A 57,671-nucleotide genomic window follows, 5' to 3' on the forward strand; every position below is an offset into this window, starting at 1 on the left:
CGCCCGGCCCCCGGCCTCACCGGAAGCCCGGGACCAGGGCGCCGTCGGCTCTCGGGGCGAGAGTGCCCCCGGTCCTCGGGGCCGGTCCGCGCCGGACGCCTGGGACCGGGGCGCGCCTCGCACTTGGGGCGAGGACGCGCCGGACGCCCGGCCCCCGGCCTCACCGGAAGCCCGGGACCAGGGCGCCGTCGGCTCTCGGGGCGAGAGTGCCCCCGGTCCTCGGGGCCGGTCCGCGCCGGATCCTCGGGACGAGGGTGCGGGGAGCACCGGGCGCGAGGGTGGCCAAGGCGGCCAGGGCCGCCGGGATCAGGCGGGCTCGGACCGTTGGGGCCCGGGGGCTCCGGACCCGCGGGACCAAGGGGCTCCGAGCCCTTGGGATCAGGGCTCGCCGGGCCCCTGGGGGCCGAGCCCCTCGGACCCTCGGGACCGGACCTCTGCCGGTCCTCGGGACCGGACCGCGCCGGACCCCCGGGAGCAGGACAGGCCCAGCCCCCGGTACTCCGGCACCTCTGACCCTCGGCAACAGGGCACCTCCGACCCCCGGCACCCCATCACCCCGGACTCCCGGACCCCCGGCACCCCCGCGCCCCAACGCCCCGAGCCGTCCGGTGCCGTGCACCCCGACCCGGCCCGTTCGTCGTACCCGGCCTCCCCTGGCCCGTGGTCCGATGCCTCCGGAGCGACGGACCCGGACCCGGCCGTCAGGCCCGACCGGGCCGGCCCGGTGGAGTGGCCGCTTCCGACGGGGCGGGATCAGGAGGCCGCCGCGTCGCGTGGGGCCTCCTGGTCCTCCGACCGGTCGGAGGACCAGGACGACGGACACGCATCCGACCGGGCGTCCGAACAGAGCCGACCCGCACCCGCCCCGGAGCCCCCGCCTCCGCCCGTGACGCCCCCCGCTCCCGTACCCGACTCCCCGCCCGCCCCCGACGTCCCGCCCACCCGCCGGCCCGCAGACCAGGCCCACGGAGGTGCCCTCGCCCACCCCCGCCCCGATCTGCCCCGCGTCGGGCCTCAGTGGACCAGGCCCGGTAAAGGGGTGCGGCGGCGGAAGCAGGGGCGGGAGGTCGAGACCTCGCTCGTGCACAAGTTGCCGACCGCGCGCACCGTGGAGGAGGCCCGGGAGCTCGTCGTGCGGGCCGGGAGCCGCGAGCTGCTCGCCGCGTTGCGCCGGCCGCAGGCGTACGCCGTCGTCACCGAACTGGTCCGGGAGATCGCCCGGCGCCTGCCGTCCTGGGGCCATCCGATGCGCCGGGAGCTCTGTGAGGTGGCCATCGCCCGGGAGTTGTGGGCCGTCCCGCCGTCGAACGCCCGCGACGACCCCTCCGAGCCCCCCGAGGAGCAGCGCGCGGCGAACGCCGCCGAGCTGCACCGCTGGGCCGTCCGCCCGCTGCTCGCCGGCGGCGACGCCCCGGTCGGCACGGTCGCCGAACTGCTCGCGCGGCTCCGTACCAGTCCGGCGCCGTCCGCCCGCGAGGCGTTCTGGCTGATCGTCGACGGCGAGCGCCCCGGCCTCCCGGACGCCGTCTGGCTGACGCTCCTGAAGGAGGCGTACGGCCTGCCCCGCACCGCGCCCCGTCCGAGCCCTCCACCGGAACCGGAGCGTCCGGACGACCTCGGCAACGGCTACACCCGGCGCTTCCTGCGCCGGGCCGCGCTCCTGATCGGCGGCCTGGTGGTCGCGATCGTCCTGATCGGCCTGGCCAAGTGGGGCGGGTGACCCACGTCGAAAGGCGGGCCAGGCGAGCCCGGCTCCGTCAGGATGGGCGCATGGGATTCCATGTCGATTCCGAGACCGGGCGCCTGCGCCGCGTCATCCTGCACCGGCCCGATCTGGAGCTGAAGCGGCTCACCCCGTCCAACAAGGACGCCCTCCTATTCGACGACGTGCTGTGGGTGCGCCGGGCCCGGCAGGAGCACGACGGCTTCGCGGACGTGCTGCGCGACCGGGGGGTGGAGGTGCACCTCTTCGGGGATCTGCTGCGCGAGGCCCTGGAGGTCCCGGCGGCCCGCGCGCTGGTCCTCGACCGGGTCTTCGACGAGAAGGAGTACGGGCCGCTCGCCGCCGACCACCTGCGCGCGGCCTTCGACTCGCTGGACGCCGGCGCGCTCGGCGAGGCGCTGGTCGGCGGCATGACGAAGCGGGAGTTCCTGGCGGTGCACCGGGAGCCGACCTCGGTCCGTTTCCACGCCCTGGACCTGGACGACTTCGTCCTCGGACCGCTGCCGAACCACCTCTTCACCCGGGACACCTCGGCCTGGATCTACGACGGCGTGTCCATCAACGCCATGCGCTGGCCGGCCCGGCAGCGCGAGACGGTGCACTTCGAGGCGATCTACAAGCACCACCCGCTGTTCACGGGCCCGGAGGCGGGTTCCTTCCACCACTGGTCGGAGGGGCAGACGGACTACCCGTCGACGATCGAGGGCGGCGACGTCCTCGTCATCGGCAACGGCGCCGTGCTGATCGGGATGAGCGAGCGGACCACGCCGCAGGCGGTGGAGATGCTGGCGCGGGGGATGTTCGCGGCCGGTTCGGCACGCATGATCATCGCGCTGGACATGCCGAAGCGGCGGGCGTTCATGCACCTGGACACGGTGATGACGATGGTCGACCAGGACACGTTCACGCAGTACGCGGGGCTGGGCATGCTCCGCTCGTACACGATCGAGCCGGGCGACGCGGGGCAGTCGCTCCGGGTCACCGACCATCCGCCGGAGCAGATGCACAGCGCCATCGCGGCGGCGCTCGGGCTCCAGGACATCCGGGTGCTCACGGCGACCCAGGACGTGCACGCGGCGGAGCGCGAGCAGTGGGACGACGGGTGCAACGTGCTGGCCGTGGAGCCGGGGGTGGTCGTCGCGTACGAGCGGAACGTCACGACGAACACGCATCTGCGCAAGCAGGGCATCGAGGTGATCGAGATCCCCGGCAGCGAGCTGGGCCGGGGGAGGGGCGGTCCGCGCTGCATGAGCTGTCCGGTGGAGCGGGACGCCGCCTGAGCGGCAGGGCAAGGGAGGGGGCTGTATAGAAATGTTGAAGTGCGTATACACTTCCAGGAGTCCCGACCGCCGTCCTCCCGACCCGTACCCACAGGAGCGCGTCCCATGGCCACAGACCTCATCGGCCGCCACTTCCTCAAGGAGCTGGACTTCACCGCCGAGGAGTTCCGCGGCCTGATCGCGCTCGCCGCCGAGCTCAAGGCCGCCAAGAAGGCGGGCACCGAGGTGCAGCGGCTGCGCGGCAGGAACATCGCCCTGATCTTCGAGAAGACCTCGACCCGCACCCGCTGCGCCTTCGAGGTCGCCGCCGCCGACCAGGGCGCCTCCACCACCTACCTCGACCCCTCGGGCTCCCAGATCGGCCACAAGGAGTCGGTCAAGGACACCGCCCGCGTCCTCGGCCGGATGTTCGACGGCATCGAGTACCGCGGGGACAGCCAGGCCGCGGTCGAGGAGCTCGCCGCCTTCGCGGGCGTGCCCGTCTTCAACGGCCTCACCGACGACTGGCACCCCACCCAGATGCTGGCCGACGTGCTCACCATGACCGAGCACGTGGACAAGCCGATCGACGGGATCGCCTTCGCCTACCTCGGCGACGCCCGCTTCAACATGGGCAACTCGTACCTCGTCACCGGCGCCCTGCTCGGCATGGACGTCCGGATCGTCGCCCCCGAGGCGTACTGGCCGGCCGAGGAGGTCGTCGCCGCGGCCCGCAAGCTCGCGGAGGCCAGCGGCGCCACGATCACGCTCACCGAGGACGTGTCCTGGGGCGTGGCCGGAGCGGACTTCGTCGTCACCGACGTCTGGGTGTCCATGGGCGAGCCGAAGGAGGTCTGGGACGAGCGGATCGCCGCGCTGTCCCCGTACTCCGTGACGATGGACGTGCTGCGCGCCACCGGCAACCCGGACGTCAAGTTCCTGCACTGCCTGCCCGCCTTCCACGACCTGGGCACGGCCGTCGGCCGTGACATCCACGCCCGGCACGGCCTGACCGAGCTGGAGGTCTCGGACGAGGTCTTCGAGTCGGCGCACTCGGTGGTCTTCGACGAGGCCGAGAACCGGATGCACACGATCAAGGCGGTCCTGGTCGCGACGCTGGGCGCGTAGACCGCACGGGCCCGCCGCTTTCCCCCCCGGCCCTCGCGTAGGCCCCACGGCCACCGCGGGGGCCGTCCCGCCCCGTCAGTCCGCCCGCCGGCGCCGCTGTTCCGGTATCCCGGGCAGCGTGAACCAGACCGCCTTGCCCTGTGCCGTCGGGCGGTGGCCGCAGTCGCTGCTGAGTGCCCGGATCAGGAAGAGGCCGCGGCCGTGCTCCTGCCAGGGGTCGACCCCGGTCTCCGGGTCGGGGCAGACGAGCTCGCCGGGGCGGGCGGGCTGGGAGTCGTGGACCTCGATCTGGCAGCCGCCGGGCGCCGAGAGCAGTTCGACGACCAGCTCGATGGGGCCGGCGCCGGCGGTGTGCTCGACGGCGTTGGCGACGAGTTCGGCGGTGAGGAGCTCCGCCGTGTCGCTGTCGGGGCGGCCCCCGGCCCCGGGGGCGGGGTCGGTGAGCGCGTTGCGGACCAGGGCGCGGGCGATCGGCACGGCGGCGGTGGTGTGGGGCAGGCGGACGCGCCACGCGGTGGCGGGTCCGGTGGTGGCTTCGGGCATGTGCGGCAGGCTCCCTTCACCGAGGAGTGGGCGCTTCACCGGGAGGTGGGCGGGACGAGTGGGGGGTGGGGGCGGGGTGGGGGAGACCCGAGACGTCCTGGTTTCAACCTTACGAGGTGCAAAATCCGTTTCCCAGGGCACCCCCACCCCCGCGGCAGGGACCTCGGTCACCGATCGTCCGGGACCTTTGGGGGCCCGGATTCACGCCGTCCTCATCGGCCTTATCGCGTACTCGTGACGACAGTCACAGTACGGTGATACCCTCCCTGCGGAGGAAGGAGGCCCCTCGGATGAGCCCCTTTACCGGCTCCACGCCCCGCACGGCCCACTGGCAGCACCTGCGCCTCGACATCGACCAGGGCGTCGCCACCGTCACCCTCGCCCGCCCCGCGAAACTCAACGCGCTCACCTTCGGCGCCTACGCCGACCTGCGCGACCTCCTCGCCGAGCTCTCCCGCGAGCGCGCCGTCCGCGCCCTCGTCCTCGGCGGCGAAGGCCGCGGCTTCTGCTCGGGCGGCGACGTCGACGAGATCATCGGCGCCACCCTCGCCCTCGACACCGCCCGGCTCCTCGACTTCAACCGGATGACCGGCCAGGTCGTCCGCGCGATCCGCGAATGCCCCTTCCCCGTCGTCGCCGCGCTCCACGGCGTCGCCGCCGGCGCCGGGGCCGTCCTCGCCCTCGCCGCCGACTTCCGGATCGCCGACCCCACCACCCGCTTCTCGTTCCTCTTCACCCGGGTCGGGCTCTCCGGCGGCGACATGGGCGCCGCCTATCTGCTGCCCCGGGTCGTCGGACTCGGCCACGCCACCCGCCTGCTCATGCTGGGCGAGCCCGTCCACGCGGCCGAGGCCGAGCGCATCGGCCTCCTCAGCGAGCTCACCGAGGAGGGCGCGGCGGGGGAGCGGGCCGCCGCCCTCGCCCGCCGCCTCGCGGACGGCCCGGCCCTCGCCCTCGCCCAGACGAAGGCGCTGCTCACCGCCGAGCTCGACATGCCGCTCGCGGCGGCCGTCGAAATGGACGCGGCGACGCAGGCGCTCCTGATGAACGGCGAGGACTACGCCGAGTTCCACGCCGCCTTCACCGAGAAACGCCCCCCGAAGTGGCGGGGGTGCTGACGGTGCCGGGGCAGGGCCCGGGGGACTCCGCAGACCCGGCACAGGCCCCCGGACGCACCGCAGCCCCGGGCCCCAGGCCCGGGGGAGCCCCCGCCCCCGATCCCGGCCCCCACCCCGTCCGGATCGCCGTCGTAGGCGGCGGCCCCGGCGGCCTCTACGCCGCCGCGCTCCTCAAGCGCCAGGACCCGGACCGTGAGATCACCGTCTGGGAGCGGAACGCGCCCTCCGACACCTTCGGGTTCGGCGTCGTCCTCTCCGACGAGACCCTCGGCGGGATCCGGGACGCCGACCCCGTCGTGTACGAGGCGCTGCGCCGCGAGCTCGTCCGCTGGGACGACATCGACGTCGTCCACCGGGGCCACCGCATCACCTCCACCGGCCACGGCTTCGCCGCCCTCGGCCGCCGCCGGCTCCTGGAGCTCCTGCACGCCCGCTGCGCCGACCTCGGCGTACGGCTCCGGTTCCGCACCGAGGCCCCGCCCGCCGCCGTCCTCGCCGGCGACCACGACCTGGTGATCGCCGCCGACGGCGTCCACAGCCGCACCCGCGAGACCCACGCCGCGCACTTCCGGCCCCGGATCACCACCCACCGCTGCCGCTACATCTGGCTCGCCGCCGACTTCCCCTTCGAGGCCTTCCGCTTCGAGATCGCCGAGACCGAGTACGGCGTGATGCAGCTCCACGCCTACCCGTACTCCACCGAATCCTCCACGGTCATCGTCGAGATGCGCGAGGAGGTCTGGCGGGCCGCCGGCTTCCACGAGCTCGACGAGGCCGAGTCCACCGCCCGCTGCGCCAAGATCTTCGCCGAGGCGCTCGGCGGCCGGGAGCTCCGCGCGAACAACTCCAGCTGGACCGCCTTCCGCACCGTCGCCAACGCCCGCTGGTCCCACGGCAACACCGTCCTCATCGGCGACGCCGCCCACACCGCGCACTTCTCCATCGGCTCCGGCACCAAACTGGCCGTCGAGGACGCCGTCGCCCTCGCCGCCGCCGTCGCCGCCCACCCCACCCTCGACGAGGCCCTCACCGCGTACGAGACGGAGCGCCGTCCCGTCGTCGAGTCCACCCAGCGCGCGGCCGGCGCCAGCCTGAGCTGGTTCGAGGAGCTCGCCGGGCACGTCGACCGGCCGCCCCGCCGTTTCGCCTTCGACCTGCTCACCCGCAGCCGCCGCGTCACCCACGCCAACCTGAAGCTGCGCGACCCCGCCTTCACCGCCGCCGTCGAGGAGGACTTCGGCTGCCCGCCCGGCACTCCGCCGATGTTCACCCCCTTCCGGCTGCGCGGACTGACCCTCCGCAACAGGGTCGTCGTCTCACCCATGGACCTGTACGTCGCCGAGGACGGCGTCCCCGGCGACTTCCACCTCGTCCACCTCGGCTCCAGGGCCCTCGGCGGCGCCGGACTCGTCATGACCGAGATGGTCTGCGTGAGCCCCGAGGGCCGCATCACCCCGGGCTGCGCCGGCCTCTGGACGGACGGGCAGGCCGGGGCCTGGGCCCGCATAGCCGACTTCGTCCACGCGCAGTCGCCGGGCACCGCGCTCGGCGTCCAGCTCGGCCACTCGGGCCGCAAGGGCTCCACCCGCCGCATGTGGGAGGGCATCGACCAGCCCCTCCCCGACGGGAACTGGCCCCTCGTCGCCGCCTCGCCCCTCCCGTACCGGGCGGGCGTCAACCAGACCCCGACCGCCCTCGACCGCGCCGGACTGACCGCCGTACGCGAGCAGTTCACCGCCGCCGCCCGCCGCGCCGCCCGCAGCGGCTTCGACCTCCTCGAACTGCACTGCGCCCACGGCTACCTCCTCTCCTCCTTCCTCTCCCCGCTCACCAACCACCGCACCGACGCGTACGGCGGCGACCTCACCGCCCGGCTGCGCTACCCCCTGGAGGTCTTCGACGCGGTACGGGAGGCCTGGCCGGCCGACCGGCCGATGACCGTCCGCATCTCCGCCACCGACTGGGCCGAGGGCGGCACGACCGCCGCCGACGCCGTCGCGATCGCCCGCGCCTTCGCGGACCACGGAGCCGACGCCATCGACGTCTCCACCGGCCAGGTCGTCCCCGACGAGGAGCCCGCCTTCGGCCGCTCGTACCAGACGCCCTACGCCGACCGCATCCGCAACGAGCTCGGCGTCCCGGTGATCGCGGTCGGCGCGATCTCCTCCTGGGACGACGTCAACTCCCTGCTCCTCGCGGGCCGCGCCGACCTCTGCGCCCTCGCCCGACCCCACCTCTACGACCCGCACTGGACCCTGCACGCGGCGGCCGAGCAGGAGTACCGGGGCCCGGCCGCCCCCTGGCCCGCCCCGTACCGCGCGGGCAGCCGCCGACCGCCGACCGGCCGCCGGGACTGACGACGCTGGACGCTCGCGCATGCGGCTGCGACGCGGAACCATGTCGACCGCACCGCCTCCTGCCCTTGAATGAGGACATGACAGAAAACAGGGGCGGGAAGAAGGGCGCCGGGCTGGTCCTCGGCGCGGCGACGGTGGCGACGGGACTGCTCGCGGGGGTGTGGTTCGCGTACGTCTGCTCGGTGATGCCGGCGCTGGCGCGCAGCGACGACCGGGTCTACGTGGAGGTGATGCGGAACATCAACGACGTGATCCAGAACCCGGTGTTCTTCACCCCGTTCTTCGGGGTGCCGGTCCTCACGGCGGTCGCGGCCTGGCAGCACCGGGCCGGCCGGGCCCGGGTCTGGACGCTCGCCGCGTTCGTCCTCGGCCTGGCGGTCCTGGTCGTCACCTCGGCGGCGAACGTCCCGCTCAACGACGCCCTCGCCGCGACGAAGGACCCCGCCGCCGCCCGCGCCGCCTTCGAGACCCCGTGGGTGGCGTGGAACCTGGTCCGCGCGGTCCTCGGCACGGCCGGGCTCGCCTGCCTGCTGCGGGCCCTGGCCGTACGGAAGTAGCTACTCCCCCGAGAGGAACGGGCCGACGTACTCCGCGCCCCGGTCCCGCAGCAGTTCGTGCAGGGCCGTGAAGACCTCCGCCGAGCGGCGGCCCGGCCAGTCGTCCGGCAGGAGCTCCGCCGGGAGCACCGGGTCCGCGTAGGGCAGCCGGCGCCAGGAGTCCAGGGCGAGGAGGTAGTCCCGGTAGGCGTCCTCGGCGCCCGCCGGGGCCGCCCGCCAGGCCCGCAGGACCGGCTCGTGGGCCGCCAGGAACTCCTCGTGGAGCCCGGCGATCGCCGGCAGGTCCCACCAGCGGGCCACCGCCCCGGCGGTCGCCGTGTACCCCAGGTGGTCGCCGCGGAAGAGGTCCACGTACGGGGAGAGCTCCAGGCGCTCCAGGGCGTTCCGGGTCTCCTCGTACAGCCGGGCCGGCGCGATCCAGACGCCCGGCGCGGCCGAGCCGAAGCCGAGGCGGGCGAGCCGGGAGCGCAGCAGGTGCCGCTTGTGCCGCTCGGCCTCGGGCACCGAGAAGACGGCCAGGACCCAGCCCTCGGACAGCTTCGGTTCCGTACGTGCGTAGATCCGGCGGTCGCCGTCGTCCAGGAGCCGCCGGGCGTCCTCGGAGAGGGCGTACCCGGCGGCGCCGCCCGCCGTCCGGCCCGGCAGCAGCAGCCCGCGCCGCTTCAGCCGCGACACCGAGGAGCGCACCGAGGGCGCGTCGACGCCGAGCACGCCGAGCAGCCTGATGAGCGCCGCCACCGGCACCGGGGACTCGTCGGGCGCACGGCCGTAGGCGCCGTAGAAGGAGACGATCAGGGATCGGGGGGTGTGCTGCTCGGCCACGTGATCACTCTAAGCGGTGGTGCACACGTCATGCCGGTCACGCCGGGTTCCGGAGCAGGAAGCGCTGGAGCTTGCCCGTCGCCGTGCGCGGCAGCGCGTCGAGGAAGACGATCTCCCGGGGAGATTTGTACGGGGCGATGCGGGCGCGGACGAAGGCCCGCAGCGCGGCGGCGGTCCCGGCGTCGCGCGGCACCCCGTCCCGTACCACCGTGTACGCCACGACGACCTGGCCGCGCAGCTCGTCCGGGCGGCCCACCACGGCCGTCTCCACGACGTCGGGGTGGTCGAGGAGCACCTCCTCGACCTGGGGTCCGGCGATGTTGTAGCCGGCGGAGATGATCATGTCGTCGGCCCGTGAGACGTAGCGGAACCAGCCGTCGGGTTCGCGGACGTACGTGTCGCCCGTGACGTTCCAGCCGTTCCGTACGTACTCCGCCTGGCGGGGGTCGGCCAGATAGCGGCAGCCCACCGGGCCGCGCACCGCGAGCAGCCCCTCCTCGCCGTCCGGGACGCCGTTGCCGTCGCGGTCGACGATCCTGGCCTGCCAGCCGGGCACCGGCCGGCCGGTCCTGCCGGGGCGTATGTCGCCGTCGGCGGCGGAGATGAAGATGTGCAGCAGCTCCGTCGCCCCGATGCCGTTGATCAGGCGGAGTCCGGTCCGGGCGTACCAGGCCGTCCAGGTCGCCTCCGGCAGGTTCTCGCCGGCCGAGACGCAGCGGCGCAGCGAGGAGACCTCCGGGGCGGTGCCCAGGGTCAGCTCGTCGAGCATCACCCGGTAGGCCGTCGGGGCGGTGAAGAGCACCGAGACCCGGTGCCGCTCGATCGCCGCGAGCAGCTGCTTGGGCCCGGCCTGTTCGAGGAGGACCGCGCTCGCCCCGGCCCGCAGGGGGAAGACGACGAGCCCGCCGAGGCCGAAGGTGAAGGCGAGCGGCGGCGAACCGGCGAAGACGTCGTCGGGCAGCGGGCGCAGGACGTGCGCGGAGAAGGTGTCGGCGACGGCCAGGACGTCCCGGTGGAAGTGGACGCAGCCCTTGGGCCGCCCGGTCGTACCGGAGGTGAAGGCGATCAGGGCCACGTCGTCGGCGGCGGTCGCCACCGCCTCGTACGGCTCCGAGTGCCGTTCGGCGAGGGTCAGCAGGTCGTCCGGGCCGTCCCCGCCGAAGGGGGTGACCCGGAGCCCGGGTATCCGGGCCGCGAGCAGCTCGTCGAGCACGCGGTCGTCGCAGAGCGCGTGGGTGCACTGCGCCGCTTCGGCCATCACGGCCAGCTCGGGGGCGCGCTGCTGGGCCAGGACGGTGACGGCGACCCCGCCGGCCTTCATCACGGCGAGCCAGCAGGCGGCGAGCCAGGGGGTGGTGGGGCCGCGCAGGAGGACCCGGTTGCCGGGCAGCACCCGGAGGTCGGTGGTGAGGACGTGCGCGATGCGGTCCACCCGCTCGCGGAGCTCCCCGTAGCTCCAGACCCCGCCCTCGCCGTCGAGGAACGCGGGACGGTCCGCGCCGAACCGCTCCACCGTGCGGTCGAGGAGTTCCGTGCCGCAGTTGAGCCGGTCGGGGTAGAGCAGCTCGGGAAGGTCGAAGACGAGACGGGGCCAGTGGCCGGGCGGGGGCAGCCGGTCCCGGGCGAACGTGTCGAGGTGGGCCGAAGGTGTCAGCTCCATGAGTCCGTCCCCCTGTCGTGGTGGGGTCGTCCATCGCTCCACGAGCGTATCGTGTTGGTGACGACAGTCAACGGTTCGCGACAGAGGTGCCGTGAGGCGTAGGGGCGAAGGCACCGGACGCCGCCCGGACCAGGGCGTCGGGCGACGCCGGGACCAGGGCGCCGGATGCCGCCCCGGCCGGGGCGTCGGACGGTGTCGGGACGAAGGCACCGGAGGGCGCCTGGGCGAAGGCGCGGGAAGGAGTCGGGACCGGGCCCCCGGAGGGAGCCCGGAGGAGAGCGCCGGGCGGCGTCAGGACCACGGCGCCGGACGGTGCACGGACGACGGCGCCGCACGGCGCCGCCACACGGGCGCCGGAGGGCGTCAGGGAGGGCCCACATGCCCGCATTCTCGCTCGATCCGTCACAGACCACCTGGTGTGCCGAGCTCAGCGCGCTCGCCGCCGAACGCCTGAAGCCCCTCGCCGACCAGGGCGAACCCGGCCGGGTGAACCGCCCCCTCGTCGCCGCCCTCGGCGAGCTCGGCCTGCTCGCCCGCCTCTTCGAGGCCGGCGCCCTCGAGCTCTGCCTCCTGCGCGAATCCCTCGCCCGGACCTGCACCGAGGCCGAGACCGCCCTCGCCCTCCAGGGCCTCGGCACCCACCCCGTCGCCGCCTTCGGCACGCCCGCCCAGCGCGCCCGCTGGCTCCCCGAGGCCACCGCGGGACGCGCCGTCGCCGCCTTCGCCCTCTCCGAACCGGACGCCGGCTCCGACGCCGCCGCCCTCGCCCTCGACGCCGTCCCCGACGGGCGCGGCGGCTGGCGTCTGCACGGGGAGAAACGCTGGATCTCCAACGCCCCCGAGGCCGACTTCGCCACCGTCTTCGCCCGCACGACCCGGGGTGCGGGGGCCCGCGGCGTCACCGCCTTCCTCGTCCCCGCCGACCGCCCGGGCCTCGGCGGCGAGCCGCTCGACATGCTCGCCCCGCACGCCCTCGGCACCCTCACCTTCGACGGCGTCCCCGTCGGCCCCGAGGACCTCCTCGGCGCACCGGACAAGGGCTTCCGCGTCGCCATGAACACCCTCAACCTCTTCCGCCCCAGCGTCGGAGCCTTCGCCGTCGGGATGGCGCAGGCCGCCCTCGACGCGGCCCTCGCCCACACGGCCGCCCGCCCCGCCTTCGGGGGCGTCCTCGCCGACCTCCAGGCCGTCTCGCACCGCGTCGCCGAGATGGCCACCCGCACCGAGGCCGCCCGCCTCCTCGTGTACGCGGCGGCCGTCGCGTACGACGAGGGCGACCCGGACGTCCCCCGGCGCTCCGCCATGGCCAAGCTCCTCGCCACCGAGACCGCCCAGTACGTCGTCGACGCCGCCGTCCAGCTGCACGGCGCCCTCGCCCTCCAGCGCGGCCACCTCCTGGAGCACCTCTACCGGGAGGTCCGCGCGCCCCGGATCTACGAGGGCGCGACGGAGGTCCAGCGCACGATCATCGCGAAGGAGCTGTACGCGAAGGTGCCGCCCGCAACGTTCACCGAGGAGCCGAAGACCGAGGAGTCGACCCCATGAGCCTGCACCGCCACAACCCCGCCGAACTCTCCCCGCCCACCGGCTTCTCGCACGCCGTCACCGCCACCGGGACCCGGCTCGTCTTCCTCGCCGGACAGACCGCGCTCGACACCGAGGGCAAGGTCGTGGGGGAGGGCCTCGCCGAGCAGTTCGCCACCGCCCTCGGCAATCTGCTCACCGCCCTGCGGCATGCCGGCGGCACCTCCGCCGACCTCGCCCGCGTCACCGTCTACACCACGGACGTCCCCGGCTACCGCGAGCAGGCGCACGAACTGGGCCGTATCTGGCGCCGGTTGGCGGGCCGCGACTACCCGGCGATGGCCGTCATCGGAGTCGTACGACTCTGGGACGAGCAGGCCCTGGTGGAGCTCGACGGCTTCGCGGTCCTGGACGAGCCCGCGCACGCTTGATCAACTGGTCGACCGTCCGGGCCGGGCTTAGTGTCGAAAGGTGGACTGACCGGCCCACGGCTCACTCACCAGGCGAGGCCCGAGGCGCCCAATGAGTACACCCAAGCCGACGACACCGGCACAGACCGCCGCCCCGAAGAAGGGCGGCGACGGCAAGGGCATCGCCCTGTTCGTGATCGCGTCCTGCCAGCTCATGGTGGTTCTCGACATCACGATCGTGAACATCGCGCTCCCGCACATCCAGAGCGCACTGGACTTCTCCACGACCAGTCTGTCCTGGGTCGTCAACGCCTACACCCTCACCTTCGGGGGCCTGTTGCTCCTCGGCGGGCGCACCGGTGACATCCTGGGCCGGCGACGCGTCTTCATCTTCGGCGTGCTGCTCTTCGGGCTCGCCTCCCTCTTCTGCGGACTCGCGCAGAGCGAGTGGCAACTCCTCGCGGCACGGTCGCTCCAGGGCGTCGGCGGCGCGATAGCCTCACCGACCTCGCTCTCCCTCATCACCACCACGTTCGACGAAGGCCCGGAACGCAACCGGGCCTTCGGCGTCTTCGCGGGCGTCTCGGCCGGCGGCGGCGCGATCGGCCTGGTGGCCGGCGGCATGCTCGTCCAATGGCTCGACTGGCGCTGGATCTTCTTCGTCAACGTCCCGATCGCCATCGTGATCGCGATCCTCACGCCGCGTCACGTCAAGGAGTCCGAGCGGCACCCCGGCCACTTCGACCTCGCCGGCGCGCTGACCTCGACGCTCGGCATGGTGGCGCTGGTGTACGGCTTCATCCGGGCCGCGCAGGAGGGCTGGAGCGATCCCTACACGATCGGCTCGTTCGCCGCCGCGATCGTCCTCCTGGCCACGTTCATCCTCATCGAGCGGCGCTCCCAGCAACCCATCACGCCGCTGCACATGTTCGCCGACCGCAACCGCTCGGGCACCTACGTCATCATGCTCTGCCTGGCGGCGGCCATCTTCGGGATGTTCTTCTTCCTCACCCTGTTCGTGCAGCAGGTGCTGGGATTCAGCCCCCTGATGACGGGCCTCGCGTTCCTGCCGGTCAGCGCGATCATCGCGGTCGGCGCCGGCATCACGTCCAACCTGCTGCCCAGGCTCGGCCCGAAGCCCTTCATGGTGACGGGGTCGATCCTCACCGCGATCGGCCTGTCCTGGCTGACGCTCACCGATGTGAACTCCACCTACGCGGGCAGCATCCTCGGACCGATCCTCGTCTTCGGCATGGGCATGGGCCTGATGTTCGTCTCGCTGACCATCATGGCGCTGTCGAACGTCGAACCGCAGGAGTCCGGCGCCGCGTCCGGCCTGCTCAACGCCATGCAGCAGGTCGGCGGTTCGCTCGGCCTCTCCATCCTGGTGACCGTCTTCGGCACGGCCAGCCGCAACGAGGCGGACCAGCAGGTACCGGCCTTCCTCTCCCAGGCCGGCCCGCTGGAGAAGGCCCAGTTCGCCAAGACCGGCCAGCTTCCTCCGCCCTGGAGCGACCAGGTCCTCACCTCCGGCGTCACCGCGGGCTTCGTCACAGCGGCGATCTTCGCGGTCGTCGGTGCCCTGGTCGCCCTCTTCGTGATCCAGGTCCGCGCATCCGACCTCGAACGGCTCAAAGGCGGCGGCGTGATGCCGGGGGCCTGAGCGCTAGGGCCTGTCTTTCGGGTCATGCCGGGCTCGCGGGGCCCGGCACGAAAGACAGGCCCTAGGGCCTGTCCGGATGCAGCTCGGCGTACGGCCGCTCGGGACAGGGGGCACCGGGCGGAGCGACCTTCAGATACACGGTCGAGTACTGAGGATTCTCGATCTGCCTGCCCGGAGCGGGGTCCTGGAAGCAGACCTTCCACGGGTCGGCGACACCGGGCAGCTCCACATCGGAGTACGCGCTCTCCACGTCGACCTTCTTGACCCCGACGGGCTTCAGCAGCTCACCGGCCCGAGCGAGGGTCACCCCGGTGACGGCGGGCATCGCCGGCCAGGGAATCCTGCCTCCGTCGGCGCCGGGGCAAGGCGCCCCGTCCCGCACCACACCGAGATCCAGCACGGGCCGGCCACCGTCCCGCTGCCCCGCCGAGGTCTGGAAGCACACGGCCCACTCACCCGCGTCCCACTGCCGGTCGTCCCGCTCGGAGGCATCGTGCGACACGACGGAGTACCCGGCGGCGGAGGCGACCTCCTGCGCCTCCTCGAGCCCCTTCCCCACGAGCGCGGGGGGCCCGGCGGGCGAGGGGGCGGCGGAGGCGCTGACGGACGCGGCGGGCGGCCGGGCGTCGCCCCTCCCCGCCTTCTCCTCCTTCGGCGGATCACCCCTGAGGAAGGGCAGCGCGAACCACACGGCCGCGAGCACACTGGCGAGGATCTTCCGCTTCCGGTCCCAGGGACTCAGCCACGCGAGCCCGATCCCGACGGGCGGCAGCACGACCAGCGCGACGACGACGAGCCCCGGATGCCGCCACCACCGCCGAACAGCCCCTCGGGGCGGCGACGGAGGCGGCGGCGGTGCATACGCGTACGAGTCCACGCCGGGATCGTAGAGACCTCCGGAACCCCGCCACTCCGTTGTGCCCGGATCGATATGAGACTCGGCGACCTGCTCGCCGTGGGACAGGTGGTCCGTTCGCGGCCGGCTACCCATAAGATCACTGGCACGGAATGCGGCCCGACGGGCTTCCCCACGAGGACATGCCCCCACCCGCACGAGTCACTCGTGCCCTGGGGGAACCACCTCGTGTCCATGCTCCTGCTGAAAATGGCAGCGCAGGATCTGCTCACGCTCAACGCCCGGCGCTTGATGGTGCCGCACCTCGCCGCGCGATGGCGACACTTCCGCAGCGCTGACGCCTCGGTCACCGAGCGTTCCGCCTGGGCGGAGAGTCTGGTGAGTCTGGCGGGCGATCTGGTGGCCGCGGGACGAGGGAACGTGGAGATGGTCGTCGAATGCGCTGCCACGATCGACGACTCCGATCGCCCGGGTGGCCCGCGGCTCATCGACGTGGTCCTGGTGGGCCGCCATCCTGAGGAGAACCGGCCGTCCGTACAGCTGGTCGAGCTGAAGCGCTGGTCCGGCGTCACCAGGGTGGAACAGGCGACCGCAGACCTGGTGTACGTGGAGGGCATGGGCGCGAAGGCTCATCCGGCCCTGCAGCTGCGGGAGTACTACCACGCGTTCACGAGCGGCCGGGGGCCGTTCCAGGGGCTTGACTTCGAGTGTGGCGGATTCGCCTACCTGCACAACGCCACGGATGAATCTGTGCGTCCGCTTCTCGATGTGGAGGCGCCGACCGGAGTGTATGCCCGTATCTATACGAGCGACCGGCGCAAGCAACTCCTTTCCGACCTCCAAGGGAGTTTCGCCGACGAGGGAGCGTCCTCGATGGCCGAGATCATGCTGCAGGGCATGGGGCTGCGCAACACACCTTTGCTGGACGCCATGATCTGGTCACGCGGTGTCGACACGGTCTTCACTCTGCGGGGGAGGCAGAAGGACGTCGCCGACAACATTCTCGAGACCGCATCCCGGATCCTCCCGAATCCGCGTCGACCGGAGTTGATTCCGGACGAGCGTCGCGTGGTGTTTCTGGTGACCGGCGGCGCGGGAACGGGAAAGAGCGCCATCGGCCTGCAGATGAAGACCGAACTGGAGGCTCAGGGGCGCACAGTGAAGTACGCCAGTGGCAGCAGGGCCTTCAACGGGGCGATGCAGGAACACGTCGGATATGGAGACAGCGAGTTCCGGGAGTCGTTCACCTACTTCAGTAATTTCGTCACTCCGCCCGATCCGCCTCTGGACGTCTTGATCTGCGATGAAGCGCACCGTTTGCGAGACCGTTCGACGAGCCGGTTCTGGAAGCCCGAGGAGCAGGGCACGGGGCCACAGGTGGACGAACTGCTCGCGGCGTCCCGCCTGACCGTGTTCTTCCTGGACGAGGCCCAGTCTGTTCGGCCGAACGAGGTGGGCACCGTAAAACTCATCGAGGAAGCGGCCGTCCGGCACGATGCCCGGCTTGCCCGGTTCAACCTGCGGGAGCAGTTCCGCTGCGGCGGTAGCGATGCCTACATCCGCTGGGTGAGGGCCGTACTGGGAGTCACGGACGAGACGCCCGATCCATGGAGACCGGACGGACTGATGCACATCGAGGTCGCCGATACCCCGGAGGAACTCGAACGGATCATCCGCACCGAAGCGCTGGCCGGCGCTTCCGCGCGCATGGTCGCAGGCTACTGCTGGCCGTGGACGAAGCCGCAGGGGAAAACCAAGAGTCTGGAGGCCGACGTCCGTATCGGAGACTGGCACCGACCGTGGAACGCGGACAGTGACAGCTTCTGCGAGAACGACGCACCCCCGTCGAGGATCTGGTCCGTGCACGAGAACGGTCTCGGCCAGATCGGCTGCGTGTATACCGCACAGGGCCTCGAATGGGACTGGTGCGGCGTGATCATGGGCGAGGACATGGTGCGCCGCGGGGAGAAATGGGTATTCCGGCGAGGCAAGGAGCTTCAGGACCCGGAGTCCGAAGTCAAACGTGTCGCCGTGCCCGGATCATTCGACCCGAAGGTGAAGGCCGGCAGTGTCGACGACGACGAATTCGCCCGGCTCGTACGCCACGCCTATCACGTGCTGATGACGAGGGCCAGCCGCGCGACGGTGCTGTACTCCACGGACGAGGAGACCCGCACATACCTCAAGGAACTGGTTGGCGAGGTGGAGGTCCACGGCCTCCGGCCCATCTGGGAGAACCTGCCGCAGGAAGCCCGCCGGCCCCACCTGCCCCGGCCTCGACGAGGACGACGCAACCGCAAGAACCGCAGGTCGGGAGAATCATACGAAGCCGAGCTGAGGCTCTTCTGACAGGAGTGGTTCAGAAGTGTGATGGCGGGCTCTCCGGGCCCGCCATCCGCCGGGGTCAGAAGACCAGGCGCGCTGCCGCCGTCAGGGCCGCCACCACAAGATTGGCGACGACACCCACGGTGACGTCGAACAGGATCCTGCGGATCCTGCTGCGACGCGCAGGCTTGCACTCAACGGGATTCATGAACACCACTCCTCGGTACGACATCGGAATGGCAGGGACCGCCCTACCGGGCATCCGCACTCACCCCACGTACGGGACACGGGGGAAACCACTCTTCAGTCGCGATCGAGAACCGGCGTCTGAACACCGCTGACGTACCCTCCGGGAAGGTGCGCAGCGCGAACCATACTAATACGCGGCAGACTTGACGATGGACCAATAAAGCTCCGGTCGGCGTGACTAGGCCGACTGGAACCTGGTCCGCTCCGACAGCGCGGCACGTGCGCCGTCGAAGTCCGCCAGCCTCGCCGCGACCGTCGCCGTGGCAAGGCGCAAGGGCAGTGCGGCGGAGAACTTCAGGCCCGCCACCGCCCGCGGATCGACATCGGGAAGCACCAGGGCGGGACCGGAATCCACAGCCTTGAGGGCACTCCGCCACATGTCCTGGGTCAGGTCTTCCCGGAGCCGGACGTAGCAGTCGGTCGGGCGTTGAACGGGGTCGGCGATCGACCCCAACGTCGCGCCGAGTGTCGCGTTGGCACGGTAGCCCGCCCAGGTCCACCAGCGGACGTCGTCCCCCTGCCGCACCACGAGCGAGCCGTCGGGATGGACCATGCGGGGCGCTTTCTCGTCGCGCCACTCCTGCAGACAGACCTCGGCCCGCCGCGTGAGCGTGACGGGCGGATCTTCGCCGAGGAGGATCTCGCGCATCGCGCGGGTGAGCGCGTGCGACAGGCCGACGACCGATCCGCCCGACCACTTCGCGACGCCGCCGCTCTCGACGGGCTCGACGAAAGCCCTCTTGCGGCCCCAGTCGATGAAGGTCACCTGCCAGCTGCGGCCGGCCAGAAGGAGTCGGCGCGGCCCCGGCCGCTCGTCGGTGAGGACAGTGGGATCCATCCGGCCGATCTCGGTGCGCCCTGACAGGACGGTGAACTGAGGTGGCGCGGTGAAGGAGGCCGTCAGTTCGATGAAGTGCCGTCGCCCGAAGCGGCGTTCCGCCTCGTCTCCGACGAACAGCATCCCTCCGTCGGAATCCAGAAAGCCTTCGTCCACGAGGTGGCGCAGGACGGGCGCGGCCGAGCGGTCGAACGGAACGAGACCGTTCCACTGCTCGGACCAGAGCCGGTCACCCAGCTTGTGTTCCTGCAGCGTCACGGCGAGCAGCTGCTGGGCCACGAGGTGGCGCGGCTCGGGGGGTGCCACGACGGGTTCGACCCAGCCGCGCCCCCAGAGCAGGAGCAGCGCTGCGGCCTGCAGCAGGGCGTCCTTGTGGGTGGCCAGGAAGAGACAGTTCCGGCTGGAACCGGGGCGCCGCCCCGTCCGGCCGATGCGCTGCAGGAACGAGGCGACGGTGGCGGGGGAGTCGATCTGGATGACCCTGTCCAGGTCGCCCACATCGATGCCCAGCTCCAGGGTGGAGGTGGCGACGATGACGCAGTCGCGTGCCTCGGCGAACGCCTGCTCGGACCTGGCCCGTTCATCGGCGGACAGAGAGGCGTGCGAGAGGAAGACGGTGACGTCTCGTGCCCTGAGCGCCGCACCCAGCTCCTCTACCTGGCGCCTGGAGTCGCAGAAGACCAACCGCTTCTCGCCTCTGTGCAGGGCGGCGATGACCTTGGCGGCGTTGTCCAGAGAACCCACGTAATCGAGCTCGACCTCTCCGGGCGGCTGCGATCCGGCGGGGACACCGGAAGCGCCCGGGGCCACGACCCTGCCCGGGCGCTGTCCGGCCTTCGCGCCCTGCAGCCAGGTGAGCAGTTGCTCCGGATTGCCGACGGTCGCGGACAGCCCGATCCGCTGGATGGCGCGCCCTGTCACCCGTTCCAGGCGTTCAAGGACGGCTAGGAGATGCCATCCGCGGTCGTCGCCCGCGAAGGCGTGCACTTCGTCCACGACAACAGCCCTGACGCCTCCCAGCAAGTGCGCATGGTCGGTCTTCACGCCGATGAGCATGGCCTCCAGCGACTCCGGAGTGGTCAGCAGGATGTCCGGCCGCTCGGTACGGATACGGCGACGCTGGGACTCCTTGGTGTCTCCGTGCCATAGGGCGGCGCTGCGCCCGAGCCACTGCGCGTAGCTGTCGATGCGCGTCATCAGGTTGTTGAGGAGCGCTTTGAGGGGGCAGAGGTAGAGGACCGAGGTGCCGGTCCAGCCTCCGGCGGACATGGCCGAGAGGATCGGGAGACAGGCGGCCTCGGTCTTCCCTCCAGCCGTGGGGGCCAGCAGTACGGCGTCCTCGCCGTCTATCACCGGATCGATGGCGGCACGCTGCAGGGGCCGGAGGTCCGGCCAGCCGAGCGTGTTGACCACGTGGTGGAGGACGACGGGGTCGAGCCGGTCGACCGGGTCCGCGCCGTTCGCCATCACAGGTCCAGATCGATGCCGTCGGCGGACGACGCGGCGGCCAGGTTTCGTTCCACGTCGGTGAGTTCGGTGTCCGTCACCGTGAGCCGGTAGTGCCGGCGCGGGTCGAAGTCCTCGAACTGGTCGATGCGGTCCAGGACGTCCCCGACCAGCTTCTTCAGGAAGAGCCGGGGCGCCACGCCGACCTTCCCGCCGAGTGATCCGCCCACGGCCCGGGCGAGGTCGGCGATGTAGGCGTCGTCGGCGAGCGACGTGATGCGGTCGGGGGCCGAAGCACCGGAGGCGTACAGATCGCGAATGGTCACACCGAGGCCGGCCAGGGACTCCTGGGTGAATCCGGGCAGGCGCAACTGGACGGCTCGAGGGTTGTCGAAGCGTGGATCCGTCGTGAAGTCCGTGGCGAGCCGCTGGGCGAGCGGTGCGAGTCGCTGTACGCCCTGCTGGCCGTCGAAGAAGGCAGGTGTACCGGTGATGACGAGGTAGAGGCCGGGGAAGCGGCCGGAGTGGACCTCGTCGATGAGCTGCCGGAGGGCGTTCAGCGCCTTGTCGCGGGCGTCCGACCGTACCCGCTGGAGGGTTTCCACCTCGTCGAGGACGACGAAGAGTCCCCGATGGCCGGAGTCCTGCAGCACGGTCAGCAGTCCCTGCAGGAAACCGAGGGCACCGAAGTGGTCGAGGTCTCCGCGGACGCCGGCGGAGCGCCGGGCCGCGGCTGCCACATGGGGCTGGCCGCCGAGCCAGGCGAGGACTGCCGCTGCCGTCGCCTCGTCGCCTTCCGCGAGTGCGGACCGGTAGCCGCGCAGAGCGGTGGCGAAGGACGGCGCATGGCGCGAGACCTCGGTCAGCCGGGCGGCGAGCAGCTTCTCCACCTCACCGTCCAGGTCCTTCTCGTCGGCGCCGGCGGCGAGGGCGTCCTCTTCCAGGGCGTAGAACCAGGCGTCCACCACGGGACGCAGGGCGCTCGGCGGGAAGCTGGCCGTCGCAAGCCGCTCGGTGAGCCGTCGGTAGACGGTCTCCAGCTTGTGCAGAGGAGTCTCGTTCTCCGAGATCTGAATCTCGGAGACGGCGAAGTTCCGCTGCTTGGCACGCTCACCGAGCCAGCGCGTGAAGAAAGTCTTGCCGGAGCCATACTCGCCACGTACGGCCTTGAAGACCGAGGCCCCCGAGGCGACCGCGTCGAGTTCCGCATCGAGGGCGGACTCGAAGCGGTCGAGCCCGGTGGCGAGCAGGTCGAGGCCGTTTTCGGGGACCGCGCCCCGTCGGAGGGCGTCGATGGCGGTTCGGCGCCGAGCGGCGGACACGACGGTGGGACGAGGAGTGCTCACCCGCCCATTCTCCCATCCGCCCCGGTGCGGTGGTCCGGCCGCGTCACCGCCGGCGAAGGCTGCCGTAGCCGAGGGTCGTCGTCAGATGGGCGACGAATTCCGCGCTCTTCGCGGCCTTGTCCGGCCCCCACTGCCGCTCCTTCTGGAAGAGCTCGAACTGTTCGCGGAGCGACGCCCACAGCGACTCCAGGCGGGCAGGGGTCGGGAAGATGTCTTCCCGGGCGGCGTTGTTGAGAGTGTCCGGCCTGTTGAAGGCACGGCCGATGAGATCCACGGTGCCCAACATCGCCAGATGGAAGTGGAGGTTGGTGTACTCGGAGCGGGAGACGGGCTCCGAGGTCGACTGGAGGAACTCGTCCACCTGGCGCTGAGCCCTGGCCAGCCACAGGTACACCGGCAGCTCCGTCTTCTCGGAGAACACCCGCCGGTAGTCGGTGTCCGACTTGAGCAGACTGGACGGCCGGGCGCGTGCAGCGTCCGGCTGTCCCAGAGCCATCGCCATGACGGACTGGGCGAGGAGCGGGATGCTGACGATGCGGTCGGTGGGCTTGCCCTGGTTCCGGTAGAAGTTCTTGCGGCGGTCGTAGAACCACTCGTGCTCGAGGAAGTAGGACTCGATCTGCCGCTGGATGTCGTCGGTGGCCCGGAGGGAGGCGACCGGCACGCTGGTCTGTCGGTTGGTGGCGCGGATGACGGCATCGCGCGCAGCCTGGTCGGCCGTGACGAGGATGCGCACCTGGACCAGCCGGTCGAAGACGGGGGCGGCCGGCTCGGCGGCGTAGAGGTCGCGCAGGGTCTCGTGGAGCGTGTACGAGGTCTGGAGACCGTTGACGATCTGCACGTCGGAGAGACTGAGGCGCTTGCCGATCGACGTGGCCTGGGAGCACACGATCGTGATGCCGTTGTTGAGCCACCAGAACTCGGGAGCGTCCGCGTTCTGGAGGGAGGCGGTGATCTCCCGGTTGACCTCGGCGTTGCCCTGGTAGTCGCGGACGTTCCAGTCGAAGACGTGGGACTTGATCGTGCCGGTCTCGTCGCTGAGGAAGTCGATGTACTCGCCCAGGCCGACCAGGGCGATGTGGCTCGTGCCGTGGGTGATGCTCTCCCGGTAGGGAAGTTCCAGGGTGTACGAAGGAAGAGTGCTGGCCCGCTTCCACAGTTCGGCGGGGCCCAGGAACTCGACCTCGCCCGTCGAGATCGCGAAGGCCTGGGTGAGCTGGGCCTCCAGGAGCTTCGCCTTCGTCTGCACCTTGAGGTGGACCTCGGAGGCCTCGCCGCGGGTCACGTACGAGAACTTGATCAGCATCGTCGGATGACGGTGCGCGAGACGCTTCAGGGCCTCCCGGAAGAGCTGGAAGCGCGCCCGGAGGTCCTCGTTGTACAGGATGGCCACGGCGTCGTCGTCTACCTCCATGTCCAGGAGGTCCTTGCAGGTGGCGGCCACCCGGTCCAGCGCCAGTTCGGAGAAGGCCGGGCTCGTCTTGGCCTGGACGAGCCACAGGGTCAGCTGCGTGCCGGCCTCCACCTGGGAAGCGGCCGACGAGTTCTGGAAGATCTCGCCGTCCTCGTGCAGCAGCCGGCCGCGAGGAACACGTACGCGCCGTCGATGCCGCCGTCGTTCCCGCCGCCGATGATGCCGGCCTCGATCTCCTCCTCCGAAAGCCCGAACCCGTGCAGGGCGTGCTCGCTCGCGAACCGTTCGAAGGCGGCGTCGAACGACAGGGGAACGCTGCGGGCGTTCCGCCACTCGTCGATCATCTGATTGATCAGAACACGGTCGTTGGCGCTCATGGCTCCTGGCTCATCGTGCGGATGCGTGGGCGGGCGAGGGGTCAGTCCAGGCCGAACTGGATGCGCAGCAAGGGCAGATCGAGACGGACCGTCCTGCCGTCGGGAAGCGTCTCCAGGACCTGGACACCGTCGTAGTTGAGGAGCTGCCGAAGGATGGCGGCGAACCCGTCGGCGCGCGTCGCCGGGTAGGAAACCCGTTGGGCCAGGGCCGTCACCGGGAGGGTCCCCCCGGCGTCGATCAGCGACCGGATCGCCTGCTCCACCTTGTCCATGGGCGGCTTGCGCGCGAGCAGCTCCTTCTGCCCCTCGAAGGTGTCCGACGCGAAGAGCGCCGCGACGAGGGCGTCGTCCGGGTCGACCACGGCAGCGGTGACCAGCGCGTCCTCGTGCTCCGGCGCCGGGACGAGCGCGACGTCGAACAGAGAGTCGTGGGTACGGGCCAGGCGCTCCTGCTCCTTGGAGGGCTTCTGCTTGGCCGGTCGCTTCACGGGTACGGCCGCCGGCCCGGAAGCCGGGGCCGCGACGGGCCGCGGCGCCCGCTCCTGGAGGTCCCACCAGGGCGGCAGCTGGCCTCCTAGTTCCCGCCATGCCGGTGGCGGAGTCGCCCCGAACGGCAGGAACGCGAGGACCGGGATGGTGAACTCGGCGAGCGACGCCCCGCCGTGGTAGCCGGCCTTCCGGGCCGTGTACCGGGAGTCGGCATCCCACAGGGCGACGATCGACGCTCCGGGGGAGGGCGCGACGACCCGGCTGCCGCGCAGTGCGATCTCCGAGGGTGCGAGGTCGCCGCCCGGGGACCGGTGGCGGGCGGACAAGGGTGAGCCGGCTTCGACCTTCGTACCGTGCCGGTCCACGACATGCCCGTGGTCACTGGTGACGAGTACGGCCATGCCCTGCTCGGCCGCGATCCGCATCAGGTCCAGGAGACCGGGGACGTGTGCGGCCTGCCAGGACCCATCGCCGAGCTTCTGCTCCTTGGCCAGCCGGTCGTCGATGGCGTTGAGGACCACGGCCACATGGGTGCGGCCGTCCGTCAGCGCCTCGGTGAGCGCGGGGCCGAATGTTTCTCCGGCGCTCTCGGCCCGCAGGTCGTCCTTGTGGAAGACGGCGGCGGGCGCACCACCCCAGAGCGGAAGCCGGGGGAACAGCTGGGCCTCGTCCTTCTGCGAGCCCTGCATGAGCCGGCCCGCGAAAAGCGACGTACGGGAGACGGCCGTCAGCGTCGGAAGGGCCGCGGCCATGGCCCGACGGCGCGGACTCCCGTCCTTCAGCGGATCGAACTCCGCCCAGGTGGAGCGCAGTTCCTCGCCCAGCTCCGTGGCGATGGCCGCGCTCATGCCGTCGAGGACCAGCAGCAGCACGCGCCGGCCGTCCGGACTCTGGACGACGGGCTTCACCACCCGCTCCAGGAAGGTCTCCACGGTCAGCCCCGCACCGGGCCCGGTGCCCGCAGCGGTCCACGTGGCGAGCGTGCGGGCGAAATCACGGTCGATCTCCCGCCGGCGCTCACGCACCCGGGCGGCGAGCCCGTCGTACGCGGCGGCAAGGACGGGATCGGGGTCGCCACCGGCCTCGATGTGTTCGAGGGCCCGGTCGACCCAACCCGTCTCCTGGACATGATGCTGTATCGCGTCGAACACGGGCCGGTCGGCGCTGACGGACTCGGTGGCCACCCACTGGACGAGTCGCAGGCCCATCCGCGTCCGCTCGATCCGCGCCTGGATCTCCGGACCGTTCGCACGCCGGTGGTCTTCCAGCGCACGCACCGCACGCGTGAGAGCCTCCGGCTCGCGCGCCGTGAGCGCCTGCCCCACGGCGGTGAACCTGGCCTCGAGCCCCGAGGTGAGGACGGGACTCGACTTGGCCGCGGCCTCGGCGCCGAACTGGCGCACCAGAGCCGAGGCCCGGTCCAGCACCGTGTCGCTGATCCTGCGGGCCTCCCGGGCGTCCTCGGAACCGTGATTCCCCGCCCGGACCGTCCTGGTCAGCAGTCCCGTGACGTACTCCTCCGCCGCACGCCCGAAGGCCGCTGCCAGGGCGTCGAACTGCTCGCCCTCCGCCGGCGGACGCTCCCCGAACCAGCGCTCGGCGCGACCGCGTGCGGTGTACGTCGCCGCGTCGGGTGCGGAGTGGCACCAGAGCGTGGAGCACACGAGCCCGAAGGCGACGGCGTCCGGCCCGTGCTCCGCCTCGACCAGAGCGAGGAGTGCCCGACCGGCGAGCCCGGCCTGGTCCTGCTCGCCGAGGAACGACACGAGACCGGAGCGCTCGGGTCCCCGCAGCTCGAGGAACCGCTCGGGACCGGCCTCCGTCAGCGACCAGCCGAGCAGCGCATGAGTGTCCAGGCTGTCGGTCGCGGTCGTGTGATCCCGGGGGCCCGGCTCCTGCTCGTCCTGATAAGGACCGAGCCGCAGCCGCCGCAGCGCGAGCGCGGTCAGCGCACTGGCCCGGGACAGCAGACCGCCGCCGAGGCGGGACCAGCCGGCCGGCGGCGCCGCGTCCAGGAGCGCCTCCGCGGCCCAGTTGTCCTCCTTGAGCCGCGGATCGATCTGCTGGGCGCCGAAGGCGTCGCGGACCACGTCCCAGCTGTCGACCGCGTCGATGCGCTGCTTGTGGGCGCGGGCGAGGACCGCCGGGTCGAGCTCGTTCTGCTCCCGGTCCGTGAGGACGACGAGCACGGCCGGTCCCGTCGTCCGCTCGGCGAGGTGGTCGAGCACCAGCTCATGCACGGCGAGCGGGGACGGTGCCGCGGTGACGCGGGCAGACTGCCCGTCCCCCCATGTGAGTTCGGCGGGCCCCTCCCACTGTGGAGCCGAGCGCAGCAGGACCGCCCGATGCCGGTCCCGGCCCGCGAGCGCGCCGGCCAGGGAGGTCTGGGCGGACAGGTACTGGGTGATCGTCGCGAGGTTCAGCCGTACCGCGACCGTGCCGGTGGCGACCGTACTCATGACTCGACGACCCGCCAGGTGATCTCGATGGTGGCGCCGGGCTCCTGGGCGACCAGCGCGGCGAGCTCGGCCTGGAGCTCCGCCACCGCACGCCCGGCCGTGGTCCGGCCGCCGCCGGAGCGCCGCACCCGACCGTCCGAGCCGGTGCCGGTGGCGGCGGCACCCGATCCACTCTCATCGGGGACCCGGGGGTGGCTGGTCGGGGTGTCCAGGGCCACATCGCCCGGACGCGGCACCGGAGGAGCCGGAGCGGGCGGCGGGTTGTTCGCCGCCCGGTTCCGCTTGATGAGCGCCAGGACGTCACGCTGCGTGCGCGCCAGGGAGTCCTTCAGGTCGTTGGTCCGCTGGTCACTGCGAGCGGAGTTACGAAGGGACTCGAGGAGCGCCTCGCCCTCGGGCCCCTCGGAGGAGGCCAGTTCGAGCGTGCTCCAGGACGCCGAGTCCAGCGCCTGGGCCACCGCACCGGCCTGCTTGATCGACGTTCCGAAGCGATCGGGGCTCACGGGGCCGAAGTCGAAGGCGGCGAGCGCCTCGACCGTCTTCTTGGCTCCCGCGGCTCCCTGGCCGGCCGAGCGGGTGAGCACGTCGAGCAGCTCCACGGACCGGCGGGCGATGGCCGGCCGTCCCGCCTCCACCGTCTCGTCCAGCTCGAGGAAGCCGGCGTGCTGCTCCAGTTCCGTCACCAGCTGACGGGCCTCCTCGCGGTACTTGCCGGCCTCAGTGGCGATCTGCCGGGCCAGCTGGTTCACCATGCGGCCACGGCGCAGGGTCGGCGCGGGGACCCCGAAGATCGTGGTGAAGCGCTGCCGGGCCGCGTCCCAGTCCTCCTCCGAGGGAAGCGGCTGGCTGCGCAACGCGTCCTGATCCTTGATCTCGTGCAGCCCCGGCGTGGGGTCGAGCGGCATGCCCGCGCGCACCCACACCCGGTCGTCCATCTCGGCGAACGAGGCCACGACGAGCCGGGCGAGGAAGCCGGGAAGCCCTCGCGGGGTCGGTCGGTCCGTCCAGTCGGTCAGCGTGATCAGACTGAGGTCACCGGTGACGCCCTGCTCGCGGGCCAGCTGCTGGAAGTGGTCGGCCCAGTAGCGGGAGAGCTCGAAGTACGCCTCTTTCTGCTGGCCGAGCCGCAGCGGACCGGCGACGCGGCGCATCAGACCCCGGTCGGCGGCCGGGATCTCGGCCCGCCCGTCACGTGCCTCGGCGGCTGCCTGGACGTGACCGAAGACCTTCTTGGCGTCGGCCTGCCGGACGGCCGTACCGGTGCCATCGGGGTCGAGTTCCGGGTGGTCCGGGTACTGGTTCGCGAGCAGCTTGCCGGCGATGTGCCGGATCCCGTCGCGCAGAGACTGTCCGAAGGAGAGCGTCAGCCCGTCGACCGCCCGCAGCGACTGGAGGTGGTCGGCGAACCCGAGCTCCACGTCGGTGGCCTTCTTCTCCGCGAGCCCGTAGGCCTGCTTGAAGGCCGCCTTGACGTTCTTGAGCAGTGTCTCTCGCTGGGTCTCGAGGAGTCCCTTGGCCCGGGACCGGTTGTCGGGGCTCAGATGACCCGCGTACTGCCCGTCGAAGCGCTGCTCGTCCGCGAGCGCCTTGTCGATCACGACGAGGCGGCGGAAGTCGGCGTACCGCTGGTTGGAAAGATGGGTGGGCAGCCAGGCGACCGTACGAGACGGCTCGCCCTGCTTCTCGCGCAGTCGTCGCATGCGGTCGGCGTCCTCGACCGGCCCGTACTCGCCCTCGTCGAAGGGCAGGTCGATCACGAGCCGCCAGCGCCCGTCGAGCTGGGGCATCAGGTCGTGATCGGGCAGCTCGTCCTCGTCCACGACGTTGCCGAAGATCACTTCGACGCTTCGCTCCGTGCCGCGCCACACCAGGTTCAGCTCGTCGATCAACTGCCCCTGGGTGATGCCGAGTTCCTCGGCAAGAAGGCGCTTGGCGAGTGCGTTGCGGTTACCGGGGTTGTCGTTGATCTGGGCGTTGGCGATGACCGAGTCCACGTCGACGCCGGACAGCTCGAGACGGACACCCGGATTGGCCTCGGTGCCGGTCTCCTTGATCTCCGGGAAGCGGCCCGCCCACTCCGCGATCTTGTTCTTCAGGATGCCGTACTCGCGGCCGGGGATCGGGGCGACCACCGAGCCGTAGTTGAGGGCCGACAGCCGGCGGATGGTGAGCTCCGACAGCGCGGGGACGCTCGGGGCGAGGGCGGAAAGGAGCAGGGTGCCGACGATGCGGTTGTCGCCGACGAACAGCTTGATGCGGCCGCGCAGAGCCGGGTCGGTGATGTCGTCGGGGCGGTTGGTGTACTTCTCGATGTCCTCCTCCGACACGTTGTGCGTGAGGAGGAGGTAGGGGCGCAGCTTGGTCTTGTACAGCTTGTCCGCCGCCTCGAACACGACCTTCAGGCTGTCCGTGAACGGCTTGTCGCCGCCCGCGGTGATGAGGGGATAGAGGTCGCCGACCGGGATCAGGTCGCCGAGCCGCAGCTCGTTGCGGTGGTTGGCGAGCAGCTGGCCCATCAGCTTCATACCGGTGCGGTTGCGCTGGAGGGCGGAGGACACGTGCACGAGCGTGTCCATGAATGCCGGCGAGAAGGGGTAGGTGAGCCGGAAGCTCTCCTCGTCCGCACCGACGCCGTCCGCACCCCGGTCGGAGCCGAGCAGGGTGTCCCAGACCTCCTGGCGGATCTTGCGCGTCTTGTCGAACTCCGCCTTGATGAGCGCCGCCGCGTCCGTGTCCTTCGGCTGGAGGAGACGGGCATGGGCGACCTGGGGAAGGTTGCGGTCCTCAAGGGTGATCTTGTCGAACCGGCCGGAGGCAAGGTTGAGCGTGTCCTGGATGGAGGACTCCGCCGCTCCTGACACCTCCTCGCCGACGAGCTCGCGCAGATCGCGCTGACGAGCGATGAAGGAGACCACGGGGACGGCGCGGCGGGCGTCGCCACCCTCGACGAAGTTCGTGATCTTGCTGGCCTCGCGGGCCACGAACTTCTGGTCGTGGATGAGCGTCGCGAGCCACAGGATCAGCTCGTCGAGGAACAGGATCAGACCGTCGTAGCCGAGCGACTTCGCGTGCTCGGCGATCACGGACAGGCCTGCGTCGAGGGAGATGAACCCGTGCTCGTCCTCCGCCGCGTTCTTCGCGAAACCGGGCAGCAGGTTCGTGCTCGCGTCGCGCACGAGGCGCGCCCGCAGCTCGGAAGGAGTCGTGGGCCGGACCAGGTTGAGCGCCTGCCCGGCCTCGTGGACCTCCTCGGCGGCGAGGGCGGTGTCGAGCAGCTCCGGCGTCCACGCCCAGGCGAGCGACTCGCCCCACTCGTCCTCTTCCTCGCCGGCCTCGTCGTCCGTCCCATCCACCGAGGTGAGTCCGGTGATGACGGCCTGGTCGCCCATGCGCGCCCGCATGGACCGGATGTCCTCGAAGAGGGCGTCCGTCCGGTACACCTGTGGCGTCGATGCCTCCGGGTGCAGCTTCTTGACGTGGCTCACGTATCCGCCGAGGACCCGTTGCTCGAGCGCCTTCGCCCCGAGCATGTGGTACGGGACGAGCAGGAACTTTTTCCCGTCCGTGCCGAGCCACTCGTGCTTCGTCAGTATCGGGTCGAAGTCCTCACGCGCACGGGCGGCCGGGCTGCCGCTGAGCAGGGCATGGAGCACGGCCATGAAGTGCGACTTACCGGAACCGAACGACCCGTGAAGATAGGCAGCCTTGGACGTGGCCCCGTCGAGCGCGGACTTGATCAGGCCGAGCGCCTCGTCGAAGTTCTCGAGCAGCCGCTCCGTGACCACGTAGTCCCGGAGCGCGCGCTCCGCACCCTCGGGCGTCGTCGCCTCCGAGAGCTGGAGCACGAAGTCCGATGTGGAGACTTTCTCCTTGATGTCGATGACGTCGCGGAGCAGGGGCGGCTGCTGGGCCATTGACGGTCTCACTCTCCGACGGGCTGGCGCTGCTGGCAGTACTGATGGTTGAAGCTCGTCAGATCGTATGGCGTCGGTCTGACAACGGATGACCGCTTTCGGACACCGATGGTCGGAAGGAGGAAGGGGACGCCCTTTACGACCTATGCCGCAGGGATCAGCGACCGCAGCTTCTCCCGCGTCTCCGGATCCGTCGAGTAGATGACCGTGCCGAGCATGCCCCGGGTGAGCAGCACCTTGTACGTGTTCCGGATGAGCCGGTCGATCTGGTCGTCCGGGGTGGCCTTGGTGAACGACGGGTCCTTGGAGGCCGTACGGTCCACCACCCACCGGTCCGTACGCCACACCAGGTCGGGCCCGATGATCACACCGGACCAGTCGTACTCGAAGCCCTGCGCCGTGTAGACGCAGCCGACCTGTCCGAAACCGGCCTCGTCCGTCGCCCACAGCGGCGCCGGCGGCGCCCCGAGCACGGAGCGGTCTCCGTACAGATTCCACGGCCGGGCCCAGTCGCCGATGACGACGTCGGTGGGCAGGCTGTGCATGTCCGGGGTGATCTTCGTCGTCCACTTCCAGCAGTAGCCGGCCGACATCCGGGCCCCGTAGCCCTCGTCGTGGCGAGCGATGAGGAAGTCCTCGAGCTCCTGAGGGCTGTCGGCGACGCTCAGCTGCACCTTGCCGTCCGGCTCCCAGACGGTCGGCGAACCGCCCTCAAGGCCGAGCAGATCGGCAACCCACTGCACGTACGCGTCACTGCCGCCGCAGCGGAACTGGCTGTCCAGGTCCACCACCGTGCAGTCGAGCCCATGCTCGGCAGCGGCCTGCCGGATCTGCTCCTCGGTCCCCATCTCGCCCGGCCGCACCACCTGATGCTGGTCGAGCAGGAACACCGGGACCCTGGCAGCATCGATCAGCTCGGAGACCTGGGGCCGGCCGGTCCGCAGAGCGGCCTTCGTGTAGCGGTTGGCGGAGGTGATGCGGAGCCGGTGCGCCTCGTCGCAGATCAGTACATCGAGGTCGTTCGGCTCGGCCTCCATGAAGCTGTTGAAGTACTTGAACAGCTTCTGCACCTCGGGCTTCCGCGCCCCGGCGACCTTGCGCATCGTCTTCGTGAACGACTGAGACCCAGTCGCGTGCAGGGCAGCGACTCCGCGGCGGTACAGCTCCCCGAGCAGCTGCATGGCGATCACGCTCTTGCCGGACCCGGGGCCGCCGGTCACCACGATGACCTGCTTCTGGTTCGCCCCCTTGGCCTTGCGTACGGCGGACATCACGAGCTCGTACGCGAGCCGCTGCTCGGCGAGCAGCACGAACTGCTCCCGGTCCCGCACCTCGGCTGCCGCGACGCTCATCAGCTGCTTGGAGGGGCGGACCTTGCCCTGGAGGAGTAGGTCGGCGGCCTCGGCGCCGGGTTTGGGAGCGAGGCGCGAACGAAGGAAGTCGAGGAAGGCGCCGCGCTGATCGCCGGTGTACATGCGCCCGTGGAGGGTCTCGGGCAGCGTCCTCAGTGAGGCGATCCGAGTCTCTGTGGCGTTGTGGAGGTAGGCCACGCCCGCGACGGACTCGGGCGTCCGCTCCACGGCCGCGTTGAAGGACAGCAGGTACTCGCAGTAGCCCCGGACCTGCTCGATCGGGTTCAGCACGGGGTGGGTATAGGCATCGATCGTGCAGAGGAGTGGGTCCTCCTCCACGGAGTAGGCCTCGCTCCACTGCTTGAGCTCCACGACGACGTATGACGGCTCGCCGGTGGTGGGGTGGACGCCGGCCAGTATCGCGTCCGCGCGCTTGCTGGTGAGGGGCAGCCCGTACTCGACCATCACCTCGACCTCGCCGAGCCCGGCCTCGACCAGGGCGTTCGCGAGGGCGGGGAGGCTGCGCTTCCAGGAGCGGACTTCCGAGGTGCCGGGCTGGTGGCTGTGCTTGTGCCGAAAGTTCTCGATCAGGAGCAGCGCCAGAGAACCCTCGAGCGTGCGGGCGGCAACGGACGCCGCGGACTCACGGAACAGCAAGAAATGCCCCCAGGCAGCACAAAAAAGCTCGTGCGGGTGGGGGCATGTCCTCTGAGTCCGCGAAGCGGAACGGAAGCCCGGCGGGCCGCTGAGATGATTCCGGTCATCTTAAGACAGCGTGTGGATCATGTGGAGGGCGCGGCTCCGGACTCCGTCAGGTCGGGGGAGGCGGTCCGTGGACGGGGCCGCGCCGACTGCGCGCGTTGGCCTCGGCGACGAGAGCGCTCAGCAGCTCGGCGCTGGTGAGCGGGCGGAGGTGGGCGGGTACGGCGTCCCACGGGCGACCGCCACCGAGGGGGCGGAGCTGGAGGTACGGGCCTTCGGCGCCCATGACGCGGCCGACGCGGTTGCGGGTGGTGTCGAGGACGGCGGCGCCGACGCACGGGAGGCCGGGGTTGGCGCCGGTCAAGGGGCGAGCCCATTCATGATCACGGCGGCGAGCGCGTGGGCGATAGGCGCGGAACAGATCCCGAGGTGAACGAGGGCGTAGGACGCTTCGGCCTCGCGGTCGTCCAGCCACGGGGTACGGATGTCCATGGCGGGGAGCTGGATGCCGGCGCGGGTGAGGGCGGCGGCGAGAGCGTCGCGGGCGTCCAGGGCTTCCTGGACCTTGGGAGAGATGGCCGAATTGTGTGGCGTGGGCGCCATGGGGAGTCACTCCTCGTGGGTGGGTTCCGCTGTTTCCAGGACCCGCTGACATGCGGCGAATTACGCTCCGTAGTCCGGGTGTGACGAGGATGTGCCCGGATGCGGGCGGGCCGGCTGTGGACGGGGGAGTACCTCCCCGCTGTCAGCAGCTGGTTCCACACCTTCCACGCCCCGTCCACACCCTCCACCCGGGCGAGCGACTCGGAGGGGAGCACCATGCCGCAGCGACGACTGATCAGCGGCCGCAGCCAGGAGCCACGCCAGCGGTTCGCGGAGGAGCTGCGGAGACTGCGGGTGGAGCGGAAGCTGAGCCTGCGGCAGCTCGGGGAGCGGGTGGGCTGGGACTGGTCCTTGTTCGGAAAGATGGAGAAGGGCGAGACGATCAGCAGCCCGGAGGTCGTCCAGGCGCTGGACACGTTCTACGGGACGCCGGGGCTGCTGCTGGCGCTGTGGGAACTGGCTGCGGGGGACAAGTCGCAGTTCAAGGAACGGTACCGGCGGTACATGACGCTGGAGGCCGAGGCGGTGAGCCTGTGGCACTTCGCGGTGAGCGTGTTGCCGGGGTTGTTGCAGACGCCGGGGTATGCGAGAGAACTGCTGGCCGCGGGCGGTCTGAAGGGCGAGGAGCTGGACAAGCAGGTGGACGCTCGGATGGAGCGTCGCGAGCTGCTGGATGGGCAGGATGCGCCGCCGTTCCGGACGATCCTGTCGGAGGCGGTCTTGCGGGACGCCTCGCACTGCCGAGAGCAGCTCGAGTATCTGGCGGAGATTGCCGAGCGGCCCAACGTGGCGATCCAGGTGCTACAGCTGGGTATGGGGATTCACGGGCTGGTCAGTACCGATGTCATGTTCCTGAGGCTGCTGAGTGGACGCACCGTCGCGTACACGGAGAGTGCACATCAAGGCGAACTCGTAGAGGAAAACGTCTCGGTGGAGCGGTTGCAGCGTGCCTACGATGCGGTGCGCGACCTGGCACTTCCCCCTGCCGAGTCGCGGAAGTTCATCCTGCGCATGTTGGAGGAAGTGCCGTGCGATCCATCGATCTGAGTGCTGCGGTTTGGCGCAAGAGCTCCTACAGCAACCCCGATGGTGGGCAGTGCGTCGAGGTCGCCGACGACTTCGCCCCAGTCGTCCCGGTCCGGGACAGCAAGACCCCGCGAGGCCCTGTGCTCGTGTTCCCGGCTAGCGGCTGGTCCTCCTTCGTCACGGCGATCAAGGGCGGGCAGCTGAACGGCTGAGCAGACAGCAACGGCCCCCACGAACCTTCCGGATCGCGGGGGCCGTTGGCACACCTGGACCTACTTCTTGGTCGTACGACGTCCTCGCGTGGCCGCCGCCGGGCGCCACGCGCGCAGGTCGTCGTCCGTCAGGCCGTGCTTACCCTGCTCCATCTGCCGGTCACCCCGGAAGAAGTCGGCCGGCGACGTACCGAAGGTGGCGTCGAACTCGCCGTGCCACTGGTCCAGCCACGGCTGGAGTTCCAGCAGGCCCGCCAGAAACGGGGTGGCTTCCTTGTCGGTCAGGGACTCGTGTGTGGCGATGTACGTGGTGAGCGCGTACGCCTGCTCCTGGTGGTCCCAGCCGGCCCAGCCGTACAGGTCGGGGGTGGGGACGTTGGTCTGCCCGTACGAGATGAAGCGCTCCTTCGGCACGTCCAGCTTGCCGCGCGCTCGCCAGAAGGAGGGACGCAGGAAGTCGGCCGAGGTGTACTTCGGCGGTACGGGAATGGTGTCCCGGATCTTCCGCTTGGCCGGCTCGTCCTGGGCGGCGTCCTCCTGGCGCTGGAGGTCCCAGACGTGTTCCCAGTCGGCGCGCTTCTTCAGTCCGGAGGGCTTGTAGCGCAGGGCGGAGAGGAACGGCACGTGCTCGTCGGTCATGAGCTCGGCGACGACGGCGGGGAGTTCCTTGCGGGGCGCGTAGATCTTGGCGACGGAGACGAAGTCCTCGTCACGGGACAAGTTGTCGGTCAGCCGGGAGAGCGTAATGAGGGCGGGCATCCCGTTCTCATCGAACCAGTGGTCGCGGTCCTCGATCCGATCAAGCAGCCACGACCGCAGCGCCTTCTCCTGAAGCGCGTCCCAGCCCTCGGTCGCCCAGCGCCGCTTGTACTCCGGCCGCTCGACCATCCCGATGGCACGGGACGACTCGATGGCGTCGATCCGCTTCTGCACGATCGCGCGGTAGGCGGCCGGCCAGTGTGCAGGGATCTCAGTGATGGGTGTGGACCCATGCCGCTTGAACCACTCATCGCTGACTTCCCCTGCTGCGACGCGGCGCGCGAGTACGATCTCGAAGGCGCGCTCACCGAGGGCGAGTTCGGGAATGTCGGGGGAGTCTGGGTTCTCCGAGACCCGCAGGTCCTCGGGATGCAGCCCATAGAGCGTGTAGACCTGCCAGTCCAGTTCCTCTTGGAGGGCGATCATCCTTGCCCGTGTGGTGCGCCAGGTGGCGCTGGCCTCGCGGAGGGGGCCGAGGGTTGGAGCTCCTTGTGTGGCCACCGCCGTTGGCGTTGCAGCAGCCAGACGCTCCGCCAGGCATTCCAAAGCGTAAGCGGTGGCGGCGGGATATGCGCTGGGCAGTGGGAAGTCCAGCAGTTTTGTCCCCGTGAACTCAAACGAGTTCTTCCACGCTTCGCTGCCCATGGCTGCGTAGCCCGCCTCGACGCGTGCGCCACCTCCCTCTCCCTTATTGTGTGAAACTTGCTGCAGCCAGAAGCAGGCGGTCGAGCTGTTGAGCAGGCCAAGGAGCTGCAGGTATTCCTCTTCTGAGGCGTCCTTGCGTAGCTTGATTACTGGTGCGGTGCGGGTGAATGCCCTTCCATTGCGGTCAAGAACGAAGTGGTTGTGTGTCGCAACAAATGCGAAGTTCAGTGACCAGGCGTGGGCGGTTACATCCTTGGGGAGCTGATGCCATTCCCACCACGGGCGATGGTCGCTGAAGTATGTGCCTCCCGAGAAAGTAGCCCGTGACCCGAGTTCGGTCCGGTAGGGCCAAAGCCAGGTGGATAGTTGAGGGAAGGTGCTCAGGCCCTGCAGATTTCGATAGGAATCATAAGGGTGGAAGATGCTGTCGCCTTCGGCAAAGTTGAAGTCGCGCACTTCGTCACCCACGGTCAGGCGCTTAATAAACTCTTCCTCGGCATCGAGCCTGCTGAACACCCGATGAGGGGCTGTCATTGCGTCATCGGCAGCTGGGATTCCGTAGAATCCGATTCGTGAAACATCTCGACTCAATGGGGCTTGCTTGGACTTGGAGATACTCTCAAGCATCTCCAAGCCGCCGTCTGCGAGAACCCAAGGTTGCTTGCCGAAGTAGCGTTCGCGGTCCAGGTCGTCGACTGAGACCCAGGGGCCCGCGGAACGCGGCTGGTCGATCTGCTTGACAATGTCCTGCCAGACTTTTCCCTCTTCGGCAATTTCAGGGGCACCAGGTTCACCTTGGATACTCCGCACCGTGCGGATGGTCATGGAACGGCTGCCCCCACCGCGCTTCCTTCCAACGAGGATAACCGTCGGAGTCCCATGCCCGGGGATATAGGCCCCCGATGTGTCGATGACTTCAGTCAGCTCCACCTCGTGACCGAAGTAGGTCTCAATGAGTCGCGTTCCGAACTCGCGCTTCATGAACGAGTTAGCAGTGATCTGGCCAACCATGCCGTAACCGAAGCCGCTCTCGGGCTCCCCGGCCTTCGCCAGTTCGAAGAAACGCTGCGCAAAGGGAACTGACAAGGCGTACTTACCTGCACAGGCGTCGTACAGCCCCCTATAAAGCTCATTGAGCTTCCTGTCCTTCACCGTGATGTACGGCGGGTTTCCCACCACCACGTGGTACCGCCCCGGCCTCAGAATCTCCGGGTGCTCGTGCACGTCCTCCGTCTCGTACTTGAACTCGGCCAGCTCGTCCGAGTCCTCGCTCCCATCACCCTCGAACAGGCTCTCCTGCCGGTGCCGGTGCTTGATCAGCGAGTCCCCCACCGCCAGGTGGATCGGCCACTCATACCGACCCGCCTCCTCCAGCGTCCGAACCCCACTCGCCGCCATAGCCGCAACCAACAACCGGAACCGCGCAATAGCCACCGCGAACGGGTTCAGGTCCACCCCATGGACCGAGTCCAGCGCAGCCCGCACCCGCTCATGCAGGTCACGTCCCGGCTGGCCCTCCCCCCACAGCCGCACCAGCCGCCGAAACGCACCCAGCACAAAGTGCCCCGACCCGCACGTAGGGTCGATCATCTTCAGGCCCTCGTAGCCGAACTCCCGTACCGCGGGGTCCATCGTCCGGTCGAGGATGAACTCCTCCACGAACTCCGGGGTCTGCAGCAGCGCGTACGTCTTCCGGGCCGCCTCGCTCAGGTCCTGATACAGGTCACCCAGGAACCGGGTGTCCCACCCCTCCGTACCGTCCTCATTCAGCGCATCTGTGAAGTCGTGGACAAGAACACCCTCTTCATCCCGCTCCCGCCAGAAGTCCACCAGCTCCCGCGCCCCGTCGTGCGACAGCGGGATCTGGTACAGCGGGTTGTGCCGCCGGTCGAACAGCAGCCGGCCCGCCTGGCCGTTCCCCAACTCCTCGAAGGCGCGCTCCAGCCACCCCCGGTACGTCGGGTCTTCCGAGGTCGCCAGGTAGTCCTCGTACCTCGCCAGCGTCAGGTCCCGCCGATCGGCGCTCGGCGCCGTCAGGTACGGCTCCGGGATCAGGCCGTTGTCCTCGCAGAAGCGGACGAAGACAGAGCCAAGCACCCACGCGACCGCGACCTGCGTGATCCGCTCGTCCAGCCACGTGTTCCACGTCGCCGCCGTACGGCCCAACTTCCGCGCGCGGTCGTACTCGTCCTTCAGGCGTGCGCCCTCCGGGACGACCTTCACCTGCTTGCCCAGGTCGGTCTCGACCGCCTTGACCTGTTGCTTCAGGTCGTCCAACAGGGCTTTGCGGTCGATCACTTCTCGTCTCCCTTGATTTCGTGAAGACCCGACCGGTGGGCGTTCTTCACCCACGAGTCAGGCAAGTCGATCCATTCGCCCAGGCCCGCCTGGTACGGCACTGCTACAGGCCCCAGCTTCGGCTCCCGCGCCGGGTCCGGCTGCGGCACGAGCAGCCACAGGCCCCGCCCGCCCTGCCGGGCGGCCTCCGCGAGCCGGTCAAGGACGCCCATCGCGTCGTACCGGGCGAAGACGGCCGTCTCCGTCAGCAGCACTGGGCCCGCACCCGTCACCGGGTCGAGCAGCTCCCGCACCCGAGGCTCGACCGTGCCCCACGCCGTCCGCGCGTACTCGGCGAACTTCATCGCGCCCCGTGAGCCCGGCTCGGCCACGTCGGCCCGGAGCAGGGTCTCCCAGGTGGGCTTCGTACCCGGCGGGACCAAGCCGTGCATGGACTCCAGGAACAGCTCGGTCACGGACACCGGGCGCGCACCGATCCGGTCCGCGGCCAGCTCCCGTATCGCCTCCACCGTACGGCCGTGGTGCACGGTCAGGACCCGGTAGCCGTCCTGCCGTGCGGAGGCGAGGAGGCGCTCGTCCGTGCGGACCGCACCGGCGAGCAGCGGGTCGTCGGAGTACCGGGTCACCGCGCCCACATCGGTGGACTGGCGCCCGATGCCGCCGGTCAGGTAGCTGGAGGTGCCGTCCATCCGCGTGGGCAGATAGCGCAGGGTCTTCGTGTCCTCGCGCGTGGACAGCGTGAGCTCGAAGCCGGCGTCGAAGAGGGCCTTGGTCAGGCGGCTGCCGGTCGGCAGCTCGTGCGTGGCGGCGCCCTGCGCGTCGGTGACGACGAGTTCGGGGAAGCGGGCGCGGACCCGTTCGTGGATGTCCTCGCCGGTGAGGCCCGGCTGCCGGGCCTCCGGTACGCCGGGGATCATCGGGACCAGGCCGGCCTGGGTGAGCCGCAGGGCGCGGACCAGCGACAGGTCGCGCGGGTAGATCTCCAGACGCGGGGTGGCCGCGGCGTTCGGCGAGGCGGCGGCGGCCAGTTCGACGAGCCGGCGCTCGTCCCAGTCGACGAGACCGGGCGGCGGGGTGAGCGCGCCGAGCTCGCTGAGGACCGTTGTCGCCGTCGGGAGGGTCTCAAGGCGGCCGAGCCGGTCGGCGGTCTTGCCCAGGCGCATCGCGTAGTCGAGGAGACCGGGGGCCGTCGGCGTGTCCGGGGCGTCGCCCTCACGGACGTCGAGGGCGAGCAGGCCCGCGACAAGGGCGTCCTCAGTGGCCTTGCGGTTGGGCTGGTGCTGGAACTCGGCCTCGTCCGGCTCGAGCTGCTCCACCTCCACCACAGCCCGTACCGCTGCCAGGGCGAGTGCGCGCCGCTGCTCACGCTCGGCGAGCTGCGTGCCGCGTCGTACGGCGAGGGCGTCGGCGATCTCCAGGGCGGAGGCGACCCGGCCGAGGCCCGCGAGGAGGTCCATGATCTCCTCGCGCAGGGCCTGGACCGCCGGGTGCTTCTTCCAGCGCTTGCGCTCCTCCTTGAGCATCTGCGGGATGCGCCCCGCCGACAGGCCGAGGGTCTCCGCCACGTCCTTCTGCTTCGGCCAGACGCCGATGTCGGGCAGCTCGCCGCGCTCGTTCGGAAGACGCAGCAGCAGCCGCACCATTTCGATCTTGTTGCTGTTGGAGCGGTTGTTGTTGAGCTCCGGGACGAAGATCGTGGCGAGCGTGTCCAGGCTGACCGAGCGCAGCGCGGAGCCGGTGAGCCCGCCCGCGCCTTCGCTCGTGGCCAGGGTGCCGAGCACGGCCGATTCGGCGGCCGTGAGCTGGGCGAGCTCCTCCTTGGCCTCGGCGCGGCCCTTCGGCGTCAGCGGCGAGACGGGGGCCTCACGCAGCAACTTGCCCCACTGGCGCTGGCGGCGCTGGACCTCCGTGCGGGTCTTGGTGCCGAGACCAGGGGCGTTGAGCAGCTTGCTCCGGCTGTAGTCGAGCAGCCCGCCGACGGTCGTGACACCGAGACCGTAGAGGAAGGACTCGGCCGCCGGCGTCAGGCCCGCGGAGGACAGGTGGGTGTCCCGAGTGACAGCGGCGGCGAGTCGCTCGCGCTGCTCCTCGGCGGACAGCGGCTCGGCGTCGGCGATCGCGGGAGTGCCCGCCGCGGCGGACGGCTCGGCGACCGGCTCCGGGTGGCGCGTGCGATGGCTCGACGGCACCGCCTGCGCGGCGTCCAGGAAGATCTTCTTCCAGGCGTCCCGCATCGGCTTGAGCTCGGGGAACCGCTGCGCGGCATCACGGTGCAGAGCCTTACGGAAGAAGGCGAGCAGCCCGTCCCGTACAGCAGGCTCGAAGGCATCGGCGGCGACGACGGGGTACGGGAACTCGGCCGCGTCCGTCATCCGGGGTGGCAGCGAGCCGTCGCCCCACTTCGGGAGTTCGCCGGACGCCATCTGGTGCAGCGTGACGGCCACGGCGTACCGCTCGGCGTGCGAGTCGTACGCGGTGCGCGTGAGGGTGCCGATGAACGGGTCGAGGTAGCCCTCCGTACCGGCGTCATGGTCCGTCGCCGGATAGCCGGCGAGGGAGAAGTCGATCAGCACCAGTTCGCGGGTGCGGTTCGGGCGGATGCGGATGGCGATGTTGTCGGGCTTGATGTCGCGGTGCCAGACACTCTCGCCCTCCAGGAAGTCCACCGCGCCGAAGAGGTAGTCGCCGTATGCCTCCAGCTGGTCCATCTGGAGCCGGCCGCGCTCGCGGAGCTGGCGGGCGACGGTCTCCTCGCGGCGGCGGTGCCTGGTGCCCCCGCGAGGAGCGGCGCCGGCGGCCTCGGCCGACCCGCGCGCTCCGTCGGCAGCTCCGTCGTCCGTCTCGCGCTCGTCGCCGACATACTCCAGGGCGAGTACGGTCCGGCCGGCGATGCGCAGGGGCTCCGGTTCGACGAGCCGGATGATCCGGGAGTCGGGGCGCAGCCGGCCCATGACCTCGGCCTCGTGCACGAGGATCTCGCCCCGGCTGTCGGACAGAGCCACCTTCAGCACGGCCAGCGGGCGCGTCTTCCTGGCTTCAGCCTCCAGGTCGCGTACGAGGAACGCGCGACTGGTGGAGCCGGTGCCCAGGCGACGGCGGACCTCCCACCGGCCGCCGAGGACGTCGCCGGCGACGGCTTCCAGCGGGTCCTTCTCCGGAACGTCGACGGTTTCGGTCTCCGCAGCGGACGCCGGTGCCGTGAGACCGTCCTCGACCAGTTCCAGCATCTCCAGGAACTCGTCCACCGAGGACAGGCGCTGACCGGGGCGGTAGGCGGTGGCCGCCTGCACCAGATCGTCGATGTCCTCGGACAGGCCGTCCACGAGGGAACTGGGGCGCAGGCCCTCGCCGGCCTCCAGGCGGGCGAGCAGCTCGGCCTGGCTGGCGGCCGGGGCCTTGCCGGTGACAAGGAGGTACGTGAGGACACCGAGGCCATAGACGTCGAGGTAGACGGGGTCCGCACTGAGCGCGGTCAGCTCGGGCGCGAGATAGGGGTCCGAGCCTTCGGAGACGTGGGTCACCGAGAGGGCCGTGGGGGCGAAGCGGGTCATGCCCTGACCTGTGGCGCCGTCCGTGCCGGAGGCCCGCTGGGTGGCGATCTGCCAGTCCGAGATCTGCAGCCGGGGAGACAGCCAGGCGGCATCCTCCCCGATCGCCTTGCCCTCCCGGCCCCGGTTGCGCGGGATGACGTGGACCGAGCGTGCGGCCAGGGCGCGGTGGTGGATGCGGCTGGAGTGGGCGGACCGCATGGTCTCGGCGAGCTGGCGGACGAGCGCCATCCGGCCGAGGATGTCGAGCCGCTTGCCGTGCTGCAGCAGGTACTCGTCCAGCCGGAGGGTCTGCGGGTGGTAGTCGAAGATCAGCGCGGGGCCGGCGGAGTGCCCGGACGGGAAGTACTGCTTCAGCTGCACGACGCCGGGGTGACGGAACCGCTGGAGCACCGCTGCCTCGCGTCGGGCGGCGTTCTCCACCGAACGACGGATGGAGGCGTCGGAGCCACGCTCGCTCAAGTAGACGCGCACCCTGGCGACCTCGGGCAGTTCACTGTGGGTGGCCCGGTAGTCCGCCCACGTGGGGCCGGTGTCGAAAGACCTCCGCTCGAGCTGGTACGGGCCGACCTTGTAGGCGGCGTCACTGCGCCGGATGCCGATCCGGTCGAGAGCGGCCTTGATCTCGCGGGAGTCGATCGCGGTGATCCGGCGCCGCTCGTCCCGAGGCGGCTGCTTCAGCATGCTCACGAGCTCGGGGACGGTGTAGACACCGTTCTGGTCGTGGGCGGGGAGGCGGACCCGCAGATTACCGTCGGTGAAGCAGACCGCTTCGCCCACCCACACGCGCTTGCCGTTCTGGCCGAGGAGCGTGGCGAGCTCCTTCGCCTTCTTGTTGACCAGGTGGAGCGGGTTCCCGTGGGGGCGGCGGTGGCCTCCCGGGGTGGTCTGGACCCAGGTGCCGTTCTCGCTGGTCACAGAGCCGTGCCAGTCCTTCAGCTCAATCATGAACATGCCGCTGGGGGCGACGATGAGCAGATCGACCTCGCGGACGTGCCCGGTATTCGCGGTGAAGGTGAAGTTCGACCAGGCGCGCCACGGGTCGGCATCCGGCAACTGGGTGCGGATGGCCTCCAGGCCGCGGCGCTCATGGTCGAACTCGGAGTCGGCGACCGTCGTCCACCGGCCTTCCCGCATGCGCTGTCCCCGCCCGTCTTGTTTCCGTACCGACTGGTGGATGGCCCAGGGCTCCGGGGCATTGAGGCCGTCCCGACCAGGGCACATCCGTGAGAAATCCTAATGGCGGGCACTGACGGCTGGAGGCGTTCCCGGCATATGCGGTAGTTGCTGGACAGGGAAACAGAAGATCGTTTCATCCCGCTCGCGGTAGTTTCGGCCAGAGAGGCTGAATCGGCGTGGTTTCGCGCTCTGCCGGTCATACGGACCCTGGCTTACACGTCACCGGAGTCGGCAGAGCCGAGGGGGAATCCGTCGTGTCCGAGCTGTTGTACGTGCCCGTGCTCCAGGCTCGACCGTATGCGGTGGAGGCCTACGGCTGGCTGCCGGCAGCCGACCAGCGGCACATCGCGCCCCTGTGGAACCTGCCGCCGAGGCCAGGAACCGCCGCTCCGGCCCTTGCCGCAGTGCTTCGAAAGGACCTGCGCTCGGTGAGCCAAGTCCAGCGCCGTGGTGCCGCGTGGATCGATGCGCCCTTCGCGGACGAGGTGCAGGCAGAGGTGCTCGCCGACCTTCTGGACGAGTACTGCGTGTACGGGAGGCTCCAGCCGGTGACCGGACCGGACCGGTCCCCCCTTCAGCAGGGTGTGGCCTTCGCGGCGGCGGTTCGCGGTGGGTGCGGGATCGGGGTCCGTGTCCGCGTCACGGGGGAGTGGGACGCGGGGGCCGCAGAAGGCGTGCGCTCGCTGCTGGAACGGGCCGAACCCGAAGTCGGCGTGGATCTGCTCCTGGACATGGGGGGAGTGCGTGCAGACCGGCCCGACGCCAGCAAGGAGGCCGTGCGGGCCCTCGACGCGCTCTTCCCTCTGGCTCCCTGGCGGGACGTCTGTGTGCTGAGCGGCGGGTTTCCTCGGGTCACAGCGGAGATGCTGGAACAGGGCCTGTGCGAAGAACCGCGAGGTGACTGGGCGTTGTGGCGCGAAATAATGCAGAGCCGGCGGGCGTACGTACCCGTGCTGAGGTACGGCGACTACGGGACTCAGCACACGGACGCGATCGCTCAGGTGCCACGACCGCCCGACCGGAACGGGGGCCCGGATTGGGGCTTCCTTCGTTATACGACCGAGCAGATGTTCGTCATGTCGAAGGTTCTGCACAGGGGCAGAGAGAAGAGCGAGAAGATCGCGTTCAATCGGGCGTCGGCAGGCAGGATCGTCGATCTGCCCGACTTCCGCGGACCCACGGCCGGAGCAGGCGATGCCTGGCTCCGTGACCTCGCCCGCGGAAGCGGGAACACCGGCGCGTTCGCCACATGGCTGACGGTGGGCAACGCTCAGCACTTGGCCTACGTTGCCCACACACTGCTTCAGCGCTGAACGTCAGCGCACCACCGTGATGCGACCGGGAGAGCCGGTCAAGCGCTGATCCTGGTGGAGCCGCGCGATGTCGGAGACCAGCGTGGCGCGGATGTCGGAGCCCATCCGGCGCCAGCCGAAGAAGTCGCAGGCCTGCTTCATCAGCTCCTCGTCCGACATGCCGGGGCATTCGGCGGCCAGTTCCCACAGCGCGAGCCGGCGCTCGGCCGGGGCGATGTGCAGCACCTTGCGCGCGACCTCGTCGGCGCCCGGTGTGCGTGCCTTGAGCGTCGTGCGGTGCGCCACGTCGAAGAACGGACCGTCCGAGGAGACGGTCCTCGACCGGACGAGGGCCTGCGCCACCTGTACGACGGCGGTCCGGACACGACTGCCCGCCTTGGCGAGGCCCCAGGCCTCGCGAGCCCGCTGCACGAGCAGGTCCTCGTGGATCGGGCCTTCGGCCTCGACGATGGCGGTCACCACCCTGCGCAGGGCGGACTTGGCCTCCGGAGCGTGCAGCTCATGGGCCGAGCCTGCGCTGATCCACCGGGTCTCGTACGGGACGCTCCAGTCCCGCTCGACCCGCGTGTCCACCGGTACGCGCTCGTACTCGACATCGAGTTGCGGGGGAGCGGCGGCCTGCGATGCGGCCGACGGCACCCGAGCCGTACCGGTCTCACCCGCCGGGGCCACGTATGCCGGCTCCGGGCTGCCGGTGCCCTCGTCCACGGGGCCGGCCTGCCGGGGCAGCGACACAGGGGCCTCTCGGATCAGTGGCCCTTGGGCGATGGCGTGCTCGACCGCCTCGCGCAGACGCAGCTCGGCCGCGGCCCGGCCCCGGTACCAGTCGGTTCCCCAGATCCGGTACAGCCGCCATCCCAGCCCGGTCAGGACCTGCTCGCGCAGCCGGTCCCGGTCCCGGGCGGCCTTGGACGAGTGGTACATCGCGCCGTCGCACTCGATCCCGAGGGCATAGGCCCCGGGCAGGGTGGGGTGACGCAGACCGATGTCGATCCGGTAGCCCGCGACGCCGACCTGGGGCTGGACCGTGTAGCCCCAGCCGCGCAGCACCTCGAGCACCGACTCCTCGAAGGGGCTGTCGGGCTCGGCGTCCGACGGGAGCAGCTCCTGGGCGAGCACCGACGGGCCGGTCTCCGCGTACTCCAGGTACCGCTTCAGGTGGCGGACGCTCTCGTTCGTGCTGTCGGCGAGGTTGCCGCCGCGGAAGGAGGCGATGACCTCCATGCGATGACGGGCTCGGGTGACGGCGACGTTCAGACGACGCCACCCACCCTTCTTGTTGATCGGCCCGAAGTTCAGGCCCAGCTTGCCGTACTCGTCGGGGCCGTAGCCCACCGACATGATCATCACGTCGCGCTCGTCACCCTGGACCGACTCCAGGTTCTTGATGAAGAAGCCGTCGAGCCGGTCCTCGGTGAAGCAGTGCTCCAGATCGGGCCGGTCCAGCCGGGCCTGCTGCACGGCCAGGTCGATGGCGGAGGCCTGGGCCTGTGAGAGGGCGACGACGCCGAGCGTGAGACCGGGGCGCGTGTCGAAGTGGTGGAGGACCCGCTGGGCGACGAACGCGGCCTCGGCCTGGTTGTCGCGCCGGCCTCCGCGGTCGTAGACGCCGGCGGCCTGGAAGAAGGCGACGCCGACGTCGTTGCCCTCCTCCTGTGCACCGGGGAAGGTGATCATCGAGTTCCGGTAGAACTCACGGTTGCTGAAAGTGATCAGGTTCTCGTGGCGGCTGCGGTAGTGCCAGCGCAGGGGCAGCTCCCGCATGGCCCCGGCCTTGCAGGCGTGCAGCAGCGATTCGAACGAGTCGGGTACGTCCTCGGCGTACTCGTCCGAGTCGTCTTCGACGCCGGCATCGAAGAACGAGGTCGGCGGGAGCTGCTTCTCGTCCCCCGCCACGACGAGCGTTCGGCCGCGGTAGATGGAGTTGATCGCGTCCCCGGGCCGGACCTGGGAAGCCTCGTCGAAGATGACGACATCGAACTGGAAATCCGCGGGCAGCATCTGGCTGACGGTGAGCGGGCTCATCATGAAGCAGGGCTTGACCGCTTGGACGACCTCGCGGGTCCTGTCCAGCAGCTCACGCACCGCCAGGTGCCGGGTCTTCTTCTCCGCCTCGCGTGTGATCACCGCGCCGCCACCACTGCCGAAGCGGCGGGGGCGACGTGAGTTGCAGGCCTCGATGACGGCCTTGCCGGCCGCGGCGATCAGCCGCCGATCGGCCTCCTGGAAATCGGCGACGCGGGCGTCGAGGTCGTCGGCCCGCGTCATGCGGAGCCGGTCATCGGACGCGAGAACACCGTCCGCCCATGCCCGCAGCAGGGCCTGCTCGACGATGTCCGGGAGCTGCCGCGGGTCGAGGCTCCGCTCGGCCGCCGCCGCGACGAGGCCGTCCGCATGGTGCCGGGCGAGTACGGCGAGGCCGTCGCGGTAGGCCCACCACTCCTCCGGCCCGCGCGGGTCGTCGGCCAGCGTGTCGATCACCTCCCGGGCCTGCTCGAAGGAACCGATCAGGGACGGCGAGAGCTGGGCGGAGCGCGTCGCGTCGAAGAGGGCGAGCAGAGCGGCCGCGGCCGCCTCCCACCGGTCCGCGCGCTGCGCGGTGACGGCGCACCAGTCGCTCAGTGCACGGCGGACGTTGTCGGCGAGCATGGTGGCGAGCCGGTCCTGGTCCGCGTCATGGGCCAGCTGCAGCGCGGCGAGATCGGCCCGATCGGCGCCGCGCGTCAGTACGGCGATGCGATCGGCGTTGGTGAGTGCCGCGTCGAGAGCGGCGACCGCTTCATCCGTCCGCGGCGCGTAGGGGCCCAAGAGCGTGGAGTGCTGCTCGGCGAGGCGCTCCACCTCGGTGTGTGCGTCCCGCCAGGCGACGGCCTGGCCGAGCCGGGCAGCGACCGACTTGTCCCAGGTCTCACTGACAGTGAGCGCGGTCGCGGCGGCCCGGTCGGCCTTGAACTGCGCCGAGAACCGGGACAGCATGCCTCGGTGCTGTGTGGAGAAGCGGTCCGCCAGAGCATGGAGCTCCGCTTCACGCAGCACCTGGTCACCGAAGAGGTCCTCGGCCGTGGTCCGCGCCGCGGTCTCGGCGGCGACGGCCTCTCGCAGCTCTGCCGCCGCAGCATGCGCCTGCGCGAGAACGGGGGCGTCGAACCACCCACGGGGCGGCCGGAACTCGGCCGACGTCAGGTCGGCCAACTCGCACAGCGCGAAGGCCGCTTCCGGAGCGACGTCCCGAGGCATTCCGAAAAGGTCGGCGAGCTGATGCAGCTGAGGGCCGATGTCCTCAGGCAGCTGCCCGTCGGCGGGGGCCTGTGGTGCTGCAGGAAGGGCCGCGCGCAGCGTCCGTACGGTCTGCCTCAGCTCGCGCACCGACCCGGGCTCCTCCTGGGCCGCGGCGAAAGGCCGTCGATCCACGGCCGCACCCAGTGCGGCCAGGGCACCGGAGGCCTCGGAGACTTCGGTCTGCGCCGAGCGGTTCACGAGGCCTCGCCACGCGAACGCCGCCCCCTGCGCCGCGGGTCGCCAGGCCCGGCCGACAGACTGTGCAGCGTCGACGGCCTCCCTCAGGGAGCCGGCACCCAGGGTCCGGACGACCGTGTCGTTCTGCGCGGACAACGGCAGCTGCGGGACACCGGCCTGGTCCAGCCGGACCAGGCGTCCCAGAACCTGCTGGAGACCGAGCCCGAGCGGTTCGCGGGACACGTTCATGGCAGCGGCGTGTGCGGACAGGTCCGTACGCAACTGCCGGGCCTGCTCCAGCTCGTGCTGCGCGGCACCGGTGACCCGGGCCTCGGTCGTCAGGACGCGGGCGAGCTCGACGGCCACGGCCTTCTTGCTCGTGTCGCCGCTGTGCAGAGCCAGGACGAAGTCGCCGAGTCCGACACCTCGCAGACGGTTCCGTACGACGTCCAGCGCCGCGGCCTTCTCACTGACGAAGAGCACGCTCCGCCCGGCGTGCATGAGCGCGGCGATCATATTGGTGATCGTCTGGCTCTTGCCCGTGCCCGGAGGGCCGCTCATGACGAAGGAGCGCTTGTCGAGAACGGCCGCGATGCACTGCCGCTGCGAGGCGTCGGCGTCCATCACCATCGGGCTCGTCTCGGGGAGCTGGACCTCGTCGATGCGGTCCAGTTCCGGAGGCTCGAAGCCGACGACGTCGTCGGGCAGGCCGGCGTCCGGGCCGAGGGCGACGGCCCGTACCAGCGGATGAGCGAGGATCCGGGCCTCGTTCTGCAGGAGGTCCTGGTACATCGACTCCCGGTGGGAGGCGAAGAGGCCCAGCACCATGCGCTCGTCGACCGACCAGCCGTCCAGCCCCGCCGTGACCTTCCGCACCGCGGAGAGCACCGCGGGCAGGTCCGTGACGTCGGTGTCACCGACCGGGCTCCAGTCGACCCCCACCTGCTCCATCTTCACGGCGAGGGCCGGGTTGTGCAGGCGCTCCTGGCTGTCGGCGAGCCGCAGCCGATAGCTTCGGCTGCCCTCTTCCCGCCGGAGCTCGACAGGCACGAGGACCAGGGGAGCGGCGCTGCTCTCGTGCGCGCCTTCCTCGCACCAGTTGACCATGCCGATGCCGAGCCACAGGACCCACAGACCGTAGTCGTTGAACATCTGGCCGGCTCTGCTGCGCAGCTGGTACAAGGCGCTGTTGAGGCCGGCCTGAGTGGTCTTCTGGGTGACGAGGCCGGTGCTCTGGCTCTGGCGAGAGGGGCCGTCCGTGTCCTTGCGGAGGGTGACCGGGCCGCCCGTGCCCGCGTCATCCTCGGGCTCTTCGGCCCCTTCTGCGACCGGAGCGAAGGCCCACCCCTGCCCGAGGCCGGCCAGCAGCGTGTCGATGCCGGGAGACACCACTTCGAGGGTCGCGGTCCTGGTGTGCCTGAAGTTCAGCAGCCGGTTCCGTCCGCCCATGTCCAGAAGGGACTTGCGCCACTCTTCGAGGACGGCCTTCAAACGGTCGAGGCCGGGATCGCCGTCGTGGGCGGAGGGCGTGTGGTACGGGGCGGGCATGCGGTGAGTACCTCCTGAGCCGGCGCGCAGGGCATCGGTGCGATGCCCCCCGGAGGTAACTGAATATCATCTCATCGTCGGATGTGTGGGCGAGCTGCGACACACCGTCAGCTCCACCACGTGTCACGCCTCTCCTGACTACCGTGTGCGGGCCGGGAGAGGCGTGACGATACGACGTCAGGACAGGTCAGATGTCCCGGAAGATCTCGATCTGCGCGCCGATCGAGTTCAGGCGCTCCGCCAGGTCCTCGTAGCCGCGGTTGATGACGTACACGTTGCGGAGGACCGAGGTGCCCTCCGCCGCCATCATCGCGAGGAGGACGACGACCGCCGGGCGCAGGGCCGGGGGGCACATCATCTCGGCGGCGCGCCAGCGGGTGGGGCCTTCGACCAGGACGCGGTGGGGGTCCAGGAGCTGGAGGCGGCCGCCGAGGCGGTTGAGGTCGGTGAGGTAGATGGCGCGGTTGTCGTAGACCCAGTCGTGGATGAGGGTCTTGCCCTGGGCCGTCGCCGCGATCGCCGCGAAGAAGGGGACGTTGTCGATGTTCAGGCCCGGGAACGGCATCGGGTGGATCTTGTCGATCGGCGCCTCCAGCTTGGAGGGGCGGACCGTGAGGTCGACGAGGCGGGTGCGGCCGTTGTCCGCCGCGTACTCCGCGGAGCGGTCGTGGTCGAGGCCCATCTCCTCCAGGACCGCGAGCTCGATCTCCATGAACTCGATCGGGACCCGGCGGATCGTCAGTTCCGATTCCGTGACGACCGCCGCGGCCAGGAGGCTCATCGCCTCGACCGGGTCCTCGGAGGGGGAGTAGTCGACGTCCACGTCGATCTGCGGCACGCCGTGCACGGTCAGGGTGGTGGTGCCGATGCCGTCGACCCGGACGCCGAGGGCCTCCAGGAAGAAGCAGAGGTCCTGGACCATGTAGTTGGAGGAGGCGTTGCGGATGACGGTCACGCCGTCGTGGCGGGCGGCCGCGAGGAGGGCGTTCTCCGTCACGGTGTCGCCGCGCTCGGTCAGGACGATCGGGCGGTCGGGGGAGACCGAGCGCTCGACCTGGGCGTGGTAGATGCCCTCGGTGGCCGTGACCTCCAGGCCGAAGCGGCGCAGCGCGATCATGTGCGGCTCGATCGTGCGCGTACCGAGGTCGCAGCCGCCGGCGTACGGCAGCTTGAAGCGGTCCATGCGGTGCAGCAGCGGGCCGAGGAACATGATGATCGAGCGGGTGCGGATCGCGGCCTCGGAGTCGATGGACTCCATGTCGAGCTCGGCCGGCGGGACGATCTCCAGGTCCACGCCGTCGTTGATCCAGCGGGTGCGGACGCCGACGGAGTTGAGGACCTCCAGGAGCCGGAAGACCTCCTCGATGCGGGCGACGCGGCGCAGGACGGTGCGGCCCTTGTTGAGGAGCGAGGCGCAGAGCAGCGCGACACAGGCGTTCTTGCTCGTCTTGACGTCGATGGCGCCGGAGAGGCGCCGGCGGCCGACGACCCGGAGGTGCATGGGGCCGGCGTAGCCGAGGGAGACGATCTCGCTGTCGAGGGCTTCGCCGATACGGGCGATCATCTCAAGGCTGATGTTCTGGTTGCCGCGCTCGATCCGGTTGACGGCGCTCTGGCTCGTGGCCAGTGCTTCGGCGAGCTGCGTCTGCGTCCAGCCACGGTGCTGCCGGGCGTCACGGATGAGCTTGCCGATGCGTACGAGGTAGTCGTCTGCCATGGCGTCAACTTATCTCAGATATGAGATGCGACCTGTCATCGGGGTGGGCTATGGGGGTGAAGCGCCGTGCGCAGTCGGGTGACTTGGCTGGTAGAGCGGGAGTTCGGTGCCGCTCGGCAGTCGTACCGCGGCGAGCAGGCCCCAGGCCTGCTCGGTGATGGCCCGTGAGATCTCCGCGCCCCGGTCCTCCAGGTCTGTCAGGGTTTGGGTGAGGTCGTCGCACATGAGGTAGACCTCGTGCCTGGGCTCGTCCGTCGTGGGGTGCACCGCGATCTCGGCGGGCGGCAGCTTGAAGATGAGCCAGCCGCCCCCGGCGTCCACGTGCTCGAAGCCGACGACGTCCTTGAAGAAGGCCCGGTCGGCTTCGGCGTCCCGGGTGTAGAGAATCACGTGCGCGCCGCTGAACATGATCCGATCGTCGGCCGGGGGGTCGCCTGCGGCAATCGGGCCGCGTCCGTATGGGGCGGCTGGGCGGCTTCGCCGCATGCCAGGCATGACCGGGAGGCGGTGATGTACTAGAGTTATCTCGACATCGAGATATCTGCCGAGGCGCACCGCTGCCGCCACCCTGGTAAGGGATACCTAACTTAGCCTTACCTTAGCGGATCGACGACGCGTACGTGGCGGCAGGATGTGGTGGAACGCGCACATATATGAAGGAGACTGTCGTGTCGGCGAACAGCTTCGACGCCCGCAGCACGCTGCGCGTGGGCGACGAGTCGTACGAGATCTTCAAGCTGGACAAGGTCGAGGGCTCCGCGCGCCTCCCTTACAGCCTGAAGGTCCTCCTGGAGAACCTGCTCCGCACCGAGGACGGCGCGAACATCACCGCCGACCACATCCGGGCCCTCGGCAACTGGGACTCGCAGGCCCAGCCGAGCCAGGAGATCCAGTTCACGCCGGCGCGCGTGATCATGCAGGACTTCACCGGTGTCCCCTGTGTCGTCGACCTCGCCACCATGCGCGAGGCCGTCGCGGCGCTCGGCGGCGACCCGGCGAAGATCAACCCGCTCTCCCCGGCCGAGATGGTCATCGACCACTCCGTCATCGCCGACAAGTTCGGCACCAACTCCGCCTTCGCCGAGAACGTGGAGCTGGAGTACGGCCGCAACAAGGAGCGCTACCAGTTCCTGCGCTGGGGCCAGACCGCGTTCGACGACTTCAAGGTCGTCCCGCCGGGCACCGGCATCGTCCACCAGGTGAACATCGAGCACCTGGCCCGTACGGTCATGGTCCGCAACGGCCAGGCGTACCCCGACACCCTCGTCGGCACCGACTCGCACACCACCATGGTCAACGGCCTCGGTGTGCTCGGCTGGGGCGTCGGCGGCATCGAGGCCGAGGCCGCCATGCTCGGCCAGCCGGTCTCCATGCTCATCCCGCGCGTCGTCGGCTTCAAGCTGACCGGCGAGCTCCCCACCGGCACCACCGCCACCGACCTGGTGCTGACCATCACCGAGATGCTGCGCAAGCACGGTGTCGTCGGCAAGTTCGTCGAGTTCTACGGTGAGGGCGTCGCCGCCACCTCCCTCGCGAACCGCGCCACCATCGGCAACATGTCGCCGGAGTTCGGCTCCACCGCCGCGGTCTTCCCGATCGACGGCGAGACCCTGAACTACCTCAAGCTCACCGGCCGCTCCGCGCAGCAGGTCGCGCTCGTCGAGGCGTACGCCAAGGAGCAGGGCCTCTGGCTCGACCCGACCGCCGAGCCCGACTTCTCCGAGAAGCTCGAGCTCGACCTCTCCACGGTCGTCCCGTCCATCGCCGGCCCGAAGCGCCCGCAGGACCGCATCGTCCTCGCGAACGCCGCCGAGCAGTTCAAGAGCGACGTCCTCAACTACGTCGACACCGCCGACGAGGCCGAGCTGGAGTCCTTCCCGGCCTCCGACGCCCCGGCCAACCACCCGAACGGTGGCGCCCCGTCGAACCCGGTCCAGGTGACCGCCCCCGACGGCACCACGTACACCCTCGACCACGGTGCGGTGACGGTCGCGGCCATCACCTCCTGCACCAACACGTCGAACCCGTACGTGATGGTCGCCGCCGCGCTCGTCGCGAAGAAGGCCGTCGAGAAGGGCCTGACCCGCAAGCCGTGGGTCAAGACCACCCTCGCCCCGGGCTCGAAGGTCGTCACCGACTACTTCGACAAGGCGGGCCTCACCCCGTACCTCGACAAGGTCGGCTTCAACCTCGTCGGCTACGGCTGCACCACCTGCATCGGCAACTCCGGCCCGCTGCCGGAGGAGGTCTCCAAGGCCGTCAACGAGCACGACCTGGCCGTGACCTCGGTGCTCTCGGGCAACCGCAACTTCGAGGGTCGCATCAACCCCGACGTCAAGATGAACTACCTGGCCTCCCCGCCGCTGGTCGTCGCGTACGCCATCGCGGGCTCCATGAAGGTGGACATCACCAAGGACGCCCTCGGCGTCGACCAGGACGGCAAGCCCGTCTACCTGGCCGACATCTGGCCGTCGGAGGCCGAGGTCAACGACGTCGTCGCCAACGCCATCGGCGAGGACATGTTCTCCAAGTCCTACCAGGACGTCTTCGCGGGCGACGCCCAGTGGCAGGCGCTGTCCATCCCGACCGGCAACACCTTCGAGTGGGACGCCGAGTCCACCTACGTCCGGAAGCCCCCGTACTTCGAGGGCATGACGATGGAGACCACCCCGGTCACCGACATCACGGGCGCCCGCGTGCTCGCGAAGCTCGGCGACTCGGTCACCACCGACCACATCTCCCCGGCCGGCGCCATCAAGGCCGACACCCCGGCCGGCAAGTACCTCACCGAGCACGGTGTGGAGCGTCGTGACTTCAACTCCTACGGCTCGCGCCGAGGCAACCACGAGGTCATGATCCGCGGCACCTTCGCCAACATCCGCCTGCGCAACCAGATCGCGCCGGGCACCGAGGGCGGCTACACCCGCGACTTCACCCAGGCCGACGCGCCGGTGTCGTTCATCTACGACGCCTCGCAGAACTACCAGGCCGCCGGCACCCCGCTGGTCATCCTGGGCGGCAAGGAGTACGGCTCCGGCTCGTCCCGCGACTGGGCCGCCAAGGGCACCGCGCTCCTCGGCGTCAAGGCCGTCATCACCGAGTCGTACGAGCGCATCCACCGCTCGAACCTCATCGGCATGGGCGTCCTCCCGCTCCAGTTCCCGGCCGGCCAGTCGGCCGACTCGCTCGGCCTGACCGGCGAGGAGACCTTCTCCATCACCGGCATCACCGAGCTGAACGAGGGCACGACCCCGAGCACGGTCAAGGTCACCACCGACACGGGCGTCGAGTTCGACGCGGTCGTCCGCATCGACACCCCCGGTGAGGCGGACTACTACCGCAACGGCGGCATCATGCAGTACGTGCTCCGCAACCTGATCCGCGGCTGACACCACAGGATCCGGTAGACGGAAAGGGCCCCGCTCCTCGGAAGAGGAGCGGGGCCCTTGCGCTGGGCGGGAGCCCGATCAGAACAGCTCGCGGAAGCTGTTCCAGCCGGACGTGCCGATCTTCACGCGGGCGCTGAGCGGCGCCGAGGCGTTGCCGGTGCCCTTGTACAGCCAGAGTTCGCCGGCGCTGTTGCGGGCGACGATGTCGGCCTTGCCGTCGAAGTTCAGGTCACCGGAGGAGGCCAGGGTGTTGTACGTGTTCCAGCCGGCGCCGATGCGGGTGCGGGAGGTGAAGGGCGCCTTGTAGTTGCCGGTGCCCTTGTACAGCCACAGCACGCCCGAGCCGTCACGGGCGACGATGTCGGGACGGCCGTCGCCGGTCAGGTCGCCCTTGCCGGCGATCTGGTTGTAGGCGTTCCAGCCACCGCCGACCTTGTAACGCGTGGTCAGCGCGCCGTTGCCGTAGCCGAGGTAGTGCCACAGCACGCCGGAGGTGTCGCGCGCGAGGATGTCGTCGGCCGCGCCGCCGCCCGTGTTGGAGGCGGAGACGATCTTGTTGTAGATGTTCCAGCCGCCGCCGAGGTCGCGGGGCGCGCCGGTGTCGACGAAGTTCAGGCGGCCGTTGCGGATGGCGTACCAGCCGTCGGAGTGGCCGTCGCCGTCCAGGTCGGCCTGGGCGAACTTGCTGTGGTAGTTCCAGCCCGTGCCGGAGTTGTCCGCGAGGCGCTGGATGGTGCCGCCACCGACCGGCTCGTAGGCCCAGACGGTCCCGGCGCTGTTGACGCCGAGGAGGTAGTTGACCGGCGCCGCGGCGGCGGTGGTGGTGGCCGCGAAGGCGCTCGCGTTCGAGGTCCGAGCGATGCCGGAGGAGACGGGCTGCGGCGCCTCGGCGGCGACCGCCGCCGTCGTGGTGCCGACCAGGGCGGCCGTTATCGCCGCGACCGTGACACGGGACAGGACGCCCGTGCGGTTCAGGCCAGAAGAGTTGGCCACGTGTACTCCAGATCCGTATGGAATAAGGCAGGTCCCGCCACGCGCCCCCCTGCGGGAGGCAAGGGGTGGGCGGGGTCTCTATGATCCCGGATCCTTCTCATCGAATCTTCACCAGGCAACGGGTTTGTGACACAACTGTTTCGATGTTCGATCATTTGTCCTTTTCGTCGGTTCCCTCCCTCGTGTCCGGACGCGAGGGACGTGAATCCCGGCCCCATGCCGCGACACTGACGTCATGTCAAGGGTGTTGTGCGGCGAATGGTTGGACGAAACGCCGCAGATCCAGCGTGCTTATCCCGGAGGTCTCAACTCGGGAAAGATGGTCGTGGAAACCTGGTTTCGATCTTGCTCCCGTGAAGGGAAGTGGACTATACCTGTCGGCGTCCAGCCAGTCGGAGCAATCCGGCGACGGCCCGACGCGTGCACGACCCGGCTGCAAATGACCGCGGTGGCGGGGCCCTTCGCCTGTGGCGAGTGAGTACGGGCGACCGGTACACCGCCTGAGTCCTGAATGAAGGCGAGGACTTGAGCATGGGATCCACCTCCGCACACAACGGTGAGGGCCTCGGCCGTCGCGATCTGATCAAGCGTTCCGCCGCTATCGGTCTGATCTCCGTACCGACCATGGGCTTCCTGTCCGCCTGCGCGAGCAGCGGTGACGGTGGTAACGAGAAGGTCGAGAAGGGCACGAAGTCCGACAAGAACCCGCTCGGGGTGAATGCGTCGGCCCCGCTCGATTTCGTCCTCTTCGACGGCGGATTCGGACAGCAGTACGCCAAGGACGCGATCAAGGTCTACGAGACGAATTACCCCAAGGCGAGCGTCAAGTTCACGCCGACCCAGAAGATCACCACCACGCTGCAGCCGCGCTTCAACGGCGGCACCCCGCCGGACCTCATCGACAACTCGGGCGCCGAGCAGATGGACATGGGCGTCCTCGTCGGCCAGAAGCAGCTGGCGGACCTCACCCCGCTGCTCGACGCGCCGTCCATCGACGACCCGAGCAAGAAGGTCCGCGACACCCTGCGGCCCGGCATCGTCGAGATGGGCCAGTTCGACGGCGACCCGGTGTGGATCATGTACTACGCCTACACGGTCTACGGTGTCTGGTACTCGCAGAAGCTGCTCGACTCCCTCGACGCGAAGTACCCCGAGACCTGGGACGAGATGCTGGCCGTCTGCGAGAAGGCCAAGAAGAAGGGCATCGCCGGCTGGACGTACGCCGGCAAGTACCCGTACTACGTCCCCTTCTCGCTCTACCCGATGATCGGCAAGGTCGGCGGCCGCGAGGTCCTCGACGCGATCGACAACCTGGAGCCGAAGGCCTGGGAGCACCCCGCCGTCAAGACCTGTTTCGAGGCGTACTACGAGCTGGTCAAGAAGGGCTACATCCTCAAGGGCACCCCCGGCCTCGACCACATCCAGTCGCAGACCGCCTGGACCGAGGGCAAGGCGCTGTTCATCCCGAACGGCTCCTGGGTCGAGAACGAGGCCGCGAAGACCATGCCGGCCGACTTCAACCTGGCCGTCTCCGCCCCGACCGGCATCGACTCCTCCGACAAGATGCCCTTCGGCACCATCTGGGCCTCCGGCGGCGAGCCCTTCATCGTCCCGGCGAAGGCGAAGAACCTGGAGGGCGGCCTGGAGCAGCTGCGCATCATGCTCAGCGAGGCCTCCTCCAAGAACTTCACCCAGTCCGTGAAGTCGCTGACCGCCTTCAACGGCGGCACCGACGGCATCGAGCTGACCCCGGGCCTCAAGTCCGGCGTCGCCGCCCTGGAGAAGGCCGGCCAGAACGTGGTCAACCCGCGCCTCCAGGACTGGTACGTCGCCCTCCAGAAGGAGAAGATCGGTGTCGCCGGCCTCGGCGAGATGATGGCCGGCCGCGCGACGCCGGCCGAGACGATCAAGAAGATCCAGAAGTACGCCGACGAGGCGGCCAAGGACTCCTCGATCAAGCACTACAAGCACCAGTGAGCAGTGCCGGGGCCCCTTCCCGCCGACCGGGAGCGGGCCCCGGCCCCATGGCGCGCGGCAGCAGCGGCGCGTGGCACCAGCGGCGCGCGTCTCCGCGGGAAGATCGGGGTCGGTAGGAATGCAACACGGCAAGTACCGTTTCATCGTGGGGTTCCTGGCGGCCCCCCTCGCGCTCTACGTGCTGTTCGTCATCTGGCCGTTCATCCAGTCCATCTACTACTCGTTCACGGACTGGACCGGACTGAGTCCCGAATTCGGGATGGTCGGATTCGACAACTACAGCAGGATGCTGGACGACGAGGTCTTCTGGAAATCGCTCCAGCACAGTCTGACCTTCGCGGTGGTGCTGCCGCTGGTGACCGTGGGACTCGCGCTTTTCTTCGCCTTCATGCTCAATGTCGGCGGTCGGCGCCGCAGGGGCGCGGCGATCGCGGGCGTGCGCGGTTCCTCGTTCTACAAGATCGTCTATTTCTTCCC

Annotated in this window: 36 protein-coding genes (1 of these 36 cut by a window edge); 16 read left to right on the forward strand and 20 right to left on the reverse strand. The window is 70.2% G+C overall.

Annotated features, from left to right (window positions below):
* Window positions 1–886: 886 nt before the first annotated feature.
* The 3 genes from ACFYX3_RS25915 (at window position 887) to argF (ending at window position 4,110) form a co-directional block, all read left to right on the forward strand.
* The gene (locus ACFYX3_RS25915) at window positions 887–1,720 is read left to right on the forward strand and encodes a hypothetical protein (protein ID WP_389017788.1); all 834 of its coding nucleotides are present in this window, start codon (window positions 887–889) and stop codon (window positions 1,718–1,720) included.
* Between the two features lie 50 nt (window positions 1,721–1,770).
* Entirely contained in the window at window positions 1,771–3,003 is a 1,233-nt protein-coding gene (locus ACFYX3_RS25920; RefSeq protein ID WP_389017791.1) for an arginine deiminase, read from the forward strand.
* 105 nt (window positions 3,004–3,108) lie between these two features.
* A complete protein-coding gene (gene argF, locus ACFYX3_RS25925) occupies window positions 3,109–4,110 on the forward strand; it encodes an ornithine carbamoyltransferase (RefSeq protein ID WP_389017794.1) in 1,002 nt (333 codons plus the stop codon).
* A 75-nt stretch (window positions 4,111–4,185) separates the two neighbouring features.
* Here the strand turns inward: argF and ACFYX3_RS25930 are convergent, their stop codons facing one another.
* Window positions 4,186–4,653 (reverse strand): ATP-binding protein, encoded by a 468-nt coding sequence (locus ACFYX3_RS25930; protein WP_389017797.1) that lies wholly within the window; start codon window positions 4,651–4,653, stop codon window positions 4,186–4,188.
* 290 nt (window positions 4,654–4,943) lie between these two features.
* Here ACFYX3_RS25930 and ACFYX3_RS25935 point away from each other — a divergent pair, with 290 nt between their 5' ends.
* The 3 genes from ACFYX3_RS25935 to ACFYX3_RS25945 all read left to right on the forward strand — a co-directional run bounded on the left by ACFYX3_RS25935 (window position 4,944) and on the right by ACFYX3_RS25945 (window position 8,685).
* Window positions 4,944–5,771: an enoyl-CoA hydratase family protein gene (locus ACFYX3_RS25935; protein WP_116158333.1), complete on the forward strand. Its 828-nt coding sequence runs from the start codon at window positions 4,944–4,946 to the stop codon at window positions 5,769–5,771.
* A 122-nt stretch (window positions 5,772–5,893) separates the two neighbouring features.
* A complete protein-coding gene (locus ACFYX3_RS25940; protein WP_389018098.1) occupies window positions 5,894–8,128 on the forward strand; it encodes a bifunctional salicylyl-CoA 5-hydroxylase/oxidoreductase in 2,235 nt (744 codons plus the stop codon).
* A gap of 77 nt (window positions 8,129–8,205) precedes the next feature.
* Window positions 8,206–8,685 (forward strand): DUF1772 domain-containing protein, encoded by a 480-nt coding sequence (locus ACFYX3_RS25945; RefSeq protein ID WP_376594148.1) that lies wholly within the window; start codon window positions 8,206–8,208, stop codon window positions 8,683–8,685.
* Here ACFYX3_RS25945 and ACFYX3_RS25950 read toward each other — a convergent pair whose 3' ends face one another.
* Both ACFYX3_RS25950 and ACFYX3_RS25955 read right to left on the reverse strand, forming a co-directional pair.
* Window positions 8,686–9,507 carry a PaaX family transcriptional regulator C-terminal domain-containing protein gene (locus ACFYX3_RS25950; RefSeq protein ID WP_376594149.1) on the reverse strand — a complete coding sequence of 274 codons (822 nt, stop codon included), beginning with the start codon at window positions 9,505–9,507 and terminating at the stop codon, window positions 8,686–8,688.
* A 37-nt stretch (window positions 9,508–9,544) separates the two neighbouring features.
* Complete coding sequence (locus ACFYX3_RS25955) at window positions 9,545–11,167, reverse strand: AMP-binding protein (protein WP_382659317.1); 1,623 nt, start codon at window positions 11,165–11,167, stop codon at window positions 9,545–9,547.
* Window positions 11,168–11,545: 378 nt separating this feature from the next.
* On the opposite strand from ACFYX3_RS25955, the gene ACFYX3_RS25960 reads away from it, so the two are divergent.
* From ACFYX3_RS25960 to ACFYX3_RS25970, 3 genes are all read left to right on the forward strand, one after another.
* Complete coding sequence (locus tag ACFYX3_RS25960; RefSeq protein WP_389017803.1) at window positions 11,546–12,712, forward strand: acyl-CoA dehydrogenase family protein; 1,167 nt, start codon at window positions 11,546–11,548, stop codon at window positions 12,710–12,712.
* Window positions 12,709–13,122 carry a RidA family protein gene (locus tag ACFYX3_RS25965; RefSeq protein ID WP_389017805.1) on the forward strand — a complete coding sequence of 138 codons (414 nt, stop codon included), beginning with the start codon at window positions 12,709–12,711 and terminating at the stop codon, window positions 13,120–13,122. The genes ACFYX3_RS25960 and ACFYX3_RS25965 overlap by 4 nt, the downstream gene beginning before the upstream one ends.
* Before the next feature lie 91 nt (window positions 13,123–13,213).
* Window positions 13,214–14,764 (forward strand): MFS transporter, encoded by a 1,551-nt coding sequence (locus ACFYX3_RS25970; RefSeq protein ID WP_389017808.1) that lies wholly within the window; start codon window positions 13,214–13,216, stop codon window positions 14,762–14,764.
* Window positions 14,765–14,825: 61 nt separating this feature from the next.
* Here the strand turns inward: ACFYX3_RS25970 and ACFYX3_RS25975 are convergent, their stop codons facing one another.
* Window positions 14,826–15,641, reverse strand: coding sequence for a hypothetical protein (locus ACFYX3_RS25975; RefSeq protein WP_389017811.1), 816 nt, complete (start codon window positions 15,639–15,641; stop codon window positions 14,826–14,828).
* A 213-nt stretch (window positions 15,642–15,854) separates the two neighbouring features.
* Here ACFYX3_RS25975 and ACFYX3_RS25980 point away from each other — a divergent pair, with 213 nt between their 5' ends.
* Complete coding sequence (locus ACFYX3_RS25980; RefSeq protein WP_389018101.1) at window positions 15,855–17,969, forward strand: DUF2075 domain-containing protein; 2,115 nt, start codon at window positions 15,855–15,857, stop codon at window positions 17,967–17,969.
* A gap of 55 nt (window positions 17,970–18,024) precedes the next feature.
* Here the strand turns inward: ACFYX3_RS25980 and ACFYX3_RS25985 are convergent, their stop codons facing one another.
* The 10 genes from ACFYX3_RS25985 to ACFYX3_RS26030 form a co-directional block, all read right to left on the reverse strand.
* Entirely contained in the window at window positions 18,025–18,153 is a 129-nt protein-coding gene (locus ACFYX3_RS25985) for a DUF6408 family protein (RefSeq protein WP_389017814.1), read from the reverse strand.
* Between the two features lie 219 nt (window positions 18,154–18,372).
* A complete protein-coding gene (locus ACFYX3_RS25990; protein ID WP_389017817.1) occupies window positions 18,373–20,499 on the reverse strand; it encodes a DEAD/DEAH box helicase in 2,127 nt (708 codons plus the stop codon).
* On the reverse strand, window positions 20,499–21,824 hold the full coding sequence (brxD, locus tag ACFYX3_RS25995) for a BREX system ATP-binding protein BrxD (RefSeq protein WP_389017820.1): 1,326 nt from the start codon (window positions 21,822–21,824) through the stop codon (window positions 20,499–20,501). The genes ACFYX3_RS25990 and brxD overlap by 1 nt, the downstream gene beginning before the upstream one ends.
* Before the next feature lie 43 nt (window positions 21,825–21,867).
* Window positions 21,868–23,349, reverse strand: coding sequence for an AIPR family protein (locus tag ACFYX3_RS26000; protein WP_389017823.1), 1,482 nt, complete (start codon window positions 23,347–23,349; stop codon window positions 21,868–21,870).
* Window positions 23,328–23,615: a hypothetical protein gene (locus ACFYX3_RS26005; RefSeq protein ID WP_389017826.1), complete on the reverse strand. Its 288-nt coding sequence runs from the start codon at window positions 23,613–23,615 to the stop codon at window positions 23,328–23,330. The genes ACFYX3_RS26000 and ACFYX3_RS26005 overlap by 22 nt, the downstream gene beginning before the upstream one ends.
* 41 nt (window positions 23,616–23,656) lie before the next feature.
* Window positions 23,657–26,563, reverse strand: a complete 2,907-nt coding sequence (gene pglZ / locus ACFYX3_RS26010; protein ID WP_389017829.1) for a BREX-2 system phosphatase PglZ — start codon at window positions 26,561–26,563, stop codon at window positions 23,657–23,659.
* Window positions 26,560–30,477, reverse strand: coding sequence for a DUF6079 family protein (locus tag ACFYX3_RS26015; protein WP_389017832.1), 3,918 nt, complete (start codon window positions 30,475–30,477; stop codon window positions 26,560–26,562). The genes pglZ and ACFYX3_RS26015 overlap by 4 nt, the downstream gene beginning before the upstream one ends.
* Window positions 30,478–30,620: 143 nt before the next feature.
* A complete protein-coding gene (locus ACFYX3_RS26020) occupies window positions 30,621–32,486 on the reverse strand; it encodes a DNA/RNA helicase domain-containing protein (protein ID WP_389017835.1) in 1,866 nt (621 codons plus the stop codon).
* 154 nt (window positions 32,487–32,640) lie between these two features.
* A complete protein-coding gene (locus ACFYX3_RS26025) occupies window positions 32,641–32,895 on the reverse strand; it encodes a hypothetical protein (protein ID WP_389017838.1) in 255 nt (84 codons plus the stop codon).
* Window positions 32,892–33,134 (reverse strand): hypothetical protein, encoded by a 243-nt coding sequence (locus ACFYX3_RS26030; RefSeq protein ID WP_389017841.1) that lies wholly within the window; start codon window positions 33,132–33,134, stop codon window positions 32,892–32,894. The genes ACFYX3_RS26025 and ACFYX3_RS26030 overlap by 4 nt, the downstream gene beginning before the upstream one ends.
* A gap of 216 nt (window positions 33,135–33,350) precedes the next feature.
* On the opposite strand from ACFYX3_RS26030, the gene ACFYX3_RS26035 reads away from it, so the two are divergent.
* Both ACFYX3_RS26035 and ACFYX3_RS26040 read left to right on the forward strand, forming a co-directional pair.
* Window positions 33,351–34,181, forward strand: a complete 831-nt coding sequence (locus ACFYX3_RS26035) for a helix-turn-helix domain-containing protein (RefSeq protein ID WP_389017844.1) — start codon at window positions 33,351–33,353, stop codon at window positions 34,179–34,181.
* On the forward strand, window positions 34,163–34,372 hold the full coding sequence (locus ACFYX3_RS26040; RefSeq protein WP_389017847.1) for a DUF397 domain-containing protein: 210 nt from the start codon (window positions 34,163–34,165) through the stop codon (window positions 34,370–34,372). Before ACFYX3_RS26035 ends, ACFYX3_RS26040 begins: the two co-directional genes overlap by 19 nt.
* 60 nt (window positions 34,373–34,432) lie before the next feature.
* Here the strand turns inward: ACFYX3_RS26040 and pglX are convergent, their stop codons facing one another.
* Window positions 34,433–38,074 carry a BREX-2 system adenine-specific DNA-methyltransferase PglX gene (gene pglX / locus ACFYX3_RS26045; RefSeq protein WP_389017850.1) on the reverse strand — a complete coding sequence of 1,214 codons (3,642 nt, stop codon included), beginning with the start codon at window positions 38,072–38,074 and terminating at the stop codon, window positions 34,433–34,435.
* Window positions 38,071–42,759 carry a BREX system serine/threonine kinase PglW gene (pglW, locus tag ACFYX3_RS26050; RefSeq protein ID WP_389017853.1) on the reverse strand — a complete coding sequence of 1,563 codons (4,689 nt, stop codon included), beginning with the start codon at window positions 42,757–42,759 and terminating at the stop codon, window positions 38,071–38,073. Before pglW ends, pglX begins: the two co-directional genes overlap by 4 nt.
* Before the next feature lie 296 nt (window positions 42,760–43,055).
* Between pglW and ACFYX3_RS26055 the strand changes: the two genes are divergently transcribed.
* Window positions 43,056–44,114, forward strand: coding sequence for a beta family protein (locus tag ACFYX3_RS26055; protein ID WP_389017856.1), 1,059 nt, complete (start codon window positions 43,056–43,058; stop codon window positions 44,112–44,114).
* Between the two features lie 3 nt (window positions 44,115–44,117).
* Here ACFYX3_RS26055 and ACFYX3_RS26060 read toward each other — a convergent pair whose 3' ends face one another.
* The 3 genes from ACFYX3_RS26060 to ACFYX3_RS26070 all read right to left on the reverse strand — a co-directional run bounded on the left by ACFYX3_RS26060 (window position 44,118) and on the right by ACFYX3_RS26070 (window position 51,243).
* Complete coding sequence (locus ACFYX3_RS26060) at window positions 44,118–49,118, reverse strand: DUF3320 domain-containing protein (RefSeq protein ID WP_389017859.1); 5,001 nt, start codon at window positions 49,116–49,118, stop codon at window positions 44,118–44,120.
* 187 nt (window positions 49,119–49,305) lie between these two features.
* Window positions 49,306–50,835, reverse strand: a complete 1,530-nt coding sequence (locus ACFYX3_RS26065) for a UDP-N-acetylglucosamine 1-carboxyvinyltransferase (RefSeq protein WP_352024253.1) — start codon at window positions 50,833–50,835, stop codon at window positions 49,306–49,308.
* A gap of 48 nt (window positions 50,836–50,883) precedes the next feature.
* Entirely contained in the window at window positions 50,884–51,243 is a 360-nt protein-coding gene (locus ACFYX3_RS26070) for a VOC family protein (protein ID WP_389017863.1), read from the reverse strand.
* Window positions 51,244–51,503: 260 nt separating this feature from the next.
* Between ACFYX3_RS26070 and acnA the strand changes: the two genes are divergently transcribed.
* Entirely contained in the window at window positions 51,504–54,224 is a 2,721-nt protein-coding gene (acnA, locus tag ACFYX3_RS26075; protein ID WP_389017866.1) for an aconitate hydratase AcnA, read from the forward strand.
* 78 nt (window positions 54,225–54,302) lie between these two features.
* Here acnA and ACFYX3_RS26080 read toward each other — a convergent pair whose 3' ends face one another.
* The gene (locus ACFYX3_RS26080; protein WP_389017869.1) at window positions 54,303–55,217 is read right to left on the reverse strand and encodes an FG-GAP repeat domain-containing protein; all 915 of its coding nucleotides are present in this window, start codon (window positions 55,215–55,217) and stop codon (window positions 54,303–54,305) included.
* A 531-nt stretch (window positions 55,218–55,748) separates the two neighbouring features.
* Here ACFYX3_RS26080 and ngcE point away from each other — a divergent pair.
* Together ngcE and ACFYX3_RS26090 are read left to right on the forward strand one after the other, a co-directional pair.
* Window positions 55,749–57,194, forward strand: a complete 1,446-nt coding sequence (gene ngcE, locus ACFYX3_RS26085; protein WP_352024257.1) for an N-acetylglucosamine/diacetylchitobiose ABC transporter substrate-binding protein — start codon at window positions 55,749–55,751, stop codon at window positions 57,192–57,194.
* 118 nt (window positions 57,195–57,312) lie between these two features.
* Window positions 57,313–57,671, forward strand: the beginning of a protein-coding gene (locus ACFYX3_RS26090; protein ID WP_389017873.1) for a carbohydrate ABC transporter permease. It continues 571 nt past the right edge of the window; only the first 359 of its 930 coding nucleotides appear in the window; it begins with the start codon at window positions 57,313–57,315; the stop codon falls past the right edge of the window.

Origin of the sequence: Streptomyces sp. NPDC002463 (genome assembly GCF_042889835.1) — a bacterium.
Classification (GTDB): domain Bacteria; phylum Actinomycetota; class Actinomycetes; order Streptomycetales; family Streptomycetaceae; genus Streptomyces; species Streptomyces nymphaeiformis.

Coding starts and splice junctions, on each gene's coding strand:
- ACFYX3_RS25920 (WP_389017791.1), top strand. CDS start 1,771: ATGGGATTCCATGTCGATTCCGAGACCGGGCGCCTGCGCCGCGTCATC.
- argF (WP_389017794.1), top strand. CDS start 3,109: ATGGCCACAGACCTCATCGGCCGCCACTTCCTCAAGGAGCTGGACTTC.
- ACFYX3_RS25930 (WP_389017797.1), bottom strand. CDS start 4,653: ATGCCCGAAGCCACCACCGGACCCGCCACCGCGTGGCGCGTCCGCCTG.
- ACFYX3_RS25935 (WP_116158333.1), top strand. CDS start 4,944: ATGAGCCCCTTTACCGGCTCCACGCCCCGCACGGCCCACTGGCAGCAC.
- ACFYX3_RS25945 (WP_376594148.1), top strand. CDS start 8,206: ATGACAGAAAACAGGGGCGGGAAGAAGGGCGCCGGGCTGGTCCTCGGC.
- ACFYX3_RS25955 (WP_382659317.1), bottom strand. CDS start 11,167: ATGGAGCTGACACCTTCGGCCCACCTCGACACGTTCGCCCGGGACCGG.
- ACFYX3_RS25960 (WP_389017803.1), top strand. CDS start 11,546: ATGCCCGCATTCTCGCTCGATCCGTCACAGACCACCTGGTGTGCCGAG.
- ACFYX3_RS25965 (WP_389017805.1), top strand. CDS start 12,709: ATGAGCCTGCACCGCCACAACCCCGCCGAACTCTCCCCGCCCACCGGC.
- ACFYX3_RS25970 (WP_389017808.1), top strand. CDS start 13,214: ATGAGTACACCCAAGCCGACGACACCGGCACAGACCGCCGCCCCGAAG.
- ACFYX3_RS25980 (WP_389018101.1), top strand. CDS start 15,855: ATGCTCCTGCTGAAAATGGCAGCGCAGGATCTGCTCACGCTCAACGCC.
- ACFYX3_RS25985 (WP_389017814.1), bottom strand. CDS start 18,153: ATGAATCCCGTTGAGTGCAAGCCTGCGCGTCGCAGCAGGATCCGCAGG.
- ACFYX3_RS25990 (WP_389017817.1), bottom strand. CDS start 20,499: ATGGCGAACGGCGCGGACCCGGTCGACCGGCTCGACCCCGTCGTCCTC.
- ACFYX3_RS26005 (WP_389017826.1), bottom strand. CDS start 23,615: ATGAGCGCCAACGACCGTGTTCTGATCAATCAGATGATCGACGAGTGG.
- pglZ (WP_389017829.1), bottom strand. CDS start 26,563: ATGAGTACGGTCGCCACCGGCACGGTCGCGGTACGGCTGAACCTCGCG.
- ACFYX3_RS26015 (WP_389017832.1), bottom strand. CDS start 30,477: ATGGCCCAGCAGCCGCCCCTGCTCCGCGACGTCATCGACATCAAGGAG.
- ACFYX3_RS26030 (WP_389017841.1), bottom strand. CDS start 33,134: ATGGCGCCCACGCCACACAATTCGGCCATCTCTCCCAAGGTCCAGGAA.
- ACFYX3_RS26035 (WP_389017844.1), top strand. CDS start 33,351: ATGCCGCAGCGACGACTGATCAGCGGCCGCAGCCAGGAGCCACGCCAG.
- pglW (WP_389017853.1), bottom strand. CDS start 42,759: ATGCGGGAAGGCCGGTGGACGACGGTCGCCGACTCCGAGTTCGACCAT.
- ACFYX3_RS26060 (WP_389017859.1), bottom strand. CDS start 49,118: ATGCCCGCCCCGTACCACACGCCCTCCGCCCACGACGGCGATCCCGGC.
- ACFYX3_RS26065 (WP_352024253.1), bottom strand. CDS start 50,835: ATGGCAGACGACTACCTCGTACGCATCGGCAAGCTCATCCGTGACGCC.
- ACFYX3_RS26070 (WP_389017863.1), bottom strand. CDS start 51,243: ATGTTCAGCGGCGCGCACGTGATTCTCTACACCCGGGACGCCGAAGCC.
- ngcE (WP_352024257.1), top strand. CDS start 55,749: ATGGGATCCACCTCCGCACACAACGGTGAGGGCCTCGGCCGTCGCGAT.